Origin of the sequence: Sedimentibacter sp. MB35-C1 (genome assembly GCF_030913635.1) — a bacterium.
GTDB lineage: Bacteria > Bacillota > Clostridia > Tissierellales > Sedimentibacteraceae > Sedimentibacter.
Genome location: NZ_CP133188.1, coordinates 2,652,886 through 2,710,556, shown reverse-complemented (window position 1 = coordinate 2,710,556; position 57,671 = coordinate 2,652,886). Strand labels below are relative to the sequence as shown.

The window sequence follows — 57,671 nt, the reverse complement described above, 5'->3', positions numbered from 1 at the left end:
AGCATTGGTTTTTGACTCCTATTATGACAGCTACAGAGGAGTTGTTGCTTTCTTGAGAATTAAGGAAGGAACAGTTAAAAAGGGCGATAAAATTAAGATGATGTCCACAGGCAAGACTTTTGATGTTACAGAAGTCGGAATAATTTCACCCGTTCAAAAACCGACAACCGCATTGTATTCAGGAGATGTGGGGTATTTGTGCGCAAGCATGAAGGAGGTTAGAAGCTGCCGTGTGGGAGACACTATAACCAATGCAAATAATCCTGCAAGTGAGCCTCTTCCAGGGTACAAGAAGGTAACATCCATGGTTTACTGTGGAGTTTATCCAGCAGAAGGGGAGGAGTACAATTCGGTAAGAGATGCGCTTGAAAAGCTTCAGGTAAATGACGCCGCATTAACTTTTGAGCCTGAAACTTCCATTGCATTGGGATTCGGGTTTAGATGCGGATTTTTAGGCCTTCTGCACATGGAAATAATACAAGAAAGGCTAGAGAGAGAGTTCAATTTGAATATAATTGCAACCACTCCCAGCGTTATTTACAAGGTATATAAAACAGATGGGCAGATGATGATTATGCAAAACCCCACAAACATGCCTCCTGTTCAGGAAATAGAATATATGGAAGAACCTATTGTAAATGCGTCCATTATGGCTCCGACAGAATATGTTGGATCAATTATGGAGCTTTGTCAAAACAGAAGAGGTATTTTTGAAAATATGGAATATATGGAGGCAACCAGAGTTATTCTTCATTACAAGCTTCCGCTAAATGAAGTTATTTATGATTTCTTTGATGCTTTGAAATCTAAGACAAGAGGATACGCATCTCTTGATTATGAACTTCACGGATATGTTCGTTCAGAGCTGGTTAAAATGGATATACTTATAAATGGGGAATTGGTTGATGCATTTTCAATTATAGTTCATGAGCAGAAAGCATATGAACGAGGAAAATCAATTGTTGAACGATTAAAAGACGTAATCCCGAGGCATTTGTTTGCAGTTCCTCTTCAGGCAGCAATAGGAGGAAAAATAATTGCAAGAGAAACAGTCAAGGCACTTAGAAAAGATGTATTGTCAAAGTGCTACGGTGGAGATATAACCAGAAAGAAAAAGCTATTGGAGAAGCAAAAAGAAGGCAAGAAGCGCATGAGGCAGATAGGTAGCGTTGAAGTTCCACAGGAGGCTTTTCTGGCAGTTTTAAAATTTGACGAAGATTAAGAGGTGTGAAATGAAAAAAGGAACTATAATTTTATTAGTGATATTAGCATTGATAGCTCTGTTTGTATTTAGTATTTTTGGCAGCTACAACTCATTGGTTGCACTGGATGAAAATGTAAATACCCAGTGGGCAAATGTTGAGAGCAAGCTCCAAAGAAGATATGATTTGATTCCAAATTTGGTAGAATCTGTTAAGGGGGCTATGGCGCAGGAGCAGGAAGTATTCACTGCCATAGCGGATGCAAGATCTAAGCTTGCCGGCGCAGGGTCAACTTCTGAAAAGGTGGAGGCATCTAACCAGTTAGAGGGTGCACTATCAAGACTTCTTGTTGTGGTTGAAAATTACCCTGAACTTAAATCAAATCAAAATGTAACCTCTTTGATGGATGAGCTTGCAGGAACCGAAAACAGAATTTCAACCGAACGCGACAGGTATAATGCAGTAGTTAGAGACTACAATAAAGCAATAAGAACATTTCCGAGATTAATATGGGCTAGAATACTTGGCTTTGAGGAAAGACCGTACTTTGAAGCTACTCCCGGAGCCGAAACTGCACCGGAAGTTAACTTTGATTGATTTGGAGTGTGATACTTGTGAGGAAAAATTTACTGCCTATATTAATGGCGGTCTTGTTACAATTTACCGGGACATTTGCATATGGCCAGAATGTAACGTTTCCTAAGCCTACAACAGAATTTTATGTTAATGATTTTGCTGATATTATAGATAGTGAAGCGGAAGCAAACATGGTTAAGATTAATCTTAACTACGAAAATACAGATGAAAAGCCTCAGATCGTAGTAGCAGCTGTTCAAAATTTACAGGGTTTAGATGAAAATAAATATGCTGTAGAACTTTTTGAACAATGGGAAATAGGAAACAAAGAATATGATAATGGTGTGTTGATTCTCCTTTCGTTGGAGGAAAGAAGAATTAAAATAGAAGTTGGTTACGGACTTGAAGGAGCTATAACCGACGCGGAAGCAGGAAGAATATTAGATGAATCATTAGACTATTTATCAAGCGGAGATTACTCAGCAGGCTTGGAAAATATTTTTTACAGGGTTACAGAAAGGGTAAACGAAGAGTACGGATATGATGATGACGTAATTTTTGGAGATGTTGACAGAGGAAATGTGTATAGCAATTCGTCGGACTATGGGGCTTTATTCAAGTTAATTTTATTAATTGTTTTGATAATTATAATTAACGGCTTCGGAGGCGGAGGAAGAAGAGGCAGACGAAGAAATATTTTCATACCACCTATTATCGGTCCAGGCGGTGGCGGCTTTGGCGGTTTCGGCGGCGGAGGAAGCTTCGGAGGCGGAGGAAGCTTCGGAGGCGGAGGCCGTTCAGGCGGAGGCGGAGCAGGAAGAGGATTTTAATATTATTCAATAAAATTATCAGGGCTTTGCGTTAATAACTCAAAGCCCTATTTATTTTGCATAGGAATTAAGATATCTTTCCTAAAAATATTATTTCGTCTGTTTCCGAATTTGTGATGGAAAGCCCTTTTTCCTCCCAATTGGACGAACCAAGATATCCAAGCCTGTCATCCCATGCATCATCATATTCTTCCTTAGCGACTTTTTCGCTGTCTACAAAATACTCTACCTCAGAGTCAATCAACTTGAAGCCATCCTGTGATGCATAATCTTTCTCATCATCGTAGTCATCATAATTATCATAGTCGTCATAATCACCATAATCACCATAATCATCATAATCAATATCATCATCAGAATCTGTATATAGATAGCCATAATTTATTAAATTGTAGAGGCATTCATACATTACATCAATATTGCTGTCGTTAATATGGGCTTCGGATAATTGCGTAAAAAAATCTATTATTTCTTGGTTTTTTACTTCGTATGTTACCATATCCTTGGTATACAGATTTTTTTTAAAATCACCGCTTTCATTTGTTATAGTAATTTTCATGACCAGTCCCCCTTGATATATTTGTTTGTAAAATATATTAAGTCTTTTAAAAATTTATAATATGTTTTTAAAAATTATTTAAAATTAAATTGATAAACAAAACAGAATTGTTAATCTCATAAAAAAAATGTCGCTATGTGTATGCGACATTCGTGACATTGATAAACCCTATTTTTGCCATTCTGAGTAACATTATCTCTTCTTGTTCAAAATTTGATTTGCTTGTTAATATCCGAAAAAAAAAGTATAATAAATATAAAAACTTATGCTGTATGGTCGCACATGAAAACATTTTATTTCTTAAAAACAAGGGGAAGGTGGAAATATGATTTTTATGTTAATGGGAGACGAAGAAAAAGGTTCCAAGCTTGAACGCCTTTATGATAAATATAGGAACATGATGTTTTATGTTGCCTATAATGTTCTCCATGATGAATTTTTGGCAGAAGATGCCGTTCATCAATCATTTGTGCAGGTTTATAATCACCTACATAAAATAGATGAAAACAATTGTCGGAAAACAAGAAACTTATTTGTTACTATATGTAAGAATGTTTCGATAAATATGTACAATCAAAGAAAAAAACAGACAACAGAAGAACTTAATGAAAATATGACATCAGATGATACAAGTATAACAGAAATTGTTATTAACAATGAAAGCTTTGAACGGTTGAACAAGATTATTGAGGATTTAAATCCAATTTATCAGGAGGTTATTTTCCTTAAATTTTCACACGGTTTTTCTGTAGCTGAAATAGCTGAATTGAAAAACATTAAGACTGATACCGTGCAGAAAAGAATTGAGAGAGCAAAAAAACAGCTTTTAATATTATTAAGTAAAGAAGGTGAGCTGAATGGATAAAAAAGAATATGTGACTGATAAGGCTATGGATGCGATGCTTCAGACAGCAGCTTCTGATATCGAAGATAAGGCAGTGGACATCTTACTGGATGGATATGAAGGTCAAAATCATAAGTTTTCAGAAAAACACAGAGAAGATATGCAAAAACTGTTTAAAAAAGAACGGAAATTCCGGTCTGCTCGCAGAATAAGAACCTATTCAAAACGTGCCGCAGTGATTTTCATTGCTGTTATTGCAATAAGCGCAATAACGATAAGCAGCGTAAGTGCATGGAGAGTTAGGTTTATGAATTTTATCCTGGAAAGGACACAATACGATACAAATATTAAATTTACAGATGGTACTTCAAAAGCAGATAACTATAAATTCGGTGAGATTAAACTGGAATATGTCCCGGAAGGCTTTAAGCTTGAAAAAAGTGAGTCGCAAAAAAATCATTTATACTTTGCATTCAGAAAAGATGATGAATTTTTTAACTTTCGTACAAGAGATGTTAGGAGTTCACTATCAATCGATACGGAAGGCGCAAATGTAAAGGAGCTTACTATAAATGGAAGAGAAGCCCTCTACAGTGAGAATGACAATATTAGGATTCTTGTCTGGAATTATGATGAAATGGCATATATCTTGACAGGAAGCATCAGCGAAAGCGAGCTTGTGAAAATAGCTAAGAGTGTAAAAAAATAAAATTTATAAAATTTTATTTTTTTTTAACAAATTTTTATCTGAAAAGCTGTCGGAAAATCCTCTTTAATTTTGTTATTATTAATGAAATCAAAATTAAGGAGGATTTTTTTATGAAAAAGAAAGTACTGTCGGTTTTATTTATTATTTTTATTATGGTTTTAGTAAATTCCATACATGCGAGCGTTTATGCCGAAACTGACGATTTAAAAAATAGTACTGAAATAAAACCAAATTATATTGCAATTGTACTGTGCTTAAATAATTTAACTTTGAATTCCGGCGGTAAATTGACTTGTGAAGGCGAAACCGGTGTACAGAAAGAATATATTGCAGGAGTAAAAATAGAATTACAACAGCTATCCGGAAACTGGACAACCATTAAAACGTGGGAAGATACAAGTGATGATGAGGAAATGTATTTATACAAGGATTGGTATGTTGAAAAAGGCTCCTACCGCCTGAAAACAACCCATACAGCACTGGACAGCTCCGGCGATGTTATTGAAATTGTTACAAAGTATAGTGAGACGGTTGATTATTAGAATAGGATTTAAATTGTTAGCTTAGATTTGTATCAGGTTACAGGGGATGCAGGCTGCGCCCGTCCCATATGGTCTATCCTTTTACGTTCTCGGAGCGAATTTATATAAATAAGGAGTATACATTTTATGAATATTAAAGCTATATTTGCCGCTATTGATAGGATAAAGGATAATATTATACATGACGTAAAGCCTTATACAATCCGATTCAAAAAAATACGATTTATGCTTGTATCCTGTTTTGCACTACTTATAACAATTAGTATACTTAGTCTAACATCACTATTTCCAGAAAGGCGAGATAAAATTATAGGAGGAGACTATACATATAAAGTAGTGGAATATGAAGTGCCTACTTCCTATTCAGTTGCACCTCTGTATATGTATTCGGTCGTACCAGATAAAGATATATGCGCAGCATTAGATAACATGTTTCCCGGTATTGACTGTGGCTATGCTCTACATGTATTTAATTTTGAAGGTGATGAGCCAACTGCAAAGAAATTCTGGATTCCAGTTTTCGACAACGGACGAATTACAAATTTTATTTATGTTTCAAAATTATTAGATGATGAACGAATTGTCTTTGGGTCATCCAATAGTGATGTAGAAATGATACAGGCACTTTCTTCTATGACAGAACATGCACCTATGTACATAGCAGCTGATAATGACTGTCTATATTTTATCATTGGTGACAATGCTTATTCAATGAGTCCGCTAGCTAAAGATGGTGCAAAACTTCCTGATATTATGACTTCTGGTATTGATATAGTAACCGTTATACTTCCGTTAGAATAATTAAAAGGGGGAGATTCCAATGGGCTATCTTGTGAGCAGATGACTAAAATACATTAATATAAGTAAACTATTAAATTAGAAAGGTTGTGAATTGAAATGAAAAATTATGTTCGTATTTTCTCTATTTTTCTTGCTTGTTGTTTAGTATTTGTATTAACATTCACTTCAGTAGTTGCTGCTGATACGGTTGATTCCAAAATTAATAATGCTTCACTTAATGAATACATTGATACTACATTACCTCATTACTTGACTTTAGGAGACGAAGCATATGATCAAGTAAAAATATCAAACCCTGTGCCTATTAAAAACCATTCTAACAGAACATCTCGGATGTATTTTGTTACCAATGATGGTGAATACATTGGACAACTCATAGTATCATTTGTTAATAACCAGTATTATTCCAATTTTATGTTTGATAACAATGTTGAAATAAATAATGTTTTAAAGACAAATATTCCTTTTGCTCTTATTGCATATAATGATGGAAATGACCATATGGTCATGCAAACTGCCTCAGATAACATGATTATTTCAGCAAACAAACAAAACTCTTTAGAACGGCTTAACATTCCTGTTTATGAGTTGTCGCCGGCAACATTTTCTTCATTTAATCCAATCCAAAACTATACACGGACATCTAGCGATTACTATGTTTCTCTATCTGTACCAAATGTATCCAATGATACGACTCCTGATGGTAAGGGATTGTGTTGGGCTGCATGTATAGCCGCTATATCAAATTATCGCACAGATTCATCATATGATGCCTTAGACATATTCGATGCCTTAGATTACGAGTATAGTGGAACACCTGAAGGGACAAGAACATGGTATGAGTACGGGTATGAATATTGTGGTATGGGATACAATGATACTTCCGGAATGGAATTTATTGACTTGTATGACGTGCTCGATAGTGGCAAACCAGCGATGTTTGACATAGCTCGCTCAGGTGCCGCACATGCTATAGTGTGCAAATACTTGATGGGTGGAAATGATTACACAACTTATGGGTTCATGGATCCGAATAGGTCTAGTACAGTTTATACCTATTTTGATGACCCTAACCTTGATCCAGACAATTTTGTGTATGATAATGGACAGAATGAGTATGACGATTGGAGATATACAATATACTAATTACAGGGCCACAGGGTCACAGGGGACGGTTCTTAGTGTCAAGATAATTTATTGGAATATAATGAGTCGCCGGGAATCGTTACCTATGGCTATATGAAGTCTCTACTTCCTATTCGTGTTGTATCATTTTGTAAAGGCAAGCATATAATAGGGATGGACTTCATATCTTACATATCAAATATGCATACAACCGAAATTACACGAAAGGTAACTTTTCGCACGTGTGGAACAATGAGTGAACATTTTTAGATAATCCAACAGATTTTTTGTTGAAATTATGAGATTCTTGAAATGGGTAATCTGGAGGTTAAGATTATTAAAAAGAAATGGACAATTTTAATTTTGCTTGTAATTCTTGTTATAGTTGTTTCGGCAGTGCAGCTTCTTTCAAACTCAGACAGCAATGACAAATTAACAATTGCGATTCCTCAAAATGCTGTTGTTTATACAGATGAAGAGTCCGTTGCAATGCTTAAGGATGAGGGACAGTATGCTATGACTGATTTAGTCCGACAGGAAGTTTATCTGGTTGACGGAGAATTAAATGTTGATTTTTGGTTTGATGAGAATGCAGAACAAAATCAGATTGACAGTGCGCGGAGCTTTGTCATTACCAGGTTTGTGCTCAGGAGCGGTCAAGGAGCTTTCTTGGGTGCCGGACCTTATATATATATCATAAAAAATAAAGAAATAACCTGGGAAACCGTAAGCTGCAGGATATATACAGGAGATGAGCAGGTATCATACGAAGCCTATAATGATAAAGGTCAATTAATTAATCCGTAGTACAAGAAAATCCGGCTTAGCTGCGAGGCTAAGGCCGGATTTTTTAAGCAGATATGCTATGTTGAAATTAATAATCTGCCGGTAATTTCATTACTGCATAATAATTTGATTGTTATGCTGTAGTTCAATAATGTTAGTTGTTGTGGTAGCCTGAGATTTTTTAAAGATACTTGTTATACTGAAGTTATCCCAAAAGTGCATTGGAACAAATATCCTTGGCTTAATTTGTTCTATAAAATATTGTCCACCGCACAAATAATTTTCTTCAAGTCTTCCGTCAACAGGGAAAAAGGCAACATCAATAGCAACGTCCTTGATTAAAATGTTTTTAATTATGCTTTTAAAAGCAGTTTCCATTTCCTTTTCTTCCTCAGAGGTGTCATCCGACCATTTCCACCAGTTCAAATCTCCTGCGTGAAATATTGTGTGCCCATCTATTTCTACTAAAAAGCTTACCCCTTCATCAGTGGAACCAAAGGTAGATATTTTCAGGTTGTTTATTTCAGTTGTTTCATCTTTCCCTACGGTATATATGTTTTTTACTTCGGTGTAAAGCTTTATATCGTTGCTTAATATATAATATGTTTCTTTTTTATAACTGCTCCATGAAAGAATTGACCTGTCAAAATGATCATGATGGCTGTGCGATGAAAAAACGTACAGATGCTTATTGCTTTTAAGTATATCATTAAGAACATCTTTGAAATTAAAATCATCTTCAGGCGTTCTTTTATCGTCAAAATAATCAAATATTAAAAATGAGGTTTCTGTTTCTACTACAAAACAGCTGTGATAAATATAATATGCTTTCATTTATTTTCTCCGCTATAGTTTTTACAATATAATACCATAAAAATATATAGTTTAAAACATCTGAAAAGAGAATAAAACAATGTAAGTAGTTAAAAATAATTTATGAGATAAGGAAAATATATATAAAATAATAATATTAATAAAAATTTACAAAAATTATTTGTAATTATTAGGTATGCATTGTATAATGAGGAGTTACTAAAAATAGAACGAGGATGATAAAATTAATGAAAATTGAAAATGTTATTTTGAATGACAACATTCAAAGAGCCTTGGATGAAATGGGATTTGAAGAATGCACCCAGATTCAGCAAGAGGCAATACCTGTTATTTTGGACGGAAAGGATATAGTCGGACAGTCAAATACGGGTACTGGTAAGACTGCAGCGTTTGGGATACCAATACTTGAAAAGATAGATAAAAACATAAGAATGCCTCAGGCGATAGTGCTGCTGCCAACAAGAGAACTGGCAGTTCAAGTTGCAAATGAATTCAGAAAGTACGGAAAATATATGGACGGTATTAAAACAGTTACCGTATACGGCGGAGCAGACATACGCGATCAAATAAACAAGCTTAAAGGCGGAGCACAGATAATTGTTGGCACACCAGGAAGAATCATAGACCTTATAGATAGACGCGTTATAAAATTAGGTGAACTTACAATGGCTGTTTTGGATGAAGCTGATGAAATGCTTAAAATGGGCTTTAGAGAGGACATAGAGCTCATATTGGGTAAAATTGACCATAAGGTTCAAACATCACTGTTTTCGGCTACGATACCAGATGTAATGAAGAATATTATAAAGAAGTTTTTGAATAACCCTGTATCGATTAAGGTTTTAAGAGAAGGAATAACGGCTAAAGAAGTTAAGCAAAGTTATTTTTTAGTTAAACATTCAGATAAGGTAGAAGCTCTTTCAAGACTTATTGATACTTATACACCAAAGCTGACAGTTGTATTCTGCAATACAAAGAGATCTGTTGATGAACTCTATGATCGCCTTGTAGAAATTGGATACAATTGTGATAAGATTCATGGAGATATAAAGCAGTCTCAGAGAATAGACACACTGAATAGGTTTAACAACGGCTTGATAGAAATTTTAATTGCTACCGATGTAGCAGCAAGAGGGCTTGACATTAAGGAAGTTGAATGTGTTATAAACTATGAGGTTCCAATTAAGGAAGATTACTATGTACACCGAATCGGAAGGACAGGTAGAGCTGGTAAGGAAGGAGCATCATTTACTCTTGTTACGGCAAAAGAAATGAGAAAGCTGGAAAATATAGAAAAGTATACTAAAAAATCAATAAGAAAAAGAACTATTCCTACTGTAGATAAGGTAAATGAAGTTAAGAAAGATAAATTTATCAGAAATATTGTTGAAGTAATTGAAAAAGAAGATCTTGGAGAAAACAGAGAACTGGCAGAAAAACTAATGTCTCAAGATTACGATGCTGAAACACTTATAGCAGCTATGATAAAGAAGCTGGTTAGATTTGATTACTCCCAGGAAAGAGATTTGAATGACGTTGTGCCTGAACGCAGAAAAAGCTCAAGGGGCGGAAGAAAAAGTATCGGAGATACAGAAAGATTCCATGTAAATGCAGGCAAGAAGCAAGGAATAAGGCCTGGGGATATACTGGGGGCAGTTGCCGGAGAATGTGACATTCCAGGAAGTGATATAGCAGAAATTGAAGTTCTTGAAAATTATTCTTTCTTCAATGTGGCCTCAGAGCATAAGAATCGTATTTTGAAAAGAATGGATGGAGCACAAATAAAGGGTCAAAACGTAGTAGTAGAACTGTCAAAAGAAAAAAGGTCAAGAAATTCAAGAGATAAAAAGAATAAAGATAAATGGTTCGGAAAGAAATCAAGAAAAAAATAGCAAAAATATGTTGACAAAAATTCATTTAGGGTAATATAATGGGTAAAATGAACTGTGATGGATCGAGTAATGCAGACACAGCAATAAAGAGAGGGAAGAAAAGGTGGAAGCTTCCTTTGTATGACTGTATGAAAACTAATCCGGAGTTAAGACTGAAAGCTTAGTCGTAAGGTCTTGGTATGGATGCCTTAAATCTGTTGAGAAGTAACTGAGGTGGAACCACGATATATTCGTCCTTAAACATTTGTTTAAGGACGTTTTTTTTATTTCTTATTTATATGAACTAAATAATCAGTTCGAAACAGGTTATAGAATGAAAATTAAATATTGCAAAATTTAATGGAGGAATGGATATGATAAAATTAACATTGCCTGATAACAGTGTCAGAGAATATGAAAATGGAATTTTGGCTTATGACGTTGCTAAGAGCATAAGCGAGGGACTTGCAAGAAATGTGGTAGGAGCCGTATACAATGGTACTACGATCGGCTTAAAAGAAGAAATAAATGAAGATGGAAGCATTATGTTCCTTAAATTTGAAGATAAAGAAGGTAAACATGTATTTTGGCATACATCGTCACATATATTGGCACAGGCAATTAAAAGACTGTGGCCTGAAGCAAAATTAGCAATCGGTCCTGCTATAGATAACGGGTTCTATTATGATATAGATCTGGACTACAGGCTGGTTCAGGAGGATTTTGCTAAAATTGAAGCGGAAATGAAGAAAATAGTTAAGGAAGGGCTTGAACTGGAAAAATTTGAACTTCCGAGAGCAGAAGCTTTAAAGTTTATGGAAGAAAAACAGGAGCCATATAAGGTTGAGCTAATAAACGATTTGCCTGAAGATGCAGTTATTTCTTTCTACAAACAGGGAGATTTTGTTGATTTGTGCGCAGGTCCTCATCTTTCGTCCACAAAGAAGCCAAAGGCTATGAAGCTTTTAAGCATTGCAGGAGCATATTGGAGAGGAAACGAAAACAATAAAATGCTTCAGAGAATTTATGGAATATCATTTGAAAAAGCAAAAGACTTAGAAGAATACATCAAGATGATGGAGGAAGCTAAGAAGCGTGATCACAGAAAACTAGGAAAAGAGCTTGATTTGTTCTTCATGTCAGAAGAAGGTCCTGGATTTCCATTTTTCCTTCCAAAGGGCGTAGAAGTTAAAAACGAATTGATGAAATACTGGAGAGAAATGCACAGAAAGGCAGGCTATGTTGAAATAGAAACTCCGCTGATGCTTAACAAACATCTCTGGGAGGTATCAGGTCACTGGTACAATTACAGAGAAAATATGTATACAACTGTAATTGATGAACAGGATTTCGCAATTAAGCCTATGAACTGTCCAGGAGGAATTCTGGTATATAAAAATGCTATGCACTCATACAAAGATTTTCCAATGAGAGTTGCAGAAGCAGGAAGAGTACACAGACATGAGTTATCTGGCGCACTTCACGGACTGATGCGTGTAAGAGCATTTACGCAGGACGATGCCCATTTGTTTATATTGCCTGAGCAAATAAAGGATGAAATTAAGGGTGTTATTAAATTAATCGATGAAATATACAAACAATTTGGATTCTCATATAACTTAGAGCTTTCAACAAGGCCTGAAAAATTCCTTGGGGAAATTAAGGACTGGGATCTTGCAGAAGCATCATTAAAAGCAGCACTTGAAGAATTAGAACTTGATTATGTAGTAAACGAAGGAGACGGCGCGTTCTACGGACCTAAAATTGACTTCCACCTCACTGACTGCATAGGCAGAACATGGCAGTGCGGAACAATCCAGCTTGATTATCAGCTTCCACAGAGATTTGAAATGGAATATGTAGGAGCAGATGGACAGAAGCACAGACCGATAATGATTCACAGAACAGCATTCGGAAGTATTGAAAGATTCTTTGGAATTCTTATTGAACAATATGCAGGAGCTTTCCCAACTTGGCTGGCACCTGTACAGGTTAAAATACTTCCAATATCCGATAAATTTATTGAATATGCAGGGAAGGTAAAAGAGCAGCTAGAGGCATCAAATATTAAGGTTGAGATTGATACAAGAGCGGAGAAAATCGGCTACAAAATAAGAGAAGCGCAGTTAAGCAAGGTTCCATACATGTTTATTGTAGGTGAGAAAGAAGCTGAAAGCGGAGCTGTATCAGTGAGAGAAAGACAAAAAGGTGACATCGGAAGCATGAGCATTGAAGAAATAAGCAGCATTATTTTAAACAAGATAAGCACAAGAGAAAACGACTCACCACAGTCTATATAATCATTAACAACCCGAGCATAAGCAAATTGTCATCCTCCGGTAACGAAGGATGACAATTTTTATGTAAATATTTGTTTGTGACTAACATAAAGGGTATAATAGTAAATATGGGGGAATATTTTACTCGAAATTCAAGAGAAGCAAAGCAAACCTAGATAGAAAAGAAATAAAAATGCTCATAGAAGCATATAAGAAATTATAATAAAAATTATAACACAAGGAGGACATATGAGCACTGTATATTCAAAAGATGTTCAATACCACATTAATATGAAGGAGGGCGATGTAGGCAGGTATGTTATATTGCCGGGAGACCCCAAAAGGTGCGAAAAAATTGCAAAACACCTTGATAATCCTGTCCTAGTTGCAGATCATAGAGAATATGTTACATATACGGGATATTTAGACGGTGTTAAGGTAAGCGTTACATCAACAGGCATAGGCGGACCGTCTGCAGCTATTGCTTTAGAAGAATTAGCAAATATAGGAGCAGACACATTTATACGTGTAGGTACCAGTGGAGGCATGGACGTAAATGTAATGGGAGGCGATCTGGTTATTGCTTCCGGAGCTATCCGTATGGAGGGAACGAGCAGAGAGTATGCCCCTATGGAGTTCCCGGCGGTGGCTGATTACAAAGTACTGAACGCATTAGTAAAAGCTTCGGAAAATTTAAAGAAAAAATATCATGTGGGCATAGTCCAGTGCAAGGATTCATTTTACGGACAGCACTCACCTGAAATCAAGCCCGTAAGCTATGACCTTATGAATAAATGGGAGGCATGGCTTAGATTAGGAGCATTAGCTTCAGAAATGGAATCAGCAGCGCTTTTTATCGTAGGAGCTTTCAGAAGGGTTCGCGTCGGATCAATATTAAATGTAGTAGCAAACCAGGAAAGAAGAAAATTAGGATTAGACGATCCACAGGAGCATGACACCGAGGCCGCAATAAAAGCAGCAGTAGAAGCAATTAGAATACTCATAAAAGAAGACAATATGCAATAGGGTATTAGAGTATAAAAAATTAAAATAATTTAGTAGATAACAAAACCATTGAAACTGATATTCAATGGTTTTGTTGGTGTATCAAGGATACTTAGTTGTTGTCATTAATAATTTCTGATCAGATATCAGATAAAATTGGCTGTAAGAATAGCGATGAGTATTGACATGCGAGATCTTGTGTGGTATAAATTACCAAAGAGACGATTCTTATTCCAAGGACAGTAAGAATAAAAAGCTAGGGGATTTGTCGGTAGAACAAGGTAATACTCCTTCCATAAAAACAATCATCAAGAACGGTGGAATATATGAAAGGAGTTTTGAGCACGAAGGGGCATTGGTGGACATTTATCAAATAGCACTATGATACTCATGATGAGTGCACCCTGAGGCAAGACGATTTTAGCAATAAGGGAGCAGTTGTTGTACAGGAAGTGTAAGCATAAAATGTAGTAAATAGGAAAGGAGAAACATCATGAAGAAACGTAATATGGATTATTTGGTGCGAAGATTATTCCTTGCTTTCTTTACATCAATGTGTCAGAATATTTTATTCATACCCATATTTTACATATATTTGGTTTTCATTCCATGGACGCGCATAGGGTGGTTTTTGCTTGTTGTTCCGTATTTCTTAATACCTATACTTAGTGCTTTCTGTTGTTGTTTTTTAATGCACCGAGGTAATTTCCGTTTTGATTCACGAAATGTGGCTTCAAAAGCTTCTGCTTACAGATTGGCTGCTCGGCTCCTGTCTGTGTTTTGCTTTCTTTTGATTGGATACATTTTAGATAAAAATAATGGTGGTGTGCCGATATTTGTTTCTGATTTGCTAAACAAGTTTGGAGAGCACGGCAGCGCATTAAGATCACTACTACATAACTTCTTCTTATACATGGTTTCTGCCATATTCACAACCGTATATGCGTTTGCTGAATATCTGTTTGTCACATCTAAAATGGAGTATAGCACAGATAGTTAAAACGGTATCGTCTGGAGACGGCAGATTGCGCAAAAATATATATGGCATCAAGGAAACGATGCCGGTTATTTTAATGGCTGCCGGCATTTTTTTCGTGTTGTCAGTAACCCTTTAAAGCCTTGGCAGGTATTAGATATTTGCAATAATAAATTATATTATATGTATATTGTTTATAACAGGAAATCATTTGCATTTCGGAGAAAATAAAGTATCTCAGAAGTACTATATAATAGACAAATAATTGGATGTATTATCTGGCTACATAATTTATTTTGAAAATTATTCAGGAGGGGTTTGCTATATCTGATTACAAATATTTTTTTCTCCCATATGATGAAGCTGAAATAGGAGCTATAGAAGGCTGGTTGGAGTTGAAGGCTGAACGGGGATTTAAGCTAACACATATTAAAGGGAGATTTTTTGGTTTTGAAGAATCGTCAACCGGTAAAGCAAACTATTGCATTCATCCCCACACGGATGATGAATGCTGCGATATACCCGGATGGAAGTATGTAGGTAAACTTTCGCTATATTTTGACATTTTTATTTCAGAAGATAATAATGATGCAGATAAGCCGGATATTGATTCTGCGTGCATGGAAGCTGCACTTAGAAAACAAATATTGAGATATAGATATGGAGTAATACCATCCTTTTTGTTTCCTGTTTTAGTGTTTATGCTTTTCATTAAACTGAGTTTTATTTCAGGTGGCTTTATAAAAACGCTTATTTATTATGATGATTTGCTGCCGATGGGAATACTGACTGGATCTATATGTGCCGTGATATTGGGATTGCTGTATGTTGTCGCATATATTAAGAGGAAGAAAAGAATCAAATTGCTTATGGAGCGCAGGAAGCAGCCTGTTGTAAAGACTCACAGAATATTTGAATGGTGTCTGATTGCAATAATTACTATAAGTTTTATTATTATTATAGTGCAATATGGGAAAGTAAATCGAATTCAGACCATTCCGTTGGACAAATATACGCTCAACAGAAAACTTCCTCTTATGGAGCAAATTTCTCCTGATGAGTGGTATACAGCGGAGGCAATTAGAGAAAAATGTAGCTCAGATATAGGAACTAATTACTCGGTAACAGAAAAAAGCCGCTATGTGGCTCCCACAATATTATATGTCAGGCAGTACTGGCGCGAAGTGCAAGACATACCTGATGTTTATGAGGAGCCGTTTGGATACAATGTTAATTATTATGAAATGAGAAATACAAATTTAGCAGTTTATTATGAAGAAGAGCTTTGCAGAAATTTAAGTTCAGGAGAAATGACTTCCATATATGTTGACGGCTTTGACAGTGCTTCGTATTTTTTGAACGGAGAAATAGAAGACATTGTGCTCAGATCGGGAAATATTGTTATAACCGCAATGTACTACGGCTCAGGCAGTCTGCTTGATTCAGTCCATCATTTTTCAATGGCAGCCCCAAACTAAGGAATGATATGGAGTAGGGTATTATTAATAAATGAGATTCAAAACAATAAATACATAGGATATCACACTATTAATAAGGGGGATTTTATTATGAGCAATGAAAACGATAAAAACAACAAAGATGACATAGAAATAAATAAAAATGCTTTTAATGATATTAAAATGTTCCTATACTTACTTTTATGTTCGGAAGTATTAATGTTATATTTTTCAGGAAGGCAGATGTTTTTTGAAAATATAGATTGCTCTCCCGCAGTAACAGCAATAAATACAGTATTGTTAATTCTAACAATTATTCATATTAGAAAAATTTAAAATAGCAAAAAATAAACATAGATTCCAAGTGACGAGCCATAGGGACGGACATTCCAGTGGTGTTTTACCATTATTAATAGTAAATGTCTATTGGGAAAAAGATTTCAATGAAATAATTATTAAATTTAGGAGATGAAATTGTATGTTTTTACCTGTGTATAGCGTATATATTATCTTAATGCTATTTATATCAATTTTATTATTATTCTTAATTGCTATAACTTTTAAAATTAATTCTAATATAAAGAAATTATTGCAAATAAAAAAAGAAGAATCTATAAGTAAATGAAGCCACTGATAATGTCTAGAGGACGGGGGCACTGTCATCAAGTGCTCTGCCCTGAAGCATTTAGGAGTACTGAAGTAGTTTAAAGGGACGGATAATGTATATCTCGTCCATTTTATATTTATTTAATTAATGCTGAGCCTGGAAGCATGATATAACTGTTGTTTCAGCGGCACCGCCTGTTATTACAAAGCGAACGTATTGCAAGAAATTTGTTATGGTAATCATTTTTGCTGTATCAAATGGAACGGTTATAACAGTTCCGGTGTCCTCCAACCAAGTTGTGTTGTCGGGACTTATCTCTACCTTTAGGGTAATATCTTGATCGCTTGATGTCGTGCCGGTGTTTTTGATAAACCAGTTATAGGAGGATTCAAGAGAAACGTCTTGTGAGTCAGAATTTACAGTGGCTCCTAAGCCAACGGTGGTTTCTGTAAGTGGCGTTGTGCCATTAACGACTTTGACGTCATTGGTAATTGTAGAGACTGTATCAATATCAGTACCTGCTGCTAATGTTACTTCAGCACCTGTTGCTATATCTACGGTGCCATTTACGGGTAGGTTTCCTGTATCGTCAACTTGCAATGGAACAATTTCACTTGAAACATTATTTTATCACAACAATTTATTTCTTGGATATTTTCATTAAATGCGTCCTTCTGATCCATATTGCACATCCTTGCCAATTTATATAATATTATAGTCGTTTAAACTAAATTGGTTACTATATTCATGGTTACATAGATATCAAAACAAAGTAATTTCTTGTATTGCTTATGCGTGTTGTGGTCTTTAGCAAAAAATAATTGACATAAAAACAAAATAATAGTACTATATTGATAATAGATATATCGAATATAGATATATGTTTTGGAGATGATGATATGGCAAGAGAACAATTAAAAACCTTAACAGAGCAAATGTATTACATCCTTTTAATATTAACGGAGCATCATCATGGCTACGGAATTATGCAGGAGGTAGACAGGCGGACTGAGGGAAGGGTAAGGATAGGAGCAGGCACTTTGTACAACCTTTTATCCAGATTCGAGGAGGAGGATATTATAGTACAGGTCTCGGAAGAGGATAGAAGGAAGATATATACTCTGACGGATAAGGGATTAAATGTTTTGAGGAATGAACATAAAAGATTAAAGCAATTGGTTTCAGATGGAAATAAAATATTGGAAGGAGGAGCGCCTAAATGAAAAATAAAACTAAATGGGTGATTTGGAATTTTTTTCTCATTGATTACAAAGCTATGGGAGAATATCTGGAGAAAATGGCAGGTAAAGGCTGGATGCTGGAAAAGGTAGGACGAAGCATGGCTAAGTTTAGAGCCATGGAACCGCAGAAGCTTAAATTCTATGTAGATGTATTTAAGGAAGGACCGCTTACTCCGGAAAAAACCGAAGAATCGGAAGAATATAGGAAGCTATGCCAAGAATCAGGATGGATATTTATTACATCACAGGATTATTTGCAGTTTTTCTATGCTTATGAAGACGATGAACCGGTTCCAATACAAACAGATGAAGAAATTGAACAAAAAATGGTTGAGCTTACGCTGTGGAAAGGCGTGCTGCGCGACATATTTATACTTACGCTAATTGCCATCTTTGCATTCAGAAGCCTTTTCCCTGTAAGCGATATTAATTTTATAAGCTTTACAGGATTTACTGGAACAATTTTATTTCCTGCACTTTACATACTAGCCGCAATTCCCTCAGCATATGGCATTATTCGTATTATAAAAGCCAGAAGAAATATCAAGCGTGGATTACCTATAGAAAAATCTACATTGAAAAGTGCGCGAAGGCGGGTAATGACAACAAGTGTTCCGTTATGGCTTATTATATTATTTTATATATTGTCATTTATTGGTGATGCACTTTTCAAGCCCAATGTTGTAGGGGCGGCTTTGCTGGCACCTGGAATTGGCTTTGCTATCGGGGGAGGTATACGGTACTGCATAAAGAAAAGTAAAGGTAGAAATAAAAATGGAGAAATTGCGCTATATATAGTGGTAATAATATTAGTAATTATCTTTGTTCCTATGGTTACTTCATCGATTAGGGAAATATCCAAAGATATGGATAGTATAGATTCAATACCGGAAGGCTATCCTGTGGTTACAATGGAAGATATATTGGGCAAATCAGAACAGGGTAATTTATTAAATATAAAATTTGATATCAGTATGAGTCCTATTATACCCAAGTATTATAATTATTGGGAAGAAAGAGAGATAAGCGGTGTTAATAAGTACTTGAAAATTAAATATTATAAGACAATAAATTCATACTTTGCCGAGATTATATTTAACGGAATAACTAATAGATTAGAAAATGGAATCAAGTGGAGAGGAAGGGCTATATTTAAAAAAACCGTTATCATAGATGATGATATGAAAAATTTTTGGAATGCAGATAATATGGCGCTGACAGAGGAACAAAATGAAATTATAATACAAAAAGGAAATGTTGTGCTGCATTTGTCAGGGGACATAAATTTTAATGACAGTCAAACCAGAGAGTTAATGATTGAAAAATTTTTCTCGGATTTGTGATTGAAAAAAATCAAGCATATGGCTGGCTGATTTAAACATATCTGAAATTCAGCCAGCCAAAAAAGTAATACACAATATTTTTCTACCGTTCTATTAACCATTCGGAGCGAAGCAGTCTGTATGCTACGCGGTCCTTAAACATTCCATCATGCCATTGATATTCTTTGAATTCGGCTTCTTTTATCATGTCGCATTTTTGCATTACCCTTTCCGAGGCTGTATTTTCTTTTAAACACCCGCATGTAATTCTGTACACGTCATTTTGTTCAAAAGCAAACTGAATAACTGCTTTGAGAGCCTCTGCCGTATAACCGAGCCCCCAGTAATTATCCCGTATAAAATAACCCATTTCAACGTGTTTCCCTGCAGGTGTAAATTCTAAAACTGTATATCCTATTTCGCCTATGTGTTCATTTGTCAGTTTGTTTTCTATTCTAAAAAAATAATACTTTCGGTCAGTGTGTCCAATTTTGTCAATTGCCGTACACAGGTTAGCTTGGGATTCTTCTACGCTGCTTGTTCTTATATCCTGTAAGAACCACATGACTTTTTTGTTAGAAAGCAATTCATGATGTGATGCAAGGTCTGCACTTGTGTGGTCGCGAATTAAGAGTCTGTTTGTACATAATTGAATCATAACTGGTCTCCATTTCTATATATAAAACTTCAAGTATCTTTATTATAAGTCATGCAATAACCTAAATACAACCGCATTATTTAATATTTAAAAAAATAAAAATCTGTATTACTATGATATGCGTTCATTAAGGGAAGTATTATCATCGTAGGCGATATAAACAGGAGATATTAAAAACACTCTTTCCTATAAATTATGGGAAAGAGTGTTTTTGGCTACCTTCACTAAGAGGTACGTCCCTGGAGTAGGGGTTATTTTGCGTTAATGTTTATAAATTCTGCTTTTAATTTTGAATATACTATTTTCTGGCTGCTATAAAGACCGTAGTAGCCTGAGAGCATGTAGCTGACACTGCATGCAATTGCGAAGAATATAATTCCTTCAGATCCGAAAAGCTCTATGCTTAGAATAATTGAAGCTATGGGAGCATTAACAACTCCGCAGAACAGAGAAACCAGCCCAAGTGCAGCTGAAAACCCAGGGTCTAAACCTAGTAAACCTCCGGCAAAACATCCAAATGTAGCTCCGATAAAGAAAGTAGGAACAATTTCTCCGCCTTTAAATCCTGCACCTATTGTTATTGCAGTGAAGATTATCTTGAGTAAAAAAGCCTCGGGTTTTACAATTCCGTCAATAGCCTTCTGAACTATATCCATTCCAGCTCCGTTGTAATCATGAGTTTTAATAAGCATTGTAAGTAGTAATACTATTAGACCTCCGATAAAACCTCGTAAGTAGTCATCTTTAATTTTATGCTTCATCAGATGTTCGGTTTTATGCATTACAACACAGAATATTATGCTTAGTTCTGCCAGCAACGCTGCAAGTACGGCAGTTAGTGCTATTGTTTTTAGTGAAAGAACCGGAATAATGCTCAGGTCGTAATGAACAGGCGCGATGCCAAAGAATAAAGAGACTCCGTATGCTACTAATGATGATGCCAGACATGGAACGAGACTTGAATAATATATTACTCCTATACTTATGACTTCCATGGCAAACAGTGTTGCTGTCAATGGTGTTCCGAATAATGCTGAAAACACGCCGCTCATTCCGCACAGTACTATCAAGTGCATATCTTTGTTATCGAGCTTAAAAATATTGCCTACAAATGTTCCTATACTTCCTCCAAGCTGTAATGCCGCACCTTCTCTTCCGGCAGATCCGCCAAACAAATGCGTTATAACAGTGCTTACAAATATTAGAGGTGCCAGTATTATAGGAACGTGATCGTCTGTACGTATTGAATCTATAATTTGATTAGTACCTGTAGAATCTGTCATTTTAAATAGTTTGTAAAAAACTGCTATTGCGATTCCTCCTACAGGCAAAAAGTACAATACCCAGTTATTTGCTACCCTAAACTCTGTAGCCCGCTCAACGCTTAAATGAAATGCTGTTCCTATTAGTCCCCCGATGAAGCCGGTAATTCCTGCAAATATAATCCATTTAAAAAAAGTTAAGATATAATTTTTAGCAGAACAGCATTTCCTGCTTAATAATTCCATTTATACACTTCCTATCTCTTAAGATGCCGAAAACTATTGTATCACTTTTCTTTGATTTGTCAAATAAAAAGCAGAGAAGCAGACGCTTTCATTATCCTTAGTATATAAAAATTTAAAATAATTTATGCGGTTCTAATCGTATTTTAATAAATTGCTAAATCAAGATTAATTATTTGAGAGTATATTATTACCATAAAGAAAAATAAATTATGGAGGGAAAGTATGAAAGTAACTTTAGAACAAATTGATGAACTTAGAGGCAGAGTTAATGTAAGTTATGAAGAAGCCAAGAGAACTTTGGAAAAAAATGACGGCGATCTGATTAAATCTATTATTGAACTTGAAAATAAAAGAGGAAGAAAGGATGAATACAAGGGAGGATTTACTAAATTCACAAACAGACTTTTATCGTTGAAGATGTCTATCAAGAACAAGGAAAAGGACACGTTGATTGATTTACCGCTGGTTTTAGTTTTACTTACATTTATGATGGCATTTTGGGTTGTTATAGCCGGATTAGTTTTAGCAATCTTAACTTCATGCAAGATTAGGATATACAGAGACAAAGGTTCTGTGAATATGAACAGCATAAAAAAGAATATGAAAGAAACTGTTGAAAAAATAAAAGTAAAATCTGAAGAAATTCTGAAAGATGATGATATAGAATCATCAGATGACTCCGGCGAAAATGAAATAATTATTGAATAACAAATATCAGGTCTTTTGACCTGATATTTGTTATTCATACAACATATCTTAAAAGCTTAAGAAAGAAAATCTACAAGATTATAAATTTGATATTTTTGGAAAAGGATAGTATAATAAGAAAAAAACTGAGGTTCGTAATGGATAAAAAGAAGATATTAATTGTCGAAGATGAACAAAAAATTGCACGATTTTTAGAGCTGGAATTGAAATATGAGGGCTACGACGTTGATATAGCAAACAATGGACGTGACGGCTTTGAAAAGGGTAAACAGAGTGATATAGATTTGATTATACTTGATTTGATGCTTCCAGGATTAAGCGGTATAGAGGTCTGCAGAAGGTTGAGACAAACCATGGAGACACCTATAATTATGCTTACGGCCAAGGATGATATATCAGATAAAGTAACAGGGCTTGATATAGGCGCGGATGATTATATGACAAAACCATTTGCCGTAGAAGAATTGCTTGCCAGAATAAGGGTTCTTTTGAAAAGGGCAGGGAATAGCAGGATAAAGGAAGAATCAGAATTGCTTTCAAGAGGGAAATTAGTTCTATGCAAGAATAATTATAAAGTTGAATACGACGGAGAAAACATAGAATTAACAAAAAAGGAATTTGAACTTCTGGAATTTATGATGCTTAACAAGAATATTGTGCTTACAAGAGAAAAAATACTTGATAAGGTATGGGGATATGATTATTTTGGGGATACCAATATTATAGATGTTTATATTAGGTATTTGAGAAGTAAAATAGATCAAAAGTACAATATAAGTTTGATTGAAACCGTAAGAGGTGTAGGTTATATAATTCGTGAATGATAAAAGGATATTATGATAAAGTCAATTTTAAGGTTTTTGCTTAACATATTTTTATACCCATTTAAACTATTATTAAGACTTGTAATAAGGCTACTTAAAAGGCTCAAGTTTTCTATTGCTTTTAAAATATCTGCTGCCTATTTGTTAATATATATGGTAATTATACTTATGGTTGCTATGATTACGTCATCGGGATATTTGATATATGAATTTCAAAAGTTTGAAACGAGTACGATAAGTAAAGATGTTCAGCTTATTAAAGAGCAGTATCCATATGTTAATCTTGAAGAAAAAGGGCACAACCTCGTATCTGTTGAAATATACGACAGCAATTTAAATGTGGTGTATCCTAAGGGAAATGAAAAAAGGTATTCGGATAATATAATTGTTGTTGTAGAAAAATTATTTTATAATAATGAGTACATATTTTCAACAAGCTTCATGTATGAGGGTTCGGAATATTTTTTGAACATAACCTATGGAGCCCAGTCAATGGTAAACGATGCGGCAAGAATAAGTTTAATGGTTATGCTTTCAGGCATAGCGGGACTTTTTATTTTTGTACCAATCATATCTCGAACAGGCTATAAAATGATTGGGCCTATAAAGAATATGACAGAAATAACTAAAACAATTACAGTAAATAATATTAATACTAGACTGGATATAAAAGGTACTCAGGATGAGTTAAAAGAGCTTTCACAAACCTTCAACGAAATGATGGACAGGATAGAAGAAGGATATAAATCACAACAGCAATTCGTCTCTGATGCTTCCCACGAATTGAGAACGCCTATTGCAGTAATAAAAGGCTATGTAAATATGCTGGACAGATGGGGGAAAGACGACAGAGCAGTTTTGGAGGAATCAATAACGGCAGTAAAGAATGAAGCTGAAAATATGCAGGATTTGATAGAAAAACTTCTTTTTATAGCAAGGAGCGATAAAAGTACGTTAATATATACAAAAGAAGATTTTAATATCATTTCAGTGCTTAAAGAAATCGAAAAAGAAACTAAGATGATTGACAGCAAACATAAGCTGTACTTTAAATTTTATGAAGATGCTAATCTTTATGCCGATAAAAAAAGAATTAAACAAGCAATAAGAATACTTATCGACAATGCTATTAAATTTACTCCAATTAATGGATATATCATGGTGTCCAGTTTTATTATAGAGGACTACTATGTTGTCAAGATAGAAGATACAGGAATAGGCATGGAAAAAAAGGATCTGGAAAAGATTTTTGACAGGCTTTACAGGGCAGAGCAATCGAGGAGTAAAGAAATAGGAGGTCACGGGTTGGGACTTTCTATTGCCAAAATTATTGTACTTGGGCATAAAGGAAAGATAAAAGTAAAGAGCACTTTGGGAAAGGGTTCAGAATTTTCAATAATGCTTCCTTATATAAACCATGATGAATTTTAATAATAATCGACAAATAACAACAAAAGAAGTCAAGGAAAAAATATCTAATCCGTTGTATAATAAGCTTGTACATTATTATACAGAAAGGATTTGGGAAAAGTGAACTTAGAATTTATTGAATCTGGACAAGTCTTAAAAATTAAGCTAAAGGGAGAACTGGACCACCATACGGCGGATGAATCAAGGGCTGTCATCGATGAAAAAATTAATGAGGGCAAATTCAATAAGATAGTAATAGATTTTAAAAACCTTGATTTTATTGACAGCTCAGGGATAGGGTTTGTAATCGGACGATACAAGGTTATAAGAAAGAACAACGGAGTGATTGAAATTATCAATGCCGGCAAGAAAGTAAGGAAAATTCTTGATATGAGCGGCATAGGAAAAATAATTGATATTCAATAGGGGGATAAAATGCGAAATAATTATGTAATATTTAAAATACCAAGCCTATCTATAAATGAGTCCTTTGCCAGGTCGGCGGTCGCTGCATTCTGTTCTATTTTAAATCCTACTATAGGCGAAATAAACGATATAAAGACAGCAGTATCGGAAGCCGTTACAAATGCAGTAATTCATGGCTATGAAAATTCTGTGGGAGATATTGAAATTTCGTGTAAAATCAAAGGGCAGATGGTCGAAATTATTGTTGAGGACTTCGGATGCGGAATATTGGATGTTGAGAAGGCAAAGGAACCATTGTATACTACAAAGCCTGAATTAGAGCGCTCAGGGATGGGCTTTGCCGTTATGGAGTCATATATGGACGAGGTTGTTATACTATCAGAAAAAGATGTTGGAACAAAAGTTATAATGCGTAAAAAAATCAGTGAAAGATAAAATTGTATAGAGAGAATTAAGCAGCCCCACTTCTTTTATGTAAGAGTAGAAGAATGAGGCTGCTTTAATGTAAAGTTTGAAATCCTAAGAATAATTCAATATTGCTTAATTACTATTTATAATCATTTATTATATTTTCTGCAATTATGCTGCCCATTTCGCTTGTTGTAGTTGCCTTCTCGCCTTTTTTAGATATGTCGGAAGTTCTATGCCCGTCGCTAAGAGCCTTTTTCACAGCATCTTCAATGCAATTGGATTCTTCATAAAGTCCAAAAGTATATTTAAGCATCATTGCAGCAGACAAAATAGTTGCAATTGGATTAGCTTTCCCTTGCCCGGCAATGTCAGGCGCGGAGCCGTGTATGGGTTCATACATTCCAAAATTATTATCTCCCAATGATGCAGACGGAAGCAAACCTATTGAGCCGGTTATTATACTTGCTTCATCTGAAAGAATATCTCCGAACATGTTTTCTGTAACAATTACATCAAACTGCTTAGGATTAACAACAAGCTGCATTGCAGCGTTGTCTACATAAAGATGACTCAGCTCTACATCCGGGTATTCAGCTGATACCTCCTCCAGTGTTTTTCTCCAGAGCCTTGATGTTTCAAGTACATTGGATTTATCGACGCTTGTCACTTTTTTGTTTCGAGTTCGAGCTATTTTAAAAGCTTGGTGGGCAATTCTTTCAATTTCATATTTTGAGTATTCCATACAATCGCATGCATATGTGCCTTCGGTAAATTTTTTGCCAAAATATATTCCTCCTGTAAGTTCTCTTACAATTACCACATCCATTCCACCTTTAACAATTTCAGGTTTTAAAGGACACGTGCTCTTAAGTGTATCAAACATGACTGCAGGACGAATGTTTGAATACAAATTTAACTCCTTTCGAAGTGCAAGCAGAGCTTTTTCTGGGCGTTCATTCCCTGGAAGGCTGTCCCATTTAGGTCCGCCCACAGCACCAAGAATGACTGCATTGCTTTTTCTGCATATTTTTAATGTTTCTTCCGGAAGATTTTTTCCTGTTTTATCTATTGCAGCTCCTCCTGCCAAAACCTCTGTAAATTCAAATTCATGTTTATATCGTTCTCCTACTTTTTTAAGGATTTTTATGGCTTCGTCAACAATTTCAGGTCCTATGCCATCTCCTTTAATTACTGCAATTTTGTAAGTCATTATTGCCTCCTGTTAGTTAAGCATATTTAGTAATAATTATTTATTGGAAATTTTATTCCTTACGTATCCTACCAAACCTCCGCTATGGATTATCTGCTGTATAAATTCCGGAAACGGTTCTGCTTGATAAGTTTCATTTTTTGTAATATTAGTTATTCTTCCGCTGTTGAAATCTACGCTCACTTCATCACCATTTTCTATTTTATCCGCTGCTTCCTCACATTCCAATATAGGAAATCCTATGTTAAAGGAATTTCTGTAAAATATACGAGCGAAGCTTTTAGCTATTACGCATGATATGCCGGCTCCCTTTATGGATATAGGAGCATGCTCACGAGATGAACCACATCCAAAATTATTTAGAGCTACAATTATGTCTCCCTGTTTAACCTCTTTAGCAAAATTTTTATCTAAATCTTCCATGCAATGACTTGCAAGAACCAAGGGGTCTGTTGAAATCAAGTGTCTTGCCGGAATAATCGCATCAGTATCTACATTGTCACCGTATTTAAAAACTCTTCCGTGTGCATTCATTATTCATTACCTCCGTCAAAATAATTTGGGTCTGCAATTTTGCCTGCTATTGCTGAAGCTGCAGCTACTGCAGGGCTTGCAAGATATATTTCAGAGCCGGTATGTCCCATGCGGCCTACGAAATTTCTGTTTGTAGTTGTAAGTGCTTTTTCTCCGTCAGCCAATATTCCCATATACCCTCCAAGACACGGTCCGCAGGTTGGAGTGCTGACAGCAGCCCCTGCATCTATGAATATTTCAGCTAAGCCTTCTACTATGCATTGTTTATATACTGCTTGAGTTGCAGGAATAATTATTGTTCGCACATCAGGATGAACTTTGTGTCCCTTTAATATTTCAGCGGCAATTCTCATATCTTCAATCCTTCCGTTTGTGCATGAGCCTATTACAACTTGATCTATTTTAACATCGCCTACTTCAGAAATCGGTTTTGCATTTTCAGGTAAATGAGGAAATGATACAACCGGCGTTAAAGTAGATAAATCAATTTCTATAACTTCATCATATACGGCATCATCATCAGCTTTATATGTGGTAAATTTTTTTGTTGAATGGTTTTTAATATACTCTGTTGTTTTTTCATCAACCGGAAAAATTCCATTTTTTCCTCCTGCTTCAATTGCCATATTGCAGATTGTGAATCTGTCATCCATTGACAACTCTTTTACACCTTCGCCGGAAAACTCCATTGATTTGTATAAAGCACCGTCAACTCCTATTTTTCCTATGATATACAGAATCACATCCTTGCCGCTTACCCACTTATTCAATTTACCTGACAAATTAAACTTAATTGCTGACGGAACTTTAAACCAAAGCTTACCTGTAGCCATTCCAGCTGCCATGTCAGTGCTTCCGCCGCCTGTAGAAAATGCTCCTAAAGCACCGTATGTACAGGTATGAGAATCAGCACCAATTACAGTGTCTCCCGCTACAACAAGCCCTTTTTCCGGCAGAAGTGCATGTTCAATTCCCATTTGTCCAACATCAAAGAAATTTGTAACTTCTTGTTCTTTGCAAAAGCATCTTGAAATTTTGCATTGTTCTGCTGATTTTATATCCTTGGCAGGTACGAAATGATCGAAAACAACGACGACCTTGTCTTTGTCATATATTTTCTCAGCACCCATTTTTTTAAATTCTTTTATGGCAACCGGTGTGGTTATATCGTTGCCTAAAACCAAATCCAAATCAATTTCGATAAACTGTCCTGCTTTCACTTCCTCTAATCCTGCATGTTTTGCAAGGATTTTTTGTGTCATTGTCATTCCCATGTTAAGCCTCCTGATTAATTATATAGTCCTGTTTTCAAAAACCATTTTATTTAAAGAATTGATGTACGCTATGATGCTTGCTTCAATTATGTCTGTGCTTAAGCCTCTGCCTACGTAGACACGTCCATTTTCCTTTAATTTTACAACTGCATCACCCAGCGCGTCTTCACCCTCGGTAACAGAATTTAACGAAAAATCCGCCAACTCCAAGCTTTTTCCGATTATTTTTTCGATTGCTTTAAAGGATGCATATATTGGCCCTTCTCCTGCTGCAACCTCTTCAATAACATCATTGCCCTTTCTCACTGACAAGGTTGCGGTTGAAGTAATTGCATTCCCAGAATTTATAACGAATTTCACAAGTTCAAATATTTTGGGAATCTGGACTTTTTGCCTAGAAACCAAAGCATCTATGTCTCTGTCATATACAATCTTTTTCTTATCAGCAAGATCCTTAAATTTTTTAAATGCTATATCCAGTTCATCTTTTGTCAAAGTGTAACCAAGCTTAGTTAATTTATCGCTAAAGGCATGTCGCCCAGAATGCTTTCCTAAAACTAATTTGTTTGTATCCAAACCTATTGATTCCGGAGTCATTATCTCATAGGTTTGTTTGTTATTAAGAACACCGTGCTGGTGAATACCGGATTCATGTGCAAATGCATTTGCTCCGACAATTGCCTTATTAGGTTGTACCTTGATACCTGTAATTCTTGTCAATAAGCTGCTGCTTCGCACTATTTGTTTAGTGTCAATTCTTGTTTCAGCACCAAAATAGTCTTTTCTGGTATTAAGTGACATTACAATTTCTTCAAGTGCTGCATTTCCAGCTCTTTCGCCTATCCCGTTAACTGTGCACTCAATTTGCGTGGCTCCTGCTTTGATTGCAGCAATTGAGTTTGCAACTGCTAGCCCAAGATCGTTGTGGCAATGTACAGATATGTCAACTGTTTTAAGTGCAGGGCATTTGTTAATAATTGTCGTAATAAAATCATAATATTCATCAGGTGTTGTGTATCCCACTGTGTCAGGGATATTAATTGTTGTAGCACCTGCTTTAATTACCGCGTCGAAAACCTGTGCAAGAAAATCCGCATCGCTTCTTGTTGCATCTTCTGCTGAAAATTCAATATTGTCACAAAAAGACTTCGCATAGGATACCATTTTTTCTGATGTTTCCAAAACTTTTTCAGGCGACATTTTCAATTTGTATTCCATATGAATTGGAGATGTTGCTAAAAATACATGTATGCGCGGATTTGCTGCATATTTTAAACTTTCCCACGCTTTATCTATGTCATCTTTATGTGCTCTTGCAAGGCTTGTAACAGTACATTTTTTAATGTGTTTTGAAATCTCTTGTATAGAGCGTAAATCCTCGGGCGAAGCTGCAGCAAACCCTGCCTCTATTATGTCTACATTCATTCTTTCAAGTTGCTGAGCCATTTCAATTTTTTCCTTCAGATTCATGCTGCACCCAGGCGATTGTTCGCCATCTCTTAAAGTCGTGTCAAAAATTTTGACTGTCTTGGTCATTACAATTCCTCCGTAATAAAATTATTAAATAATACAAAAAATCCGCCCATGATGCATATTAATATGCCATCAAGGACGGATATAGCTCCGCGGTACCACCTTAATTGTTTTCAAAAATAAATAATTCATTATTAAAGAAAACCTCTCAATTCAGATTCTAACAAATCCTAGCCTTTAACGCGGCACACGTATTTTCCTACTGATTTCAGAAAATAAGCTCAGGAGCGAGTGTGTTTTCTTGACAGTATCGGCTTCCAGCATACGCCGACTCTCTATAACTTGTCATATAAGAAAGTGTTTTTCTCCATCAAAGCTTGTATTAATTAATTTTCATGATTCTAACACTCTTAGTAATGCTTGTCAATAGTTTTTTTTATAAATAAAAATATTAGCGACACATTTTACATAGGCTTTAAACAAAGGAAGTTACTAGTTTCAAGGGGTTAAGATATAATCATATGTATCAAAAAATAATGTTGAAATAAAAATTATGATGCAAAAAAAATTCTGTGTAGCATAAATAATATGCTGATAATAATATTGAAATTACAAATTATAAATAAACATAAAATAAGTTAAACAGTGATAAAATTTAACATTAAATATTAAAAAAGGCATAGATAGTGCTTTTTTTTAGTATTCAAAATAATTTTTTGTAAATAATACTTATGAGGTGATATATATGAAAAAAAAGATTTTTTTATTAGTAATAGTATTGTTAATTGGCTTATCAGCAATATATTTTGGAAACAGTATTGAAAATAGATCATTAAAAACCATACCTGAAAGTGCAGTTTTGCTATAGGAGGAATAAATGAAGTACAATAAAAACAGTTACAAACAAGTAGTTAGCGAATATACACCAAAAAATACTATTTTTAAAAATTGTATATGGGCATTTATATTCGGAGGAGCTATTTGCCTTCTGGGTGAAATAATAAAAAATATATTGATGTCAGGCTTCAGTATTCCGGAAACGGATGCAGGACCAATGAGCTCGCTTGTTCTTATTACTCTAAGCGCACTTTTGACCGGATTGGGCTGGTATGACAAGTTAGGGAAGATAGGAGGCGCTGGAACAGTTGTTCCTATTACAGGTTTTGCAAACTCAGTAGTTTCACCTGCTCTTGAATTTAAAAGGGAAGGGTACGTGCTGGGAACCGCCGCAAATATTTTTAAGCTTGCGGGTCCTGTATTGGTTTTCGGATATTTTTCGGCCTTTATCGTAGGAGTATTAAGTCTCCTGTTTAAATAATAATATTTTAATTTAAGGAGAGTCAAAGTTGAAAAAAATTGGTAAACAGACATTTAGCATAAAAGATAATGTATTTGTCAGAGACGTATTTACAATTGTTGGAAAAAAAGAAGGAGAAGGCCCCATTGGTAAAAAATTTGACATGGTTGTGGATGACGATCTGTGGGGAGAAGATTCTTGGGAAAAATGCGAATTAAAATTTCAAAAAGAAGCAGTAAAGCATCTTATGAAAAGAAATAAACTTAAAAAAAATGATATAGATCTTTTAATATCGGGGGATTTACTTAACCAGATAACATCATCATCTTTTGCCGCCAGAGATTTGCAGTTGCCGTATGTTGGAGTCTATGGAGCGTGCTCAACTATGGCCTTAAGCATTGGCTTGGGATCGCTTATTATTGACGGAGGATTTGCAGACAATGTAATTTGTGCAACCTCCAGCCATTTTTGCAGTGCGGAAAGGCAGTACAGACTACCTCTTGAAATGGGAGGACAGAGGCACATGTCTGCACAGTGGACTGTTACAGGGACAGGAGCTGTATGGCTTTCGAAGAATGGAAGCGGCCCTAAAGTCAAAAATGTTACATTTGGAAAGATTCAGGATTTAGGCATAAAGGATGCCAATAATATGGGAGCTGCCATGGCGCCGGCGGCGTACGATTCATTGAAACAGCACTTAGAAGATACAAACATCAATTATGATTTAATCGTTACAGGAGATTTAGGTACTGTTGGAAAATCAATAGTAAATAAAATGTTTACTGAAGACAAAAACAGCATTGAAAAAAAATATGATGACTGCGGAACGATTATCTTTGATATTGAAAAACAGGATGTTCACGCGGGAGGCAGCGGATGCGGATGCTCTGCAACTGTGTTCGGAGCATTTTTGTATAAAAAGCTTTTAAATAAGGAGATAAACAAACTTTTGTTTACATCAACCGGAGCACTCCATTCTCCTACTGCTACTCTGCAGGGGGAAAGCATACCGGGCATAGCACATTGTGTTGGAATTGAAATATAAGGAGATAAATATGAATTACGTTATGAGTTTTGTAGTAGGGGGAATTATATGTGTTCTGGGTCAGATCGTCATAGACACATTTAAGAAAAATAATGCCTATTTGTTGGTTTCACTTGTTGTTTTGGGAACATTTCTTACATACTTCGGTATATATGATAAAATAGTGGAAATTGGATATTCAGGTGCTACAGTACCTCTTTTGGGGTTCGGGCATTCTCTGGCGGAGGGAGCAGTGGAGGAAGCTGCATCTAAAGGCTTTATAGGAGCATTGAGCGGAGGGGTTATTAAAACAGCACCTGGAGTTGCAACAGCACTGTTAGTAGGGTACTTAGTGTCAGTCATATTTAACCCCAAAGGTAATAAATGATTACAAGAAGAGTATATCAACTGCAGATTGGTTTGCAGGAATATGCTCTTTTTTTGTGTGAAAATTAATGCGTTCTTATGTTAAGAAATAAAAAAACCATAACTAATCTATTGACTAATTATGGTTTTTTATAGCAATTAATTTTCTATGGAATCAAGTATATCATCCAATGCAGAGCCATTATTATTGTGTTCGTTATCGTTATGTCCATTATTGTTGGGCTCGTTATTATCGTTATTATCGTCGCTATCGTCGCTATCGATAATATTGCCGTCTATAGAATCTCCTGTTTCACCATCTTCATCTTCACTATTTTCGTCTTCCGGATTTTGTTTATTGTTAATCCACTGGTCATAATGCCATCTTGTATGGTAAGTACACATAGTTGTAGGAAGCTGATATTCATAATCTGCTGTCATAAGACCGCTGAATGCAAGATTTTCAACAGGTACGCCAAGGACCTTGGACACTTGGCCATTTTCATCAAACTCAACCTGACCTACGTATATTTGCTTAAGTTCGTCTAATGAGAATGTAATTTTGTCCTCTAAAACCTGTTGATAAAGTCTTTTAGCTTCGTAATTGTCAGTCTTGGCTTCAGGATCATAAAGGGGATCTCGTTTTATAAATACCCTTGTTTCCAGCAAATCACCGGGGCAGAACTGTGATTTAAGCTTGTTGGAAGCAGTACATACTTCTGCTTCAACATGTACGTCACACACTTCTGTAGGCTGAGTTCCCGGAACAAAATACTCTGTAATAATTTGACTTCCTCGTTGATCATGTGCACATAAATCACTAGGTATTTTTCCTGACTGGCTGCAGACCTGTACAGGTATCAAATTTGGATTTCTTTCAATTTTTGCCGGCGGAAGCCCTTCGTGTATCGGTGTCATAATTGCACTCCACAATCTTGCGTTGGCACCACTGTCACCTGAAAGCTTCATTTGAACATTATCATTACCAACCCAAATGCCGCCTACATAGTAAGGAGAAAAGCCAACAAACCAGAAGTCTCCGTTAACTTGTGTTGTACCTGTCTTACCAGCAACTTCGATTCCTAATTCAGCAGGTAGTTTAGCTTTGTAGGAAAGTCCTGGATTTACAGTTGTTCTGAGGATGTCTTTCATTACAGAAGCAACTTCGGGGCTTACTACAACATGCGTTTCTGGAATATTTTCAAGTATGGTTTCACCATTGCTGTTTACAACCTTTGTATAGGAAATAGGTTCAATATATACACCGTCATTTGCAATTGCACCGTATGCCGCAGTCATACCCAGTGGCGAAAATCCCTTAGTTAATCCTCCTAATGCAAGAGAAGCAAGGTTGACATCATTGTATGATGGGTTTTCAGCAGGAGAAACAAATGTGTCATTTTCAGGATTTTCTAAATCTATCAAACCAAGTTTTGCTAAGGAGCTCATTGCTGCATCTGTACCGATAGTCTCAAGCATTGTTACGGCATTTGTATTGATAGACTGTTCTACAGATTTTCTAAGAGTTTGCAGTCCCCAATACTTAATGGATCTGTACTCGTACCAGTTTTTCGGCCACCTATCTCCTTTATCATTATATCTTGGCAAATCATCTATAACATATGCTGCTGTGTAACCAAGATCTAGAGCAGGCAAGTATACAGATAATGGTTTAATTGTTGAACCAGGCTGCCTTGTAGCGTCTGAAGCTCGGTTAAATGTCTTGCTTCCTTCTATGTCTCTGCCGCCTATCATAGCTTTTATTTTACCTGTTTTGTAATCCATTATTACTGTAGCTGATTGAGGCTGAACAATGCCCTTTTCTTGAAAGTAAAAGTAATCCGCAGGAATTCTTAAAGTTCCATCGCTTCCAACGGCAAACATTTCAGGATTTTTATCTAAATAATTTTTAGGAATTTTAAATGTACCCTTTGTTCCTTTTTGCTCAAGGATTTCAAAGTTGCTACCTACATTTAAAGCACCTATATTATGAGAGACAAAATTATATTTGTCATCAACTGTATATAGGTCTACAATGTCAATTGTAGAAGAATAAAGATCAAATTTTTTCGAGCTAATAACAAGATTTCCACTTTCATCATAATAGTGTTCATCTTGATTCAAGAAAATACTACCATCAGCATCCATTATATTATCTTTAGCATAGTATATAAGCTGGCCATTTTCATTTAAAATATTTAATGCAGAATCCAGTGTTCCTGTTCCTACACCTCCAGACCATCTGAAATATCTCCAATCTTGTCCTGTTGGCTTATCACCTGTAGGGTCGGTGCCAAGGAACAGTGCAGGGAAATTGCTGTATGAGTCTTCAAGTGATTTTTGCATACTAATATCTATGGTGGTTGTAATAGTTAATCCTCCCCTATATAGATAGCTTTCTGCCTCCTCGTAGGATATGCTTTGGGCGTCCATCAGGTCTTCTACAACTTTTTCCTTAACGTAATCCATAGGCCCTGAAGAGATTCCCTCGACTTTTGTTTGTCCGGGATTTAAAGCAGCTCTCATGTCTTCTGCCATGGCTGCATCATATTCATCCTGGTTTATGTGCCCTAATTCCAGCATTTTCCCCAATATTACATGTTGACGTTCAATTGCATTTTGATTGTAAACACATGCATATTGAACTGAACCAATATATACATGCCCTACAATATTTTCTTCAAGAATGTCTTCAATGTCCTCCAGATTATATCTGTTAAACGGCGCATAGTAGACTGTACTTTTTGCAGCTCCGGCAAGCAGCGCACTTTCCGCAAGTGTAAGCTCACTTACATCCTTAGAAAAATAAGTATATGCTGCTGTTTGAACACCGTAGGAACTCTGGCCCAAAGGAATTGTATTGAGGTAATTCTCAAGTATTTGATTTTTAGAAAGTTTCCTTTCTACTTGAATTGCCAGATAAATTTCCTTGATTTTTCGTTCCCATGATTTTTCGTTTGTTAAATACAAGTTTTTTACAAGCTGCTGGGTGATTGTACTTGCGCCTTGCGCCGTGGGATCGCCTACTCTTACATTATGTAAAAGAGATCCCATAATACGATGGATATCTATTCCAAAATGATCATTAAAGCGCTGATCTTCTATAGATATAAATGCGTCTTGCAGATATTTTGGAATATCACTTAATTGCACAATATCCCTATTTTCATTTGGATCATGAATCTGTTCTATAGTATTTCCGTTTTCGTCAACTATTACAGAGCTTTCCGAAAGAGTGCCAAGCACATTTGTGGGATCTATTTCCGGCGCACTTTTGACAATTCCAATAACCATACCAGCTAAAGAGCCGCCGATAATTATAACAGCTACAAACAGCAGAAGAAGAGTTATTCTCAGGGCAACCCTGATTTTTCGATTTTTCTTTCTTCTGCGTTTTTTGGAAGGCTTTTTGCTTTCAGGACCGCTTTCTATTATTTCAATATTTTTCTTATTTTCGTTTGACATATTAACCTCCGTTAGAACTTAAAGAAATAATCAGTAGTATCTAATGTTGTCAAAGATTTTAAGTTCTTACATATTATATAATAGAAAGGGTGTGAAATCAATAGTTGAAAAAATATAAAGACAGCGTAATAAAGCTTGTACTACCTATAATTTTAATATTTTCCGTGATTACGTACTACTATGTTGAAGCAAATATAAGGCCGACATTAGCTGAAATTTGTGATGTTCAGGCAAAGATTATAGCTACAAAAGCAATTAATGAAATAGTCAGAAGGGAATTAAATAAAGATTCTATAAAAGATCAAATTCTCATGCCAAGTTATGACAGTGAAGGCAAAATTAACATGATACGAACCGACGCTATGACCATGAACATTATTTCCAACAATATAGCAAAAAATGTCCAGCAAAAGATAACAGAGTTAGAAAAACAGGAATTTTCCATACCTTTGTTTACGGCATTGGATAGTCAACTTTTGGCTGGGAGAGGGCCTGATCTTAAATTTACAATATATCACCACGGAAGCGTTTTGGTTGATTTCATTACTGAATTTGAAGAATCAGGAATCAATCAGACAAGATATAAGATATACATAACAGTTGATGTTGATATTAGAGTGGTCAGTCCGGTAACTACAAGCAGCACATCAGTAAAAAATAATGTGCTTATGGCTGAAATAGTAATAGTTGGTGAAGTCCCGGAATCTTATATGAATTTTCCTTCGCTCATAGAGCTTAGGCAAAAATAGTCCGAAAATTATAGTTAAAATGCAATAAATATGTACATATTTATTATATTTGTGATAAAATACAAAAGACAATATTTAACTAATTCGGAGGGTACATGAAAGAGAAGGAAAGATGTCTTTTGATAGCAGTACAGCTGTCAAATGAGGAAGAACAAAATGACATGGAGGAGCTTGAGCTGCTTGTTGAAGCTGCAGATGGCATCGTTATATCAAGTATCGTCCAAAACAGACAGAGCATAGACAACAGGTTTTATGTAGGACAGGGAAAAATAGAAGAAATTTATTCCTACGTTAAGGAACTTGAAATAGATACACTTGTGTTTAATGATGAATTAAGCGGGTCTCAAATAAGAAACATAGAAGAAGCTGTCGATGCAAAGGTAGTTGATAGAACAAATCTTATACTTGATATATTTGCTAAAAGAGCACTTACAAAGGAAGGGCAGCTTCAAGTAGAGCTTGCACAGCTGAAATACAGCTTGCCAAGGCTTGTTGGACTTAATAAAAATCTCTCAAGACTGGGAGGAGGAATTGGTACCAGAGGACCAGGAGAACAGAAGCTGGAGCTAGATAGAAGAAGAATAAAAGAAAAAATAAGTGATATTCAAAGTGCATTGAATAACTTGGGAAAAGTAAGAGAAACAAAACGAAAAAAAAGAATGAAGGATCAGGTTCCTGTAATTTCCATAGTAGGATATACAAATGCAGGTAAATCTACACTACTTAACTCATTGATTGAAAGTGAGTACAGCGAGGAAGAGGCAGAAAACAAAAGGGTATTTGCACAGGATATGCTTTTTGCAACTCTTGATACGGAGCTTAGAAGGGTAAGGCTGCCTGGAGGGAGGAAAGCTATATTTTCTGATACCGTCGGGTTCATTAAGAGGCTGCCGACTCAAATAATTGAAGCATTTAAAGGAACTCTGGAAGAGATAAAATATGCGGATTTGATAATTCATTTAATTGACGTAAACGACGAAAATTTGCAGCAGCACAGGGAAACAACCACAAAGCTCATAGAAAAAATAATCGATAAGGATATACCCGTTTTGACTGTTTACAATAAGGTAGATAAAATAATGAATGATAAGGTAACAGCGCTATCAACAAGTGATATCATTTATATTTCAGCCAAGAACAAGCACAACATTAATTTGCTTTTGGAAACCGTTGATTATAGAATAAATGGAGAAAAAAATGAATATTCACTAAAAATCCCCAATAAGAACATTAAAGATTATTATTGGCTGTATGAAAACAGGTATACTGAAGATGTCGAGTTTGACGGTGAAGGCGTGAAGCTTACTGCTATTTTATATGAAAATGAGAAACAGCAGTACAATAATTATATAACAGGTGAAAAAAATGAGTAATTACAAGTCAGTCCACAAATATGGAAGAGATGAAATAATTATTAATAAGTCAAGATTCATAGGCACAGCACTTCCGGTTGAAAACGAAGAACAGGCTGTAGAATTTATTGAAAGCATCAAAAAAGAATTTAAGGATGCGTCTCATAATTGTTATGCATATGTCATTGGTGAAAACAAAAATATCCAAAGATATTCAGATGACGGAGAACCGTCGGGAACTGCAGGTATGCCTATATTAAATGTTATAAACCAGGAAAACATAATAAATGCAGCAGTAGTCGTAACAAGGTATTTCGGAGGTGTACTATTAGGCACGGGAGGTCTTGTCAGAGCATATACAAGGGCATGCAAAGCTGGGCTTGATAATGGGTTGATTGTTGACAAAAACTTATACTATAATGTATCCTTTAACCTGGATTATACGCTGTTAGGTAAAGTTGAAAATGAGCTTCTGAAGAATAATTTTATAGTAAAAGATAAAATTTATTCTGATCATGTTAAAATCAAACTTATTGTTAAAGATGATGAAACAGATAGGATTGAAGATATGATTAACGAAATAACTTCTGGCCGTACAGAAATAAATATCGGACAGGCGTCATATTATTCCGTTAAAGGCGGAAGAATAATAGAATAAAAATATTTGTATTATAATAAACAATATGATAGAATATCTCGTTAAAATAATTGGAACTATTTAAGGAGGAAATATGTCAGGACATTCTAAATGGAAGACCATAAAAAATAAAAAAGGGAAAGCAGACGCACAAAGAGGAAAGATTTTTACTAAATTAGCCAGATACATTACTGTTGCTGTCAAAGAGGGTGGCCCAGATCCAAGTTACAATTCATCTCTGGCTACAGCGATAGAAAAAGCCAAAGCACAGAACATGCCAAATGACAATATTGACAGAGCAATAAAGACAGGAATGGCGGCATCTTCGGGTGATAATTTTGAAACAATTACTTATGAAGGTTACGGACCAAGCGGAACGGCATTTATGGTTCAATGCTTAACTGACAATAAGAACAGAACAGCAGCAGACGTAAGACATTACTTTACAAAAAACAACGGAAATTTAGGTACAACCGGATGCGTAGGTTATCTGTTCAGCAGAAAAGGAGTCATTTCAATAGATCTAAGTGACAGCATAGACGAAGAAGCTCTTATGATGGCCGCTTTGGATGTAGGAGCGGAAGATTTTGAAACAGAAGATGACAGCTATGAAATTACCACAGCTCCCGAAGATTTTATAAGCGTTTTAAACGGGTTAAAAGAAGCAGGATACAGCAACATAAAGGGAGATGTAATGTATATTCCGTCAACTACCGTAAAGGTAACAGACGAAGAAAATGTAAAATATCTTGAAAGACTTATAGAAGCCCTGGAAGATTGTGACGACGTTCAGGAAGTTTACCACAACTGGGATGAGCCTGAAGAAGAGGAAGAAGAATAAAAATAATGCAATAATTTAAATATGAAAAACCTCAAAATTGCAGGACTGTCATAAATCGGATTATACGATCCGATTTATTTCTATATACTAGAAAAATTAGTGTTAAAAATATGTAAAAGATTAAATGTGTGGTATTATGCTATTCTATTTGTCTGTTTTCACTTGTCATTATATAGCTTACATTAAATTTTACCGGAATTATCAATAACATAATATTTTCGTCATGACAATTCCGGCATTTTATTTTCTATTTATTTGAATTTTGGAACTTCAAGGATTGCTCCTCTGTTACCTGATGTGACTAATGCTCTGTATCTTGCAAGGTAGCCTTTTGTAATTTTTGGCTCTCTCGGCTGCCACTTTGCTCTTCTTTTTTCAAGCTCTTCATCTGATACTATAAAATCTATTTTATTTTTAGTTATATCTATTTTAATTATGTCTCCTTCTTCAACGAGGGCAATATTTCCGCCAACAGCTGCCTCAGGTGATACGTGTCCTATTGATGCGCCTCTTGTAGCACCGGAAAATCGCCCGTCTGTGATGAGGGCAACGCTGTTACCAAGTCCTCTTCCGACTATTGCTGAAGTAGGGTTAAGCATTTCTCTCATGCCGGGGCCTCCTTTAGGGCCTTCGTAGCGAATAACAACAACGTCTCCTGCCACTATTTTGCCTGTATTAATTGCATTTATAGCATCTTCTTCGCAGTCAAATACTCTTGCGGGTCCTTCGTGAACCAGCATTTCAGGTGCGACGGCGGAGCGCTTAACTACGCATGTATCCGGAGCAAGATTCCCCTTAAGAACTGCTATTCCGCCAGTTTTGCTATAAGGATTTTCAATCGGTCTGATTACATCATGATTTAGGTTAATACAGCCTTCAATGTTTTCTCCTACGGTTTTTCCGGAGCATGTTATTAAGTTTGTATTGAGAAGTCCATTTTTATTTAGTTCATTCATTACGGCGTAGACTCCGCCTGCTTCGTTAAGGTCTTCAATATAAGTGTTTCCTGCCGGCGCAAGGTGGCATAAATTTGGAGTTTTTGCACTTACTTCGTTTGCAATATCCGGATTTAATTCAACTCCTGCCTCATATGCAATGGCTGGAAGATGCAGTATGCTGTTTGTGCTGCAACCTAAAGCCATATCTACAGCCAAAGCGTTCATGAATGCTTCTTTTGTCATAATGTCTTTTGGTTTTATGTCCTTTTCCAAAAGCTCCATTATTTTCATTCCTGCATGTTTTGCAAGTCTGATTCTTTCTGAATAAACAGCTGGAATTGTTCCATTTCCCTTAAGCCCCATTCCTAATGCTTCAGTAAGGCAGTTCATGCTGTTTGCAGTAAACATACCTGAACATGAACCGCAAGTAGGACATGCTTTGTTTTCATATTCTTCGACTTCAGCAAGTGTAATTTTACCTGCATTGTATGCTCCAACGGTCTCAAACAAGCTTGAAAGGCTTGTCTTTTTGTCCCTAATTCTTCCTGCAAGCATTGCTCCGCCGCTTACAAATATTGTAGGGATATTAATCCTTGCCGCAGCCATTAACAACCCTGGTACATTTTTATCGCAGTTTGGTACCATAACAAGTCCGTCAAAACAATGAGCCATAGCCATTGCTTCTGTTGAATCTGCAACTAAATCCCTTGTAACCAGGGAATATTTCATTCCTTCATGTCCCATTGCAATCCCGTCGCATACTGCTATAGCAGGAAACACGATGGGGGTACCGCCTGCCATAGCGACTCCCATTTTAACGGCTTCAACAATTTTATCCAAATTCATGTGTCCGGGAACTATTTCATTATATGAGCTTACTATTCCTATTAGAGGTTTGTTCATTTCTTCCTTTGTAATACCTAAGGCGTTAAAAAGGGAGCGGTGAGGAGCCTGCTGAACTCCCTTGGTGACTTGATCACTTCTCATAGAATCCTCCTAAAATCAATTCAAATTTATTGACGTAATATTACCATAAGCGTTGTATTATGTCAATGATAAATCATGTTCTTTATGCATGCTAATTTTATATTTTGCATATTGACAAAAACATAAAAATAATATTAATAATTTGTAAAATTTCATAAAAAAGGTTATGATGATATCAGTTAAGTGTTAGGAGGTAGGATTACATTGCATAGCAAAAGATTATCAGAACAAGCTGCTGAAGATATATTAAATATGATAACTGTGAAGAAAAAATACTTACCCGGTGATAAATTGCCTAATGAAAATGATCTTTCTGCAGAACTCAAAATTAGCAGAACAACTCTAAGAGAAGCAATAAGAATTTTAATTACGCACAATATTCTTGAAATAAAAAGAGGCAAGGGGACATATGTAGTGCCGATGCAGAATCTGAGAGATGATTTTTGTTTGGACGATTCTATGACTGCAATGATCGGCTTAAAAGATTTAATGGAGATACGGCTGATTATAGAACCTGAAATAGTTTACTATGCGGCTAAGAGAGCATCAGACAAGGAAATCGAAAAAATTCTTTATCATGGAGAGTTGATCGAAAATAAAATTCGAAATGGTGAAGATAGAACAGAAGAGGAACAGTTGTTTCATAATAGTATTGCTAAGTCAACACACAATGATTTTATCAACAGGCTTATGCCTATAATTAATCAGGGTATATACAAAGGTGTGATTCTTTCCAAAGAAAAATGTAAAGCAAATGATGATACTTTAGTAGATCATAGAGTAATAATGGATCATTTAAAAAAAAGAGATGCAGACGGAGCCAGAATAGCGATGAAGCTTCATATTATCAGGGCTATGGATAATTTTGGACTGTCAAGAGATTGAAAAATTTGTTATATAGTAAAAACTATTTGATACAATATGAAAACCCGCTGAAATGCGGGTTTTGCTATTAACGTTGCACGCTCAATTAGTGGGCATACTTTTTGTTATTTTTAGCAGTTGCATGGATTACATATCTGGCTTGTAGTAATAGCACTTGGTCAGAGTGTCTGCCAAGTGCTTGTACCAACAGCCCTGAAACTGAATAATAACTACAAGACCTTTTGACGTAACGATTATATCAAAGGGCCTTTTATTCTACAATACGCATTGTTATTGAGCACCTACTCCCTAAAGTTTATAAGGGACATTTATTTTTAATTTTTATTATTTTTCATGAACAGAATTGGATAAGCTTCATACTATAAAACATGAGACAATCTCATAATCTAAATGGAGGAAAACTTTATGGAAAATAGAAGATATTACCCTAATATAAAATATAAAAATGACTGCTGTGAACAAGATAATTTTGACTCCTATGAAAAAGATAAATTTGACTGCTGTAAAAAGTGTCCAAAGAAGAGAGACACAATTTTAGAATGTGGAATCAGGCCTAGTGATGCAATTTTTGAAATTGATGATGGCGATGTAGAAGATGATCAAAAATTTGTATTGGATCGCTTGATAGTAGATACTACTTGCTTAAATAAACCTATTGTTAAAATTGAATTTTCAAGTCTTATTTTCTTTGAAGTTGAGGATGATTGTGGTTCTGAACACGAAATAGAAGTTGATTTGCTATTTAAGTTAATAAGAATTTGTAATGGTGATAAACAATGTATTCAAAGTTGGAGATATTTGTATGAACTTGAAATTGAGAATGATATTGATGAGTTAGAAGTAGAAATGAGTCAACCATTTACAGTAACATTCTGTGATAGACCTTGCTCAGATTGCTGTGAATATAAAATGGTAGTAGAAGGCGTTGACTTTGACGGAGACTTTGATGCATTAAGAGTTGTTAAACCTGATTTAAGTGCTATTGCACAAGGATATTGTGACTAATGTTAAAATGCTAAACAAGCCCAATTAAAATTAACTAGTTCTTGGTGTTGATTCTGTAGACGGAGTGAAGTGACCCCTTAATAGTACACAATTTAGGTTCGGTCAAATAATTATATTTTTTAAAGATTTATTAAGTAATTTTGTTAATATAGATTAGGGGGCATTCCCCCTAATTTTTTTGTGGCCTTTTTAGGAGAATAATCTTAGCTGAAAAAAACATGCTCTATAAAGATCTTTAACCCTATTAGTATTAATATTGAGCCGCCTAAAAATTCAGCTTTCTGCTTAAACATTTCTCCGAATTTTTTGCCGAGATTTGAACCTATTATTGAACTTATAAATGTGATAATGCCGATGCATAATGCAGCGTTTACAATATTAACCTTTATTACAGCGAATCCGATTCCTACTGCCAGAGCATCAATGCTAGTTGCGATGGCCTGAAGCAATAATGTTTTAAAGGTTAAAAATTTTTCGACGTTTAGACATGCTTCTGGGTGTTTAAGTTCTTTCAATGCTTCAACAATCATTTTTCCTCCGATAAATCCCAAAAGTATCAATGCAATCCAGTGGTCTAAAAAAGAAATAGCTTCGCTGAAGGTTGATCCTACTAAGTACCCTAATATAGGCATGAAAGCCTGAAAGAAACCAAAAGCAGATGCGGTTAATAAAATCTGCTTTTTTTCGAATTTATTGAAGCACATTCCGTTAGATATTGATACGGCACACGCATCCATTGATAATCCAATTGATGTGAAAAACAGCATAAGGACACCCATTATTTTCTCCTTAGTATGTAAAGAATCATGCAGTACAGCATGACTTTTTAAATTATTTTAGTGTAACATTACGTATTATAACAAAAAAAGCAATTGATATCAAGAATTTATGCTATAAATAAAATAATGAGCAGAAGCCGGAGGTCCGGCTTTTGCTCATTATTTTTGTTTATGCGGCTGATTTGTCTTCCTTTTCCAGTGATAGTATTTTTAAAGGGCAGTTTTCTACACATGTATTGCACTTAATGCAATTTATGTTGTCAAATTGGTTTTTGTCAGAAAATTCAAGGTATGGGCTAAGCTGAAACGGGCAGACCTTAGAGCATTTTCCACAGCTGATGCATTTAGATTTATCTGAAATTGTAATTTTTTTCTCTGTTTTTTTTGCGATGCCTAATTTTCTTCCTAATCCAAGCGAGATTTTTTGCATTGTTCCCATTGGGCAGAATTGACACCATGTTCTTGAATTTACAAATATTGCAAGAGCTCCGCCAGCAATCAGAACAACTAAGTATGTGTTTGAAAACAAAGCGCCTATTTTATCTAAAATATCATAAGTTCCCCAAGAATTTAAAATCATAATCATTTTTCTTATGAAATTAAACATAAAAAAAAGGAAAAACGGAATGATAAAAAATTTTGATTTGAAAAATCCCGGTATTTTCTTATTTGCGCTATACGGTAGTATTATTTTATCAAACAGACTCCCATGGGGGCATATGTTACCGCACCAATATCTTCCGCTGAAGAAAGATGTAATAATAAGTCCTCCCATTATAAGAAGCACTACCAGTCCTAATTTAGGTTCCCATAAGCCTCCTATTGCCACAAGCACAGTTATTATCCAGCCGTATTTTCTGACAGGATTAAATATTCTGTTTGTCTTGATGTAATAATTTTTAGTCGTTTTGTTCATACTCTCTCCTTCAAATTTAATCAATAATTCACATTATATTTAGAATTGTGATTTTGTTTCCGTGACTTGGTTACAATAGCTGTAGGATCACGACGGTAAAAGTAATTCTACCATGAACTAAATTTCTTAAAGAATTGCAAACAATATTATTGACATATGTCAATAAAGTAGTAAAATATAATTATACAATTAATAATTAGGAGGTATTATATGTCTTTTAGTCCATCATTAGGAAGCACGTTGACACATACAGCAGTAAGAACTCCGGAAAACGTTTCGGAATATTCTGGTATGTGTGCAGTCTGTACAGCTAATTGTATAGGTCCATGTGAAATCGGGTTATCTGCTATAAGAGGTTGTGAGGCTCTTTATCCCTTTGAAACAGATAAAAATCAATTTGCGTCAGAAAAGAGATATCCGCTTGACTTTTCACATTTCAATATAAACGGGAAAGTATTCGGAGCTTATGGATGTGAAGAAAATGCGGATTCCGCAACTTATCCGAAAGTAGATATTCAGACGAGTTTTGGGTTATCGAAGAAAGTAAAAATGAATGCACCTATAATTCTTCCCGCTATGGCTAAGCTGAATTGGAAAGACTACTATGCTGGTGCTGCCTTGGCAGGGGTTCCCGTTGTTATAGGAGAGGATGTTGTAGCAAAGGACAAAGAGCTGGCGCTTGAAAACGGGAAAGTTGTTTCTTCTCCGTTAATTATGAAAATGGTGGATTCTTTTAGAGAATATTACAGAGGATATGGAGATATAATTCTACAGGCAAATTATGATGATGAAAATTTAGGCGTGCTTGATTATGCAATAAAAAGCTTGGGCGTGAAGTCTGTTGAATTAAAGTTTGGGCAGGCAGCAAAAGGAATTCAAGGCATGGGAGCAGTTAAGGATATAGATGATGCTGTAAAATTAAAAAAAATGGGTTACCTTGTGTATCCTGATCCTGAAGATCCTAATATAGCGGAAAATTACAAAAAAGGCAAAGGACAAATATTTGAAAAAATAGGGAAACTTCCTATATGGAACGAAGAATTGCTTATTAATAGAGTTGCAGAATTAAGAAAATTAGGTGCCGAGCGCATATGCTTTAAAACTGGACCATTTGACCCTAAAGACTTGGTAAGGATTATAAAAATTGCTTCAGAAGCAGGAGTGGATTTGATTACCTTTGACGGAGCCGGTGGAGGTACCGGAAACAGCCCTGTTAAAATGATGAATGAATGGGGCATGCCCACTGTTTATCTTGAAAGTATGCTCTACAATTTGCTAAGCAGAATGAAATATAAAAATTTTAAACTACCTCAAATTGCCATTGCCGGAGGGTTTGCTACAGAAGATCATATTTTCAAGGGACTTGCGCTTGGAGCTCCCGTTGTAAATTTTGTTGCAGTAGGAAGAGCTGCAATGGCTGCTGCAATGTCAGGGAAACAAGTTGATGAATTATTGTCTCAGGGCATAGTTACCAAAGAATATAAAAGGTTCGGTTCGGAAAGAAATGAGCTTTTTGCAGGGATAAGAGAATTGAAAATGTACTATGATAATACTGATAAAATATCAGGCGGTGCTATAGGTGTTTATTCATATATAAGCAGAGTTTCAGCAGGTCTTAAGCAGCTTATGGCGTTAAATCGAAAATTTAAACTTGGATTTATTGAAAGAGGAGACATAATTCCTCTTACAGAATTAGCGGCTCAAGTTTCAGGATTAGATACCTATGACGATCTTTTGTTAAAGGAATTAAGTAACATTTAATGTTTATTGACATATGAAGTCAGTAGGAATATAATCTTTTTAATGAACATATGTTGCTAATAAAAAATACATTAGTAAATATACGACAGGAGTAAACAGATGAGTGAAAATTGTAATTCAAGCTGCAGTTCATGCAGTCAAGACTGCGACAGCAGAAAAGAGCCTTTTGATTTTATGGAAAAGCCTCATGAAATGAGCAGCATAAAGAAAGTTATAGGAGTTGTCAGTGGAAAAGGAGGAGTAGGAAAGTCTCTTGTTACCTCGATGCTTGCTGTAACAATGAAAAGAAGAAATCACAACGTTGCTGTTTTAGATGCAGATATAACAGGACCGTCAATACCAAAGGCTTTCGGTCTGAAAGAAAAAGCAAAAGGGAATGATCATGGAATACTTCCGGTAAAAAGCAAGACCGGCATTGATATAATGTCAATCAACCTTTTGCTGGCAAATGATTCAGACCCTGTAATCTGGAGAGGGCCAATAATTGCCGGAACAGTAAAGCAATTCTGGACTGAAGTTATTTGGAAGGATATAGACTATATGTTTGTCGACATGCCTCCTGGAACAGGAGATGTTCCTCTTACAGTATTTCAGTCGATTCCGGTGGACGGTATAATAGTTGTAACGTCACCTCAGGAACTGGTTTCAATGATTGTTGAAAAAGCGGTTAAGATGGCGGAAAATATGAATGTTCCTATTTTAGGAGTAATTGAAAATATGTCATATTTCAAATGTCCTGACTGCAACAGCGAACATAAAATATTTGGAAACAGCCATATTGAAGAAGTTGCTAAGAAGCATAATTTAGAAGTGCTTGCAAAGATTCCTATAGACCCTAAAGTTGCCGTATCAATTGATAAAGGATTGGTTGAACTTTGCGACGATAGTTTATTTAATGGTATTGCAGAAATTTTGGAAAAGTAATATAATTGTAGAGATACACATTAGAAATATATATTGGAGAGATAATTATGCCAAGACCAAGAAAATGGAGAAAGGTGTGCTGCCTCCCAGACTCAAGTAGATTTGGACCTCTTGATTCTCATGCTAAAGGAAACATGTTTGTAACTATGACTATTGATGAATATGAAACCATAAGACTGATTGACTTAGAGGGATTATCTCAAGAAGAGTGTGCTTCTCAGATGAATGTAGCTCGCACAACTGTACAGGGTATATACAGTGATGCAAGAAGCAAGCTTGCGGAATCTTTGGTTAAAGGAAAAGTTCTGAGAATAGAAGGCGGAGACTACGAGCTTTGCAACGGTGAAGGAAACTTCTGTAGCAATGCGTGCAGGAGGCGGCGATGTAACATCGAACATAATAAAGAAGAAGTATAGACTGCTAGCAATAGCAGTTTTTTTCTTGAAATAAATAAAAAAGTTATTGACATATGTCAATAAAGAAGTATAATATAATTATAAATGACATATGTCAATAATAAAAGGAGGGTTATCATGCCAGGAAGAGACGGAACAGGACCAGTTAACCAAGGATTTAATTATGGAAAAAGATTTTTTAGAAACGGCTACGGCAGAAGAGGCGGCTGCGGCGGTTATGGTTACGGAATTGGATGCTTTAATGGTTATAAAACTAGGAAAGAATTTCTTTTGGAACAAAAAGAAATTTTAAAAAAGAGAGTTGAAGACATTGAAGCAGAGCTACATGATTTTGATTAGTCAACAAGAAGGGTAGGAGGTATTTTATGAAAATTGCATTACCTGCAAAGAGTAAAGACATGGGTTCAGAGTTATATGAAAGTTATGGACGCGCTCCGTATTATCTCTTATATAACAGTGTAACAAAGGAAAGTGAATTTTTGGATAACAGTGCAGTTTTAAGCCAGGGAGCTTCGGGAATAAGAGCTTCACAAGTTATTGCGGATAATGGAGTCAAGGTTTTGATTACACCAAGATGTGGAGAAAATGCACAGAAAACTTTAGAAAAAGCCGAAATACTAATTTATAAGTCAGTACCCGGCTCTTTAGAACATAACATTAACGAATTTCTCTCAGATAAATTAAGTCTGTTAGATGAATTTAATTCTAGGATGTACAAGGATTAATACTTGCTAAAAATATATGCTGAAAATATGGAAGTTACGGGGATGGCAAGAAGTATCCCCATACTTCCTATGATTGCCTGCAATATTTCAAACACTATCATTTCAAGATTTATAAGCTGCAAAAAATCATTGTTATATAATACCATCAGTAGAACTATAGATAATGAACTCCCAATATAGGCCAACACTAAAGTGTTTGTCATTGTTCCAATTGAATCTTGTCCAATATTAAGTCCAGATTTTAGGAATACTTTGTAACTTTTATTTTCAATATTTTCGGAAAGCTCATTTATAGCAGAAGCTATTGACATGGAGATGTCCATAATCGCTCCTAATGAGCCTATTACAATGCTGCCCCACAGTATAGCCTTTAAATCTATAGGGTTTTCGGTATTAACCATGAAAAGGAATATGGAATCTTGGTCTATCATTCCCGTTAGGTTCAGCATTTTGCTGATTACATACGAGAGTATTCCGGCAGCAGCAAGGCCTCCTAAGTTCCCAACAATTGCGCATAAAGTCTTCTTGTGAGCGCCGTTTATGATTAACATGCTTGAAAGTATGATGAATATACAAATTGTAATTGAAGAAATATAAATGTTCTTACCGTTTAATATCGAAGGTACGAAAACAAAGAAAATGGAAAAGCAGGTTATAATTAATGATACAATCGTATTAATTCCTTTTCTTTTGCATAACAGTATGAGCAACGAAAAAAACAACGCAGCAATAATTATTAGTGAATCTGTTCTATAATATTCTATGAAAGTCCACACGTTTTTTTCAACATTTTCTCTTGAGCTAAGAAGAGATATTAAGACATCATCACCTACTTCAATTTGTTTGGGATTAATTCCGACAGCTTCGTCAATAAATTGGTAAGCTTCGACTTTATCATTACCGGAGTCATAGTTTTTTATTTGCGCAATAAATCGAATTGATTTAGTGGCCATCATTTCATATCCGTAGTCAATTTGATCTTCTTTAATCTCTTCCACAGATAGGACTTTTGCTCTGTAAGATGTCTGTTCTTTAAGGGCACTTAAATCTGATTTGTTAGAAGTGTATCCTATTAATAAAAACAAAAGTGAAAATATCAATGTAAAAATGTATATAACCGTATCTTTGTGCTTTTTTAACAGTTCCATATTTAACCTCTATTTTGAATTTACAAATGAATTTTATCATAAAATTTTTAAATAATCAATTTTTAATTGTATTTTGAAAATTAGGTGTTGCATAAGAAAATCGCTTCTGATATAATACGAAAGAAAGTGAATAATTTACTGTGACTGGAAGCATTAGGTTTGTACATACTTTTAGCGAGCTGCCGTTTGGTGCAAGGCAGCAGTATGAGAACTGAACTCGTCCATGAGTATTTGAAGCGAACAAAGTAGTTTCAAACGGATAAAACCGTTACATAATAGAGTGAGGCATATGCCTAAAATGGGTGGTACCGCGGATAGTCTTCGTCCCAGAGTGGGAGAGGGCTGTTTTTTTATTGGTCCACAATTATACTTCTTGTGAGCAGAAACAGAGAAGTTCAGATTTTTTTAAAATTAAATTGACTATGGAGGTAAAAATGAAATCATACAATCCCGGAGTAATTGAAAAAAAGTGGCAGGAAATTTGGGAAAATAAAGAAATATTCAAAGCAGAAGATAATTCTGATAAAGAGAAATTCTATGGTTTGGTAGAATTCCCGTATCCTTCTGGAGTGGGTCTGCACGTTGGGCATATTCGCGCATACACTTCTCTTGAAGTGATTTCAAGAAAGAGAAGGCTGGAAGGTTACAATGTTCTTTTCCCAATAGGATGGGATGCGTTTGGGCTTCCAACTGAAAACTATGCAATTCAGTCAGGCATACATCCAAGAGTTGTAACAGACAGAAATATTAAAGTGTTCACACAGCAGCTTAAGGCGGCAGGGTACTCTTTTGACTGGTCTAGAACTGTTGATACAACGGATCCTGAATACTATAAATGGACACAATGGATTTTTGTGCAACTATTTAAGCGCGGATTGGCATACAAAGACAAGACATATGTTAACTTCTGCAACAGCTGCAAAGTTGTTCTTGCAAATGAAGAATCTCAAAACGGAGTATGTGACAGGTGCGGCAGCGAGGTAGTGCAGCTTGAAAAAGATGTATGGTTCTTAAAAATCAGAGAATATGCCGACAAACTGTTAGATGGGCTTAATGAAGTTAATTTTCTTCCAAGAATAAGGCTTGAACAGGAAAACTGGATAGGACGTTCATATGGAGCCGAAGTGGATTTTAAACTGAAAGATACGGATGATAAGTTAAGAGTGTTTACAACCAGACCGGATACTTTGTTTGGTGTAACGTTTATGGTTATTGCACCTGAGCATCCTTTTATTGAAAAATATGCTTCAAGAATAAAGAATATGGATGAAATTCATGACTATCAGGAGCAGTCTAGAAAGAAAACAGAATTTGAAAGAGTTCAACTGGCAAAAGATAAAACCGGCGTTGAAATAAAAGGACTTACAGCTGTAAATCCGTTTTCCGGAGATGAAGTGCCTGTATGGGTTGCGGACTACGTAATGATGGGTTACGGAACAGGAGCAATAATGGGTGTTCCTGCTCATGATACAAGAGACTGGGAGTTTGCTAAGAAATTTAACATTCCTATAATTGAAGTTATTGAGGGCGGAAACGTACAGGAAGAAGCGTACACAGATGTTGACGACGGAATATTGGTTAACTCCGGCCTGTTAAACGGTCTTAGAGTTAAAGAAGCTATTGCTAAAATAATAGAATATATAAAAGAAAATAAACTAGGTGAGCCAAAAACGAATTATAAAATGAAGGACTGGGCGTTTAACAGACAAAGATATTGGGGAGAGCCTATTCCAATAATTCATTGTCCTCATTGCGGGATGGTTCCTGTTCCGGAAGATCAGCTGCCGGTTACACTGCCGGAGGTTGAAAACTATCAGCCTACAGAAACAGGAGAATCTCCGTTGGCTAATATATCTGAATGGGTTAATGTTAAGTGCCCTGTTTGCGGTAAAGATGCAAAGAGAGAAACTGACACTATGCCTCAATGGGCAGGTTCTTCATGGTACTTCCTGAGATATATAGATCCACACAATCATGATGCCATAGCCTCTAAAGAGAAATTTGATTACTGGGGACCTGTAGACTGGTATAACGGCGGAATGGAGCACGTTACAAGACACTTGATCTATTCGAGATTCTGGCATAGATTCCTTTATGACATAGGAGCAGTAACATTTAAAGAGCCGTATGCAAAACGTACAGCGCAAGGGCTGATTCTCGGTTCTGACGGTGAAAAGATGTCTAAATCAAGAGGAAATGTAATAAATCCTAATGATATAATTGGAGAGTACGGTGCAGACACGCTGAGAACATATATAATGTTTATAGGCGATTATGAAAAATATGCAATATGGAGTGACTCAAGCGTTAAAGGATGTAAAAGGTTCCTTGACAGAACGTGGAAGCTTCAGGAAATTGCAACTGAAGAAGAGGGATATTCAGAAAAGCATATTTCTCTTATGCACAAGACAATTAAAAAAGTAACAGAAGACTATGAAGCCATGAAGTACAATACAGCTATAGCTGCAATGATGAGCTTTGTTAATGAGGTAATGGCAGATAGCTATATAACAAGAGGAGAATTGAAGTCCTTTATAACTCTGTTAAACCCGGTTGCTCCACATATAACCGAAGAAATTTGGGAAGAAATGAACTTCGGAGGAATGTTAAACCGGTCAAGCTGGCCAGTTTGGGACGAAGAAAAAACAGTTGATGATGTAATTGAACTTCCTGTTCAGGTAAGTGGAAAAGTAAGAGGCAAAATTATTATTTCCAAAGATGCTGATAAGGAAACTGCAAGGAAATTGGCTGTTAGCGATGAAAATATTAATAAATATCTTGAAGGAAAAACACAAGTTAAGGAAATTTATGTTCCTGGTAAAATTTACAACATAGTTGTAAAATAAAAGCAACGCAGATAACGACATTTTTATTAATACGGCCGCTGAATACAGCGGCCTATTTTTTGTTTGCCTAATATTAACAATATTAGACCCGAAATTTTACTGGATTTTATATCGAACGGTAATTAACACTTAACTATTGATTACTATTCGGATAAAAATAATAATTTATGTTTAGGTTGTATGCATAGTGGATATAAACAATGTATTGTGACGCTTGCTATGTATTATTTTTATACGAAGATAATGCAGTGTAGCTTAAACGTTTCATATATTTAAAAATAAACATTTATGAAGCTTGGTAACAATTGTTCTATATGTTTTTTTAAAAAGATGTGTTATCGTAGTAATTGTGCTATGCATTGCATCAATTAAGATGCGCAAGCAGTACACTAAAAAATAATTATATTCTATTTATCAGCATTTATGCTTTTAAATAAAAAAACAAAAGAAAGGAGGAAATGAAAAATGGAGAGAATTAAAAGATCAAAAATTATCAGTATGGTTTTGATGTTTATGATGGTGTTTCAGCTTATGATGCCAGGCAGCTTTGCTTATGGAGATACAATTTCAGAAGAGGATTTATCTGAAGATTCTTTGCATCTGTTATCGGAAACAACAACACCACCAGCAATACAAGCAACATTAGCAGAATCTCAAAGAAATTTGGGTAATATATTTGATTTTGTCTCGATGACAATTGATGGTACGCCTATTAATGATGAAGATATCATAAAAATAGATGACGGTACTGTAGTACAGGTAAGATATACTTGGGACACAGAAGGTGTTGATCCGAAGGCACAAGCAGGAGATATAGCAACGATCCGGCTTTCCGATGCATTTGAAATGGTTGATGTTTCCGGAGAGAATATAATAGTTGATGGAACAATTGTAGGGACCTACAGCATTAGTGGTGGGGAATTAAAGTTTGAATTCAATGAAAATATTGAAAAAGACAATGTCAAAAATGGTTATGTTGATCTTGGTTTAGAATTCAACTTGGAAAAATTCCAAGAAAATATTGTGCAAGAAATTCCATTTCATGATGGCAGCGATAATAATATTACAGTAATAGCACGACCCACGGGAACAGTAAGCAGTATTGATAAGGAGGGGCATCCTGACAGTCAAGAGAATGCAAGAGAAATAACTTGGACAATTGATGTAATCAATACCAATGATGAATTAATAACAGAAGCGACATTAGAGGATACTATTCCAGTAGGATTAGGAGCTGCCAGAGATTTTAAGATTAATGTTTTAAATATTGGCCTTAATGGAAATATAACTCCCGGAGCGGAAGCTTCACTTCCAATTCCAACCGGTTTTCCAATCGACTTAGGTACTATGGCACCTTTTATCGGCTATAGGGTTCAATTTACAACGGACATTGAAGATTACACGGCAGAGTCCTTTACCAACAATGCAGCTTTTAAATATGGTGAAACAAGTTTGCCGGCAGGTGCAACAGTATGGGGGTTGACAAGAAGTAATCCGATTGAAAAGAACGGACAAATTCTAACAAGCGCCGAAACTGATACCATAAGATGGACAATTGATGTCAACAAAAATGGACAAGAGATTACAGATGCCAGTGTAGAAGAGAAGTTGCCAGACGGATTAACTATAGTGGAAGATAGCATCCAAGTTATTAAAATTACCCAAAATGGTGATAAATGGGATGAAGGCGATTCTCATCCTGATGAAGATTCACTTGCTGGATTCCCTATGAACTTAGGAAATTTAACATCTGATGATGCCTATAGAATCATATTTGATACAACGGTTGATTGGAGCGAAGTAAATAATGGCGATTATCTAAAGGATAATGGGTTTACCAACGAAGCAACGCTCTATGATGGCGCCGACAAATTAAATGATGATGACGCAACAGTTACCTTTAACAGAGATCCGATTCTTGAAAAAGTAGGAGTAGACAATGTTGATTATAACAACAAAACTATTACTTGGACAGTAACTGTTAATAAGGCAAAGCATCCGTTAGGTACTGTAACAGTAACAGATACGCTACCAAAAGGATTATCCCTTGATGAAGAAACTGTTAAGATCATAGGAGACGAGAGCCCTGATTTCGCTGGTATAACTCCTAGCATAGATACTACAAATGGTGGAGCAAATGATGGGAAAACTTTGCTGACAATTATGTTACCGAATGTTGGGACAGAAACCATTACTATTAAATACACAACGGAAATCACAGATTTTACAATTAATAGCTTTATAAACAGTGTTGGAATAACTGGCGATGGTGTTGGTGAAGGCGGAAGCTCTAGAGAGGTTAAAATAAATCCAAAAGCAAATACATATACGAAGAGTTTTTTGGGGATTGATTACAGTAAAAAGACAATCAACTGGCGTTTGAATGTTAATCCAGTAAGAGAGGATATCCAATCTGGATTTGTTATAACAGATACATTCCCCAATAACGGACTGATTCTGTTGCCGGATACAATAAAGGTTACTTTAGGTGGAGCAGAACTTGATAGTTCTGCGTACACATTGGCTCCGATTGGCGATGGTTACCACAATGGATTTACAATTACCTTTAACCCAGCAATAGCTGGCGGTAAGCTGGTAGTTACTTATACCACCTCTTATGACCCTCAAAAAGAAGTAGAAGGCTATTCCTTGATTCCTCATTCTAACGAAGATGACAAAAAAACTTACATAAACAAAGCTGAATTTGATGGAAAAACAGGTAACGGACATACAATTGATGCAGAAGACGACGCAAAAACAACTGTAAGAACAGACTCTTGGAACAGTGGTAAAAAAGAAGGAAAATTAAAACACTTTAATGATAAAGGAGTTATGGATGACGGTTGGGTAAGCGGGGCTGAAAGAAAAATTTTATGGCAGCTATACATTAACTATCAAGGACTAGATCTTGGAACAGGCGTTAAAGTGGCAGATACTTTAGCTTATACAGGAGATATTGACGAAGATAGTATTCGAGTAATTGGGTATAATGTTAAGATCAATGGAGAAACGGAATTTAATAATACTGAACTGGATTCTAGTAAATACACAGTAGATACCACCACGGGTAGCGCATTTACTTTAACTTTTGCAGATAGTTTTGTGGTAGATAAAAGATATGCAATAGAATTTACAACATCAGTGCCTGATATTTCAGCAGGAATCTACACCAACAACGCAAAAGTTACAGTCGGCGGTGTAGACTATCCTTATTCTGCAACTGTTAATTATGATAAGTACAATACTTTCTTAGACAAAAGTGCATTAGTGGCAGCAGATAATAAAGTGTTTACAGGTGATGAGGTCGATTGGGAAGTTAAAGTGAACGAAAGTTTATCCATAATTAAAAACGCTGTTATTACAGATACAATCAGTGCAGGGCATGTCTATGTAGACGGTAGCCTTGAAATCTTTAGACTACAAGATCCAGATGAGGCTCTAGTAGAGGGAACAGACTATACCCTTGCTGTAAGCACAACAGACAATGAAGAAAATGTTCTAACGGTTGAATTGAAGGATGATTTAAAGGATACCTTAATCTTAAAATATAAAACCGTGGTAACAACAACAAGCGGCGAAATAAGCAATTCAATCTTATTGGAAGGGAATACTGTAGAGAATGTCACCAAAGAATCAGATAAATTAACAGCAAGGCAATTTTCCAGCGTAGGCGGAGAATGGGCATCTAACAGAGGAGCGTTAAGAGTAACTAAAGTAGATGCAGAGACAGGTGAAGTCATCACAAATAATGAAGCAAGATTTACGCTATGGTACGAATTAAATAACAATAGGGTAGAATTTACCCAAGAGGAACCTTTTGTAACAGTAAATGGCGTTTTGGGTATAGGAAACTTACCACTTAGAACCTATTACCTAAGAGAGGCGGCAGCGCCAAATGGATATGTTCTACTCGATGGAGAAGATGATGAAATAGAAATCGTAGTGGATACTGCATATGATGACAATGAAGAAAATATTGTACCGGTTACTTTTGAAAACACCAAAGAAAAAATTGACGTTACCGGCATTAAAGAATGGGATGGCGGACCAAGCCCTAGACCAGCAGTATGGTTTAAACTGCACAGACAATTACCGGGCGGAGAGTTAGAAGAAGTACCGGGAACAGAAATTAAAAAACTAGAAAATGGAACAACAGAAGTAATCTGGGAAGCCTTAGATAAAACTAATATTGATGGTGTGGACTACATATATTCTGTTAAAGAAGTAGATTCAGAAGGCAATGATTTTACTCCTGAAAACTATGTAAAAGCAGAGAATGGATTAACAGTAACAAACCATTATGTCAGCCCAACAGATGCAAGTGCAAGGGCAGTGAAAGTATGGACCGGAGAACCGGAAGGCAGAACAGTAGAAAGACCAGCAGTGTGGTTTGAACTTTATAGACACGTAGAAGGCGGGGAGCCGGAAGCAGTGCAAGAAGCTGAAATTAAAGAACTGGCAGCCGGAACAACAGAAGTTGTTTGGACTGGACTTACCAAGACTGATGTTGCTGGCAAAGAATATATCTTTTCGGTACAGGAAGTAGATGCAGAAGGTAATGATTTTGCACCGGAAAACTACGAAAAATTCGAAGACGGCCTAACAGTA

The 57,671-nt window shown here is 35.7% G+C and carries 53 protein-coding genes and 3 other annotated features (2 of these 56 only partly in view); of the genes, 39 read left to right on the top strand and 14 right to left on the bottom strand.

From position 1 onward, the window contains the following. The 3 genes in view from lepA to RBQ61_RS12945 are tightly spaced (at most 17 nt apart) and all read left to right on the top strand, a layout consistent with a single transcriptional unit that may run on beyond the window. Positions 1 to 1,222 carry the 3' portion of a translation elongation factor 4 gene (lepA, locus tag RBQ61_RS12955; RefSeq protein WP_374049882.1) on the top strand. 584 nt of this gene lie to the left of the window's left edge, so the window shows 1,222 of its 1,806 coding nt (coding positions 585–1,806); the start codon falls outside the window, past its left edge; the stop codon is at positions 1,220 to 1,222. Positions 1,223 to 1,232: 10 nt separating this feature from the next. Then, a complete protein-coding gene (locus RBQ61_RS12950) occupies positions 1,233 to 1,799 on the top strand; it encodes a LemA family protein (RefSeq protein WP_308137731.1) in 567 nt (188 codons plus the stop codon). A gap of 17 nt (positions 1,800 to 1,816) precedes the next feature. Continuing rightward, the gene (locus RBQ61_RS12945; protein ID WP_308137730.1) at positions 1,817 to 2,608 is read left to right on the top strand and encodes a YgcG family protein; all 792 of its coding nucleotides are present in this window, start codon (positions 1,817 to 1,819) and stop codon (positions 2,606 to 2,608) included. Positions 2,609 to 2,675: 67 nt separating this feature from the next. Here the strand turns inward: RBQ61_RS12945 and RBQ61_RS12940 are convergent, their stop codons facing one another. Beyond that, positions 2,676 to 3,167 (bottom strand): hypothetical protein, encoded by a 492-nt coding sequence (locus RBQ61_RS12940; RefSeq protein ID WP_308137729.1) that lies wholly within the window; start codon positions 3,165 to 3,167, stop codon positions 2,676 to 2,678. Positions 3,168 to 3,492: 325 nt separating this feature from the next. On the opposite strand from RBQ61_RS12940, the gene RBQ61_RS12935 reads away from it, so the two are divergent. The 6 genes from RBQ61_RS12935 (at position 3,493) to RBQ61_RS12910 (ending at position 7,995) form a co-directional block, all read left to right on the top strand. Continuing rightward, positions 3,493 to 4,032 (top strand): RNA polymerase sigma factor, encoded by a 540-nt coding sequence (locus RBQ61_RS12935; protein WP_308137728.1) that lies wholly within the window; start codon positions 3,493 to 3,495, stop codon positions 4,030 to 4,032. Beyond that, the gene (locus tag RBQ61_RS12930) at positions 4,025 to 4,720 is read left to right on the top strand and encodes a DUF4367 domain-containing protein (protein WP_308137727.1); all 696 of its coding nucleotides are present in this window, start codon (positions 4,025 to 4,027) and stop codon (positions 4,718 to 4,720) included. Before RBQ61_RS12935 ends, RBQ61_RS12930 begins: the two co-directional genes overlap by 8 nt. Before the next feature lie 110 nt (positions 4,721 to 4,830). Further along, a complete protein-coding gene (locus RBQ61_RS12925; RefSeq protein ID WP_308137726.1) occupies positions 4,831 to 5,262 on the top strand; it encodes a hypothetical protein in 432 nt (143 codons plus the stop codon). 126 nt (positions 5,263 to 5,388) lie between these two features. Continuing rightward, positions 5,389 to 6,063, top strand: a complete 675-nt coding sequence (locus RBQ61_RS12920) for a hypothetical protein (RefSeq protein WP_308137725.1) — start codon at positions 5,389 to 5,391, stop codon at positions 6,061 to 6,063. Between the two features lie 96 nt (positions 6,064 to 6,159). Continuing rightward, on the top strand, positions 6,160 to 7,209 hold the full coding sequence (locus RBQ61_RS12915; RefSeq protein ID WP_308137724.1) for a hypothetical protein: 1,050 nt from the start codon (positions 6,160 to 6,162) through the stop codon (positions 7,207 to 7,209). Positions 7,210 to 7,500: 291 nt separating this feature from the next. Further along, positions 7,501 to 7,995, top strand: a complete 495-nt coding sequence (locus RBQ61_RS12910; protein ID WP_308137723.1) for a hypothetical protein — start codon at positions 7,501 to 7,503, stop codon at positions 7,993 to 7,995. A 90-nt stretch (positions 7,996 to 8,085) separates the two neighbouring features. Here the strand turns inward: RBQ61_RS12910 and RBQ61_RS12905 are convergent, their stop codons facing one another. Next, positions 8,086 to 8,808 (bottom strand): MBL fold metallo-hydrolase, encoded by a 723-nt coding sequence (locus RBQ61_RS12905; protein WP_308137722.1) that lies wholly within the window; start codon positions 8,806 to 8,808, stop codon positions 8,086 to 8,088. Positions 8,809 to 9,035: 227 nt separating this feature from the next. Between RBQ61_RS12905 and RBQ61_RS12900 the strand changes: the two genes are divergently transcribed. The 6 genes from RBQ61_RS12900 to RBQ61_RS12875 all read left to right on the top strand — a co-directional run bounded on the left by RBQ61_RS12900 (position 9,036) and on the right by RBQ61_RS12875 (position 16,732). Then, entirely contained in the window at positions 9,036 to 10,700 is a 1,665-nt protein-coding gene (locus RBQ61_RS12900) for a DEAD/DEAH box helicase (RefSeq protein WP_308137721.1), read from the top strand. 45 nt (positions 10,701 to 10,745) lie between these two features. After that, positions 10,746 to 10,941: a binding site (T-box leader), on the top strand. Positions 10,942 to 11,053: 112 nt separating this feature from the next. Continuing rightward, a complete protein-coding gene (gene thrS / locus RBQ61_RS12895; RefSeq protein WP_308137720.1) occupies positions 11,054 to 12,979 on the top strand; it encodes a threonine--tRNA ligase in 1,926 nt (641 codons plus the stop codon). Positions 12,980 to 13,207: 228 nt separating this feature from the next. After that, on the top strand, positions 13,208 to 13,984 hold the full coding sequence (udp, locus tag RBQ61_RS12890) for a uridine phosphorylase (RefSeq protein WP_308137719.1): 777 nt from the start codon (positions 13,208 to 13,210) through the stop codon (positions 13,982 to 13,984). A 472-nt stretch (positions 13,985 to 14,456) separates the two neighbouring features. After that, positions 14,457 to 14,963, top strand: a complete 507-nt coding sequence (locus RBQ61_RS12885) for a hypothetical protein (RefSeq protein ID WP_308137718.1) — start codon at positions 14,457 to 14,459, stop codon at positions 14,961 to 14,963. A gap of 272 nt (positions 14,964 to 15,235) precedes the next feature. Further along, positions 15,236 to 16,417, top strand: coding sequence for a DUF2812 domain-containing protein (locus RBQ61_RS12880; RefSeq protein WP_308137717.1), 1,182 nt, complete (start codon positions 15,236 to 15,238; stop codon positions 16,415 to 16,417). A gap of 90 nt (positions 16,418 to 16,507) precedes the next feature. Beyond that, the gene (locus tag RBQ61_RS12875; protein ID WP_308137716.1) at positions 16,508 to 16,732 is read left to right on the top strand and encodes a hypothetical protein; all 225 of its coding nucleotides are present in this window, start codon (positions 16,508 to 16,510) and stop codon (positions 16,730 to 16,732) included. Between the two features lie 415 nt (positions 16,733 to 17,147). Here the strand turns inward: RBQ61_RS12875 and RBQ61_RS12870 are convergent, their stop codons facing one another. Further along, the gene (locus RBQ61_RS12870) at positions 17,148 to 17,603 is read right to left on the bottom strand and encodes a DUF6385 domain-containing protein (protein WP_308137715.1); all 456 of its coding nucleotides are present in this window, start codon (positions 17,601 to 17,603) and stop codon (positions 17,148 to 17,150) included. A 299-nt stretch (positions 17,604 to 17,902) separates the two neighbouring features. Here RBQ61_RS12870 and RBQ61_RS12865 point away from each other — a divergent pair, with 299 nt between their 5' ends. Together RBQ61_RS12865 and RBQ61_RS12860 are read left to right on the top strand one after the other, a co-directional pair. Continuing rightward, positions 17,903 to 18,226, top strand: a complete 324-nt coding sequence (locus RBQ61_RS12865) for a PadR family transcriptional regulator (protein ID WP_308137714.1) — start codon at positions 17,903 to 17,905, stop codon at positions 18,224 to 18,226. Beyond that, a complete protein-coding gene (locus RBQ61_RS12860; protein WP_308137713.1) occupies positions 18,223 to 19,587 on the top strand; it encodes a DUF2812 domain-containing protein in 1,365 nt (454 codons plus the stop codon). The genes RBQ61_RS12865 and RBQ61_RS12860 overlap by 4 nt, the downstream gene beginning before the upstream one ends. 82 nt (positions 19,588 to 19,669) lie before the next feature. Here RBQ61_RS12860 and RBQ61_RS12855 read toward each other — a convergent pair whose 3' ends face one another. Both RBQ61_RS12855 and RBQ61_RS12850 read right to left on the bottom strand, forming a co-directional pair. Further along, positions 19,670 to 20,224 carry a GNAT family N-acetyltransferase gene (locus RBQ61_RS12855; protein ID WP_308137712.1) on the bottom strand — a complete coding sequence of 185 codons (555 nt, stop codon included), beginning with the start codon at positions 20,222 to 20,224 and terminating at the stop codon, positions 19,670 to 19,672. Between the two features lie 251 nt (positions 20,225 to 20,475). Further along, the gene (locus RBQ61_RS12850) at positions 20,476 to 21,732 is read right to left on the bottom strand and encodes a chloride channel protein (protein ID WP_308137711.1); all 1,257 of its coding nucleotides are present in this window, start codon (positions 21,730 to 21,732) and stop codon (positions 20,476 to 20,478) included. Between the two features lie 222 nt (positions 21,733 to 21,954). Here RBQ61_RS12850 and RBQ61_RS12845 point away from each other — a divergent pair, with 222 nt between their 5' ends. The 5 genes from RBQ61_RS12845 (at position 21,955) to spoIIAB (ending at position 25,535) form a co-directional block, all read left to right on the top strand. Then, positions 21,955 to 22,440 carry a DUF4342 domain-containing protein gene (locus RBQ61_RS12845; RefSeq protein ID WP_308137710.1) on the top strand — a complete coding sequence of 162 codons (486 nt, stop codon included), beginning with the start codon at positions 21,955 to 21,957 and terminating at the stop codon, positions 22,438 to 22,440. 137 nt (positions 22,441 to 22,577) lie between these two features. Then, a complete protein-coding gene (locus tag RBQ61_RS12840; protein WP_308137709.1) occupies positions 22,578 to 23,264 on the top strand; it encodes a response regulator transcription factor in 687 nt (228 codons plus the stop codon). A gap of 153 nt (positions 23,265 to 23,417) precedes the next feature. Then, entirely contained in the window at positions 23,418 to 24,695 is a 1,278-nt protein-coding gene (locus RBQ61_RS12835; RefSeq protein ID WP_308137708.1) for a cell wall metabolism sensor histidine kinase WalK, read from the top strand. Positions 24,696 to 24,794: 99 nt separating this feature from the next. Next, positions 24,795 to 25,100 carry an anti-sigma factor antagonist gene (locus tag RBQ61_RS12830; protein ID WP_308137707.1) on the top strand — a complete coding sequence of 102 codons (306 nt, stop codon included), beginning with the start codon at positions 24,795 to 24,797 and terminating at the stop codon, positions 25,098 to 25,100. A 9-nt stretch (positions 25,101 to 25,109) separates the two neighbouring features. Continuing rightward, on the top strand, positions 25,110 to 25,535 hold the full coding sequence (spoIIAB, locus tag RBQ61_RS12825) for an anti-sigma F factor (RefSeq protein WP_308137706.1): 426 nt from the start codon (positions 25,110 to 25,112) through the stop codon (positions 25,533 to 25,535). 112 nt (positions 25,536 to 25,647) lie between these two features. Here the strand turns inward: spoIIAB and leuB are convergent, their stop codons facing one another. Genes leuB through RBQ61_RS12805 form a run of 4 tightly spaced genes read right to left on the bottom strand, consistent with a single transcriptional unit; the run spans position 25,648 to position 30,065 of the window. Continuing rightward, positions 25,648 to 26,721 (bottom strand): 3-isopropylmalate dehydrogenase, encoded by a 1,074-nt coding sequence (leuB, locus tag RBQ61_RS12820; RefSeq protein WP_308137705.1) that lies wholly within the window; start codon positions 26,719 to 26,721, stop codon positions 25,648 to 25,650. 36 nt (positions 26,722 to 26,757) lie between these two features. Beyond that, positions 26,758 to 27,255, bottom strand: coding sequence for a 3-isopropylmalate dehydratase small subunit (gene leuD, locus RBQ61_RS12815; protein ID WP_308137704.1), 498 nt, complete (start codon positions 27,253 to 27,255; stop codon positions 26,758 to 26,760). Further along, positions 27,255 to 28,529: a 3-isopropylmalate dehydratase large subunit gene (gene leuC, locus RBQ61_RS12810; RefSeq protein WP_308137703.1), complete on the bottom strand. Its 1,275-nt coding sequence runs from the start codon at positions 28,527 to 28,529 to the stop codon at positions 27,255 to 27,257. Before leuC ends, leuD begins: the two co-directional genes overlap by 1 nt. Positions 28,530 to 28,547: 18 nt before the next feature. Then, on the bottom strand, positions 28,548 to 30,065 hold the full coding sequence (locus tag RBQ61_RS12805; protein ID WP_308137702.1) for a 2-isopropylmalate synthase: 1,518 nt from the start codon (positions 30,063 to 30,065) through the stop codon (positions 28,548 to 28,550). Between the two features lie 68 nt (positions 30,066 to 30,133). Further along, positions 30,134 to 30,385, bottom strand: a binding site (T-box leader). Positions 30,386 to 30,747: 362 nt separating this feature from the next. On the opposite strand from RBQ61_RS12805, the gene RBQ61_RS12800 reads away from it, so the two are divergent. From RBQ61_RS12800 to RBQ61_RS12785, 4 genes are read left to right on the top strand one after another with little or no spacing between them, the layout of a single operon-like run. Next, positions 30,748 to 30,870 carry a hypothetical protein gene (locus RBQ61_RS12800; RefSeq protein ID WP_308137701.1) on the top strand — a complete coding sequence of 41 codons (123 nt, stop codon included), beginning with the start codon at positions 30,748 to 30,750 and terminating at the stop codon, positions 30,868 to 30,870. A 9-nt stretch (positions 30,871 to 30,879) separates the two neighbouring features. Continuing rightward, a complete protein-coding gene (gene spoVAC, locus RBQ61_RS12795) occupies positions 30,880 to 31,320 on the top strand; it encodes a stage V sporulation protein AC (RefSeq protein WP_213924770.1) in 441 nt (146 codons plus the stop codon). A 28-nt stretch (positions 31,321 to 31,348) separates the two neighbouring features. Further along, the gene (gene spoVAD / locus RBQ61_RS12790; RefSeq protein ID WP_308137700.1) at positions 31,349 to 32,344 is read left to right on the top strand and encodes a stage V sporulation protein AD; all 996 of its coding nucleotides are present in this window, start codon (positions 31,349 to 31,351) and stop codon (positions 32,342 to 32,344) included. A 10-nt stretch (positions 32,345 to 32,354) separates the two neighbouring features. Beyond that, a complete protein-coding gene (locus RBQ61_RS12785; RefSeq protein WP_308137699.1) occupies positions 32,355 to 32,711 on the top strand; it encodes a SpoVA/SpoVAEb family sporulation membrane protein in 357 nt (118 codons plus the stop codon). Between the two features lie 137 nt (positions 32,712 to 32,848). Here RBQ61_RS12785 and RBQ61_RS12780 read toward each other — a convergent pair whose 3' ends face one another. Further along, positions 32,849 to 36,154, bottom strand: coding sequence for a transglycosylase domain-containing protein (locus RBQ61_RS12780; RefSeq protein WP_308137698.1), 3,306 nt, complete (start codon positions 36,152 to 36,154; stop codon positions 32,849 to 32,851). A 104-nt stretch (positions 36,155 to 36,258) separates the two neighbouring features. Here RBQ61_RS12780 and yunB point away from each other — a divergent pair, with 104 nt between their 5' ends. The 4 genes from yunB (at position 36,259) to RBQ61_RS12760 (ending at position 39,733) form a co-directional block, all read left to right on the top strand. Continuing rightward, positions 36,259 to 36,903 (top strand): sporulation protein YunB, encoded by a 645-nt coding sequence (yunB, locus tag RBQ61_RS12775; protein WP_308137697.1) that lies wholly within the window; start codon positions 36,259 to 36,261, stop codon positions 36,901 to 36,903. Between the two features lie 95 nt (positions 36,904 to 36,998). After that, positions 36,999 to 38,276, top strand: coding sequence for a GTPase HflX (gene hflX / locus RBQ61_RS12770; RefSeq protein ID WP_308137696.1), 1,278 nt, complete (start codon positions 36,999 to 37,001; stop codon positions 38,274 to 38,276). Beyond that, on the top strand, positions 38,269 to 38,913 hold the full coding sequence (locus tag RBQ61_RS12765; RefSeq protein ID WP_308137695.1) for a YigZ family protein: 645 nt from the start codon (positions 38,269 to 38,271) through the stop codon (positions 38,911 to 38,913). Before hflX ends, RBQ61_RS12765 begins: the two co-directional genes overlap by 8 nt. 73 nt (positions 38,914 to 38,986) lie before the next feature. Next, positions 38,987 to 39,733: a YebC/PmpR family DNA-binding transcriptional regulator gene (locus RBQ61_RS12760; RefSeq protein WP_308137694.1), complete on the top strand. Its 747-nt coding sequence runs from the start codon at positions 38,987 to 38,989 to the stop codon at positions 39,731 to 39,733. 251 nt (positions 39,734 to 39,984) lie between these two features. Here RBQ61_RS12760 and ilvD read toward each other — a convergent pair whose 3' ends face one another. Next, positions 39,985 to 41,658 (bottom strand): dihydroxy-acid dehydratase, encoded by a 1,674-nt coding sequence (gene ilvD, locus RBQ61_RS12755; RefSeq protein ID WP_308137693.1) that lies wholly within the window; start codon positions 41,656 to 41,658, stop codon positions 39,985 to 39,987. Between the two features lie 198 nt (positions 41,659 to 41,856). Here ilvD and RBQ61_RS12750 point away from each other — a divergent pair, with 198 nt between their 5' ends. Together RBQ61_RS12750 and RBQ61_RS12745 are read left to right on the top strand one after the other, a co-directional pair. Next, on the top strand, positions 41,857 to 42,543 hold the full coding sequence (locus RBQ61_RS12750; RefSeq protein ID WP_308140119.1) for a FadR/GntR family transcriptional regulator: 687 nt from the start codon (positions 41,857 to 41,859) through the stop codon (positions 42,541 to 42,543). A gap of 405 nt (positions 42,544 to 42,948) precedes the next feature. Continuing rightward, positions 42,949 to 43,548, top strand: coding sequence for a DUF4489 domain-containing protein (locus RBQ61_RS12745; protein WP_308137692.1), 600 nt, complete (start codon positions 42,949 to 42,951; stop codon positions 43,546 to 43,548). A gap of 203 nt (positions 43,549 to 43,751) precedes the next feature. Here the strand turns inward: RBQ61_RS12745 and RBQ61_RS12740 are convergent, their stop codons facing one another. Then, on the bottom strand, positions 43,752 to 44,327 hold the full coding sequence (locus RBQ61_RS12740) for a manganese efflux pump MntP family protein (RefSeq protein ID WP_308137691.1): 576 nt from the start codon (positions 44,325 to 44,327) through the stop codon (positions 43,752 to 43,754). A gap of 169 nt (positions 44,328 to 44,496) precedes the next feature. Further along, entirely contained in the window at positions 44,497 to 45,243 is a 747-nt protein-coding gene (locus RBQ61_RS12735) for a 4Fe-4S binding protein (RefSeq protein WP_308137690.1), read from the bottom strand. A gap of 210 nt (positions 45,244 to 45,453) precedes the next feature. Between RBQ61_RS12735 and RBQ61_RS12730 the strand changes: the two genes are divergently transcribed. The 5 genes from RBQ61_RS12730 to RBQ61_RS12710 all read left to right on the top strand — a co-directional run bounded on the left by RBQ61_RS12730 (position 45,454) and on the right by RBQ61_RS12710 (position 49,069). Beyond that, entirely contained in the window at positions 45,454 to 47,004 is a 1,551-nt protein-coding gene (locus RBQ61_RS12730; protein ID WP_308137689.1) for a glutamate synthase-related protein, read from the top strand. 99 nt (positions 47,005 to 47,103) lie between these two features. Continuing rightward, a complete protein-coding gene (locus RBQ61_RS12725; RefSeq protein WP_308137688.1) occupies positions 47,104 to 47,928 on the top strand; it encodes an Mrp/NBP35 family ATP-binding protein in 825 nt (274 codons plus the stop codon). Positions 47,929 to 47,975: 47 nt separating this feature from the next. Then, a complete protein-coding gene (locus tag RBQ61_RS12720; protein ID WP_308137687.1) occupies positions 47,976 to 48,344 on the top strand; it encodes a DUF134 domain-containing protein in 369 nt (122 codons plus the stop codon). Between the two features lie 117 nt (positions 48,345 to 48,461). Then, positions 48,462 to 48,683, top strand: a complete 222-nt coding sequence (locus RBQ61_RS12715; protein ID WP_308137686.1) for a DUF5320 domain-containing protein — start codon at positions 48,462 to 48,464, stop codon at positions 48,681 to 48,683. A gap of 26 nt (positions 48,684 to 48,709) precedes the next feature. Continuing rightward, a complete protein-coding gene (locus RBQ61_RS12710; protein WP_308137685.1) occupies positions 48,710 to 49,069 on the top strand; it encodes a NifB/NifX family molybdenum-iron cluster-binding protein in 360 nt (119 codons plus the stop codon). Here the strand turns inward: RBQ61_RS12710 and RBQ61_RS12705 are convergent. Then, positions 49,066 to 50,217, bottom strand: a complete 1,152-nt coding sequence (locus RBQ61_RS12705) for a YibE/F family protein (protein WP_308137684.1) — start codon at positions 50,215 to 50,217, stop codon at positions 49,066 to 49,068. The genes RBQ61_RS12710 and RBQ61_RS12705 overlap by 4 nt on opposite strands. Positions 50,218 to 50,348: 131 nt before the next feature. Then, positions 50,349 to 50,549: a binding site (T-box leader), on the top strand. Positions 50,550 to 50,651: 102 nt separating this feature from the next. Between RBQ61_RS12705 and leuS the strand changes: the two genes are divergently transcribed. Together leuS and RBQ61_RS12695 are read left to right on the top strand one after the other, a co-directional pair. Next, positions 50,652 to 53,063, top strand: a complete 2,412-nt coding sequence (gene leuS, locus RBQ61_RS12700) for a leucine--tRNA ligase (RefSeq protein ID WP_308137683.1) — start codon at positions 50,652 to 50,654, stop codon at positions 53,061 to 53,063. A 465-nt stretch (positions 53,064 to 53,528) separates the two neighbouring features. Beyond that, positions 53,529 to 57,671, top strand: the 5' portion of a protein-coding gene (locus RBQ61_RS12695; protein WP_308137682.1) for a SpaA isopeptide-forming pilin-related protein. It continues 1,374 nt past the right edge of the window; 4,143 of the gene's 5,517 nt are visible here — the first part of the coding sequence; the start codon lies at positions 53,529 to 53,531; its stop codon lies beyond the right edge, outside the window.

What these genes read in the sequence shown, in the direction of transcription:
- RBQ61_RS12950 (WP_308137731.1), top strand. Translation starts at nt 1,233, where the DNA reads ATGAAAAAAGGAACTATAATTTTATTAGTGATATTAGCATTGATAGCT.
- RBQ61_RS12940 (WP_308137729.1), bottom strand. Translation starts at nt 3,167, where the DNA reads ATGAAAATTACTATAACAAATGAAAGCGGTGATTTTAAAAAAAATCTG.
- RBQ61_RS12935 (WP_308137728.1), top strand. Translation starts at nt 3,493, where the DNA reads ATGATTTTTATGTTAATGGGAGACGAAGAAAAAGGTTCCAAGCTTGAA.
- RBQ61_RS12930 (WP_308137727.1), top strand. Translation starts at nt 4,025, where the DNA reads ATGGATAAAAAAGAATATGTGACTGATAAGGCTATGGATGCGATGCTT.
- RBQ61_RS12925 (WP_308137726.1), top strand. Translation starts at nt 4,831, where the DNA reads ATGAAAAAGAAAGTACTGTCGGTTTTATTTATTATTTTTATTATGGTT.
- RBQ61_RS12920 (WP_308137725.1), top strand. Translation starts at nt 5,389, where the DNA reads ATGAATATTAAAGCTATATTTGCCGCTATTGATAGGATAAAGGATAAT.
- RBQ61_RS12915 (WP_308137724.1), top strand. Translation starts at nt 6,160, where the DNA reads ATGAAAAATTATGTTCGTATTTTCTCTATTTTTCTTGCTTGTTGTTTA.
- RBQ61_RS12910 (WP_308137723.1), top strand. Translation starts at nt 7,501, where the DNA reads ATGGGTAATCTGGAGGTTAAGATTATTAAAAAGAAATGGACAATTTTA.
- RBQ61_RS12905 (WP_308137722.1), bottom strand. Translation starts at nt 8,808, where the DNA reads ATGAAAGCATATTATATTTATCACAGCTGTTTTGTAGTAGAAACAGAA.
- RBQ61_RS12900 (WP_308137721.1), top strand. Translation starts at nt 9,036, where the DNA reads ATGAAAATTGAAAATGTTATTTTGAATGACAACATTCAAAGAGCCTTG.
- thrS (WP_308137720.1), top strand. Translation starts at nt 11,054, where the DNA reads ATGATAAAATTAACATTGCCTGATAACAGTGTCAGAGAATATGAAAAT.
- udp (WP_308137719.1), top strand. Translation starts at nt 13,208, where the DNA reads ATGAGCACTGTATATTCAAAAGATGTTCAATACCACATTAATATGAAG.
- RBQ61_RS12885 (WP_308137718.1), top strand. Translation starts at nt 14,457, where the DNA reads ATGAAGAAACGTAATATGGATTATTTGGTGCGAAGATTATTCCTTGCT.
- RBQ61_RS12875 (WP_308137716.1), top strand. Translation starts at nt 16,508, where the DNA reads ATGAGCAATGAAAACGATAAAAACAACAAAGATGACATAGAAATAAAT.
- RBQ61_RS12865 (WP_308137714.1), top strand. Translation starts at nt 17,903, where the DNA reads ATGGCAAGAGAACAATTAAAAACCTTAACAGAGCAAATGTATTACATC.
- RBQ61_RS12860 (WP_308137713.1), top strand. Translation starts at nt 18,223, where the DNA reads ATGAAAAATAAAACTAAATGGGTGATTTGGAATTTTTTTCTCATTGAT.
- RBQ61_RS12855 (WP_308137712.1), bottom strand. Translation starts at nt 20,224, where the DNA reads ATGATTCAATTATGTACAAACAGACTCTTAATTCGCGACCACACAAGT.
- RBQ61_RS12850 (WP_308137711.1), bottom strand. Translation starts at nt 21,732, where the DNA reads ATGGAATTATTAAGCAGGAAATGCTGTTCTGCTAAAAATTATATCTTA.
- RBQ61_RS12845 (WP_308137710.1), top strand. Translation starts at nt 21,955, where the DNA reads ATGAAAGTAACTTTAGAACAAATTGATGAACTTAGAGGCAGAGTTAAT.
- RBQ61_RS12840 (WP_308137709.1), top strand. Translation starts at nt 22,578, where the DNA reads ATGGATAAAAAGAAGATATTAATTGTCGAAGATGAACAAAAAATTGCA.
- RBQ61_RS12835 (WP_308137708.1), top strand. Translation starts at nt 23,418, where the DNA reads ATGGTAATTATACTTATGGTTGCTATGATTACGTCATCGGGATATTTG.
- spoIIAB (WP_308137706.1), top strand. Translation starts at nt 25,110, where the DNA reads ATGCGAAATAATTATGTAATATTTAAAATACCAAGCCTATCTATAAAT.
- leuB (WP_308137705.1), bottom strand. Translation starts at nt 26,721, where the DNA reads ATGACTTACAAAATTGCAGTAATTAAAGGAGATGGCATAGGACCTGAA.
- leuD (WP_308137704.1), bottom strand. Translation starts at nt 27,255, where the DNA reads ATGAATGCACACGGAAGAGTTTTTAAATACGGTGACAATGTAGATACT.
- leuC (WP_308137703.1), bottom strand. Translation starts at nt 28,529, where the DNA reads ATGGGAATGACAATGACACAAAAAATCCTTGCAAAACATGCAGGATTA.
- RBQ61_RS12805 (WP_308137702.1), bottom strand. Translation starts at nt 30,065, where the DNA reads ATGACCAAGACAGTCAAAATTTTTGACACGACTTTAAGAGATGGCGAA.
- RBQ61_RS12800 (WP_308137701.1), top strand. Translation starts at nt 30,748, where the DNA reads ATGAAAAAAAAGATTTTTTTATTAGTAATAGTATTGTTAATTGGCTTA.
- spoVAC (WP_213924770.1), top strand. Translation starts at nt 30,880, where the DNA reads ATGAAGTACAATAAAAACAGTTACAAACAAGTAGTTAGCGAATATACA.
- RBQ61_RS12785 (WP_308137699.1), top strand. Translation starts at nt 32,355, where the DNA reads ATGAATTACGTTATGAGTTTTGTAGTAGGGGGAATTATATGTGTTCTG.
- RBQ61_RS12780 (WP_308137698.1), bottom strand. Translation starts at nt 36,154, where the DNA reads ATGTCAAACGAAAATAAGAAAAATATTGAAATAATAGAAAGCGGTCCT.
- hflX (WP_308137696.1), top strand. Translation starts at nt 36,999, where the DNA reads ATGAAAGAGAAGGAAAGATGTCTTTTGATAGCAGTACAGCTGTCAAAT.
- RBQ61_RS12765 (WP_308137695.1), top strand. Translation starts at nt 38,269, where the DNA reads ATGAGTAATTACAAGTCAGTCCACAAATATGGAAGAGATGAAATAATT.
- RBQ61_RS12760 (WP_308137694.1), top strand. Translation starts at nt 38,987, where the DNA reads ATGTCAGGACATTCTAAATGGAAGACCATAAAAAATAAAAAAGGGAAA.
- ilvD (WP_308137693.1), bottom strand. Translation starts at nt 41,658, where the DNA reads ATGAGAAGTGATCAAGTCACCAAGGGAGTTCAGCAGGCTCCTCACCGC.
- RBQ61_RS12745 (WP_308137692.1), top strand. Translation starts at nt 42,949, where the DNA reads ATGGAAAATAGAAGATATTACCCTAATATAAAATATAAAAATGACTGC.
- RBQ61_RS12740 (WP_308137691.1), bottom strand. Translation starts at nt 44,327, where the DNA reads ATGGGTGTCCTTATGCTGTTTTTCACATCAATTGGATTATCAATGGAT.
- RBQ61_RS12735 (WP_308137690.1), bottom strand. Translation starts at nt 45,243, where the DNA reads ATGAACAAAACGACTAAAAATTATTACATCAAGACAAACAGAATATTT.
- RBQ61_RS12730 (WP_308137689.1), top strand. Translation starts at nt 45,454, where the DNA reads ATGTCTTTTAGTCCATCATTAGGAAGCACGTTGACACATACAGCAGTA.
- RBQ61_RS12725 (WP_308137688.1), top strand. Translation starts at nt 47,104, where the DNA reads ATGAGTGAAAATTGTAATTCAAGCTGCAGTTCATGCAGTCAAGACTGC.
- RBQ61_RS12720 (WP_308137687.1), top strand. Translation starts at nt 47,976, where the DNA reads ATGCCAAGACCAAGAAAATGGAGAAAGGTGTGCTGCCTCCCAGACTCA.
- RBQ61_RS12715 (WP_308137686.1), top strand. Translation starts at nt 48,462, where the DNA reads ATGCCAGGAAGAGACGGAACAGGACCAGTTAACCAAGGATTTAATTAT.
- RBQ61_RS12710 (WP_308137685.1), top strand. Translation starts at nt 48,710, where the DNA reads ATGAAAATTGCATTACCTGCAAAGAGTAAAGACATGGGTTCAGAGTTA.
- RBQ61_RS12705 (WP_308137684.1), bottom strand. Translation starts at nt 50,217, where the DNA reads ATGGAACTGTTAAAAAAGCACAAAGATACGGTTATATACATTTTTACA.
- leuS (WP_308137683.1), top strand. Translation starts at nt 50,652, where the DNA reads ATGAAATCATACAATCCCGGAGTAATTGAAAAAAAGTGGCAGGAAATT.